At 60.5% G+C, this 55,012-nt stretch carries 55 protein-coding genes and 1 other RNA gene (1 of these 56 only partly in view); 29 read left to right on the top strand and 27 right to left on the bottom strand.

Annotated features, from left to right (window positions below):
* From tolB to ybgC, 5 genes are all read right to left on the bottom strand, one after another.
* A protein-coding gene (gene tolB / locus AM571_RS16795) for a Tol-Pal system beta propeller repeat protein TolB (protein WP_074063305.1) crosses the window boundary here: on the bottom strand, positions 1-158 show its beginning. The gene continues 1,153 nt to the left of window position 1, outside the view; 158 of the gene's 1,311 nt are visible here — the first part of the coding sequence; it begins with the start codon at positions 156-158; its stop codon lies off the left edge, out of view.
* Between the two features lie 21 nt (positions 159-179).
* Positions 180-1,307, bottom strand: coding sequence for a hypothetical protein (locus AM571_RS16800; RefSeq protein WP_074062387.1), 1,128 nt, complete (start codon positions 1,305-1,307; stop codon positions 180-182).
* Positions 1,308-1,315: 8 nt separating this feature from the next.
* Positions 1,316-1,771: a protein TolR gene (gene tolR, locus AM571_RS16805; RefSeq protein WP_022715756.1), complete on the bottom strand. Its 456-nt coding sequence runs from the start codon at positions 1,769-1,771 to the stop codon at positions 1,316-1,318.
* A gap of 18 nt (positions 1,772-1,789) precedes the next feature.
* On the bottom strand, positions 1,790-2,509 hold the full coding sequence (gene tolQ, locus AM571_RS16810) for a protein TolQ (RefSeq protein ID WP_022715757.1): 720 nt from the start codon (positions 2,507-2,509) through the stop codon (positions 1,790-1,792).
* Between the two features lie 385 nt (positions 2,510-2,894).
* Positions 2,895-3,350 carry a tol-pal system-associated acyl-CoA thioesterase gene (ybgC, locus tag AM571_RS16815; RefSeq protein WP_074062388.1) on the bottom strand — a complete coding sequence of 152 codons (456 nt, stop codon included), beginning with the start codon at positions 3,348-3,350 and terminating at the stop codon, positions 2,895-2,897.
* Positions 3,351-3,464: 114 nt separating this feature from the next.
* On the opposite strand from ybgC, the gene AM571_RS16820 reads away from it, so the two are divergent.
* The 6 genes from AM571_RS16820 (at position 3,465) to AM571_RS16845 (ending at position 8,875) form a co-directional block, all read left to right on the top strand.
* On the top strand, positions 3,465-4,685 hold the full coding sequence (locus tag AM571_RS16820) for an NAD-dependent epimerase/dehydratase family protein (protein ID WP_074062389.1): 1,221 nt from the start codon (positions 3,465-3,467) through the stop codon (positions 4,683-4,685).
* 8 nt (positions 4,686-4,693) lie between these two features.
* Positions 4,694-5,542, top strand: coding sequence for a glycosyltransferase (locus AM571_RS16825; RefSeq protein ID WP_074063306.1), 849 nt, complete (start codon positions 4,694-4,696; stop codon positions 5,540-5,542).
* On the top strand, positions 5,539-6,438 hold the full coding sequence (locus tag AM571_RS16830; RefSeq protein ID WP_074062390.1) for an NAD-dependent epimerase/dehydratase family protein: 900 nt from the start codon (positions 5,539-5,541) through the stop codon (positions 6,436-6,438). Before AM571_RS16825 ends, AM571_RS16830 begins: the two co-directional genes overlap by 4 nt.
* Positions 6,439-6,500: 62 nt before the next feature.
* Positions 6,501-7,097, top strand: coding sequence for a 5-formyltetrahydrofolate cyclo-ligase (locus tag AM571_RS16835; protein ID WP_074063307.1), 597 nt, complete (start codon positions 6,501-6,503; stop codon positions 7,095-7,097).
* A 3-nt stretch (positions 7,098-7,100) separates the two neighbouring features.
* Positions 7,101-7,925, top strand: coding sequence for a TIGR00282 family metallophosphoesterase (locus AM571_RS16840; RefSeq protein ID WP_074062391.1), 825 nt, complete (start codon positions 7,101-7,103; stop codon positions 7,923-7,925).
* A 110-nt stretch (positions 7,926-8,035) separates the two neighbouring features.
* Positions 8,036-8,875, top strand: a complete 840-nt coding sequence (locus tag AM571_RS16845; RefSeq protein ID WP_074062392.1) for an MBL fold metallo-hydrolase — start codon at positions 8,036-8,038, stop codon at positions 8,873-8,875.
* Positions 8,876-8,915: 40 nt separating this feature from the next.
* Here the strand turns inward: AM571_RS16845 and AM571_RS16850 are convergent, their stop codons facing one another.
* Positions 8,916-9,419 carry a pyridoxamine 5'-phosphate oxidase family protein gene (locus tag AM571_RS16850; RefSeq protein WP_074063308.1) on the bottom strand — a complete coding sequence of 168 codons (504 nt, stop codon included), beginning with the start codon at positions 9,417-9,419 and terminating at the stop codon, positions 8,916-8,918.
* Positions 9,420-9,594: 175 nt separating this feature from the next.
* Between AM571_RS16850 and AM571_RS16855 the strand changes: the two genes are divergently transcribed.
* A complete protein-coding gene (locus tag AM571_RS16855) occupies positions 9,595-10,341 on the top strand; it encodes a YebC/PmpR family DNA-binding transcriptional regulator (protein ID WP_074062393.1) in 747 nt (248 codons plus the stop codon).
* Positions 10,342-10,564: 223 nt separating this feature from the next.
* Here the strand turns inward: AM571_RS16855 and AM571_RS16860 are convergent, their stop codons facing one another.
* Positions 10,565-11,566 carry an LLM class flavin-dependent oxidoreductase gene (locus tag AM571_RS16860; protein ID WP_074062394.1) on the bottom strand — a complete coding sequence of 334 codons (1,002 nt, stop codon included), beginning with the start codon at positions 11,564-11,566 and terminating at the stop codon, positions 10,565-10,567.
* Between the two features lie 127 nt (positions 11,567-11,693).
* Positions 11,694-14,015 carry a methyl-accepting chemotaxis protein gene (locus AM571_RS16865; protein WP_074063309.1) on the bottom strand — a complete coding sequence of 774 codons (2,322 nt, stop codon included), beginning with the start codon at positions 14,013-14,015 and terminating at the stop codon, positions 11,694-11,696.
* A 234-nt stretch (positions 14,016-14,249) separates the two neighbouring features.
* On the opposite strand from AM571_RS16865, the gene ruvC reads away from it, so the two are divergent.
* The 7 genes from ruvC to AM571_RS16905 all read left to right on the top strand — a co-directional run bounded on the left by ruvC (position 14,250) and on the right by AM571_RS16905 (position 19,018).
* A complete protein-coding gene (gene ruvC / locus AM571_RS16870) occupies positions 14,250-14,762 on the top strand; it encodes a crossover junction endodeoxyribonuclease RuvC (RefSeq protein WP_074062395.1) in 513 nt (170 codons plus the stop codon).
* Positions 14,763-14,804: 42 nt separating this feature from the next.
* On the top strand, positions 14,805-15,068 hold the full coding sequence (locus AM571_RS16875; protein ID WP_074062396.1) for an AbrB/MazE/SpoVT family DNA-binding domain-containing protein: 264 nt from the start codon (positions 14,805-14,807) through the stop codon (positions 15,066-15,068).
* Entirely contained in the window at positions 15,046-15,312 is a 267-nt protein-coding gene (locus AM571_RS16880) for a hypothetical protein (protein WP_074062397.1), read from the top strand. Before AM571_RS16875 ends, AM571_RS16880 begins: the two co-directional genes overlap by 23 nt.
* Positions 15,309-15,923, top strand: a complete 615-nt coding sequence (gene ruvA / locus AM571_RS16885; RefSeq protein ID WP_074062398.1) for a Holliday junction branch migration protein RuvA — start codon at positions 15,309-15,311, stop codon at positions 15,921-15,923. Before AM571_RS16880 ends, ruvA begins: the two co-directional genes overlap by 4 nt.
* Positions 15,924-15,997: 74 nt before the next feature.
* Positions 15,998-17,038 carry a Holliday junction branch migration DNA helicase RuvB gene (gene ruvB, locus AM571_RS16890; protein WP_074063310.1) on the top strand — a complete coding sequence of 347 codons (1,041 nt, stop codon included), beginning with the start codon at positions 15,998-16,000 and terminating at the stop codon, positions 17,036-17,038.
* A complete protein-coding gene (locus AM571_RS16895) occupies positions 17,039-17,941 on the top strand; it encodes a metallophosphoesterase (RefSeq protein ID WP_074062399.1) in 903 nt (300 codons plus the stop codon).
* Between the two features lie 513 nt (positions 17,942-18,454).
* Complete coding sequence (locus AM571_RS16905; protein WP_074062400.1) at positions 18,455-19,018, top strand: DinB family protein; 564 nt, start codon at positions 18,455-18,457, stop codon at positions 19,016-19,018.
* Here AM571_RS16905 and AM571_RS16910 read toward each other — a convergent pair.
* The 5 genes from AM571_RS16910 to AM571_RS16930 form a co-directional block, all read right to left on the bottom strand.
* A complete protein-coding gene (locus AM571_RS16910; protein ID WP_074062401.1) occupies positions 19,015-20,394 on the bottom strand; it encodes a virulence factor family protein in 1,380 nt (459 codons plus the stop codon). The two genes, AM571_RS16905 and AM571_RS16910, sit on opposite strands and share 4 nt — an antisense overlap.
* Positions 20,391-22,994, bottom strand: a complete 2,604-nt coding sequence (gene mprF, locus AM571_RS16915) for a bifunctional lysylphosphatidylglycerol flippase/synthetase MprF (RefSeq protein ID WP_074062402.1) — start codon at positions 22,992-22,994, stop codon at positions 20,391-20,393. Before mprF ends, AM571_RS16910 begins: the two co-directional genes overlap by 4 nt.
* Positions 22,995-23,244: 250 nt before the next feature.
* Positions 23,245-25,368, bottom strand: a complete 2,124-nt coding sequence (locus tag AM571_RS16920) for a mechanosensitive ion channel family protein (RefSeq protein ID WP_074062403.1) — start codon at positions 25,366-25,368, stop codon at positions 23,245-23,247.
* A gap of 137 nt (positions 25,369-25,505) precedes the next feature.
* Complete coding sequence (gnd, locus tag AM571_RS16925; RefSeq protein WP_074062404.1) at positions 25,506-26,525, bottom strand: phosphogluconate dehydrogenase (NAD(+)-dependent, decarboxylating); 1,020 nt, start codon at positions 26,523-26,525, stop codon at positions 25,506-25,508.
* Between the two features lie 119 nt (positions 26,526-26,644).
* A complete protein-coding gene (locus tag AM571_RS16930) occupies positions 26,645-27,139 on the bottom strand; it encodes an SRPBCC domain-containing protein (protein ID WP_074062405.1) in 495 nt (164 codons plus the stop codon).
* Positions 27,140-27,195: 56 nt separating this feature from the next.
* Here AM571_RS16930 and AM571_RS16935 point away from each other — a divergent pair, with 56 nt between their 5' ends.
* Positions 27,196-27,519 (top strand): ArsR/SmtB family transcription factor, encoded by a 324-nt coding sequence (locus AM571_RS16935; protein WP_074062406.1) that lies wholly within the window; start codon positions 27,196-27,198, stop codon positions 27,517-27,519.
* Positions 27,520-27,565: 46 nt separating this feature from the next.
* Here the strand turns inward: AM571_RS16935 and AM571_RS16940 are convergent, their stop codons facing one another.
* Together AM571_RS16940 and AM571_RS16945 are read right to left on the bottom strand one after the other, a co-directional pair.
* The gene (locus AM571_RS16940; protein WP_074062407.1) at positions 27,566-28,759 is read right to left on the bottom strand and encodes an MFS transporter; all 1,194 of its coding nucleotides are present in this window, start codon (positions 28,757-28,759) and stop codon (positions 27,566-27,568) included.
* A 135-nt stretch (positions 28,760-28,894) separates the two neighbouring features.
* Positions 28,895-29,818 carry a LysR substrate-binding domain-containing protein gene (locus AM571_RS16945; RefSeq protein ID WP_074062408.1) on the bottom strand — a complete coding sequence of 308 codons (924 nt, stop codon included), beginning with the start codon at positions 29,816-29,818 and terminating at the stop codon, positions 28,895-28,897.
* 84 nt (positions 29,819-29,902) lie between these two features.
* On the opposite strand from AM571_RS16945, the gene AM571_RS36360 reads away from it, so the two are divergent.
* Positions 29,903-30,064 (top strand): hypothetical protein, encoded by a 162-nt coding sequence (locus tag AM571_RS36360; protein WP_155774468.1) that lies wholly within the window; start codon positions 29,903-29,905, stop codon positions 30,062-30,064.
* A gap of 1 nt (position 30,065) precedes the next feature.
* Here the strand turns inward: AM571_RS36360 and ssrS are convergent.
* From ssrS to AM571_RS16960, 3 genes are all read right to left on the bottom strand, one after another.
* A non-coding RNA gene (gene ssrS, locus AM571_RS16950) (6S RNA) lies at positions 30,066-30,224 on the bottom strand.
* 59 nt (positions 30,225-30,283) lie between these two features.
* Entirely contained in the window at positions 30,284-30,661 is a 378-nt protein-coding gene (locus AM571_RS16955; protein WP_074062409.1) for a cell division protein ZapA, read from the bottom strand.
* A gap of 15 nt (positions 30,662-30,676) precedes the next feature.
* Positions 30,677-30,952, bottom strand: a complete 276-nt coding sequence (locus AM571_RS16960) for a DUF4164 domain-containing protein (protein ID WP_074062410.1) — start codon at positions 30,950-30,952, stop codon at positions 30,677-30,679.
* A 339-nt stretch (positions 30,953-31,291) separates the two neighbouring features.
* On the opposite strand from AM571_RS16960, the gene tkt reads away from it, so the two are divergent.
* From tkt to AM571_RS16990, 6 genes are all read left to right on the top strand, one after another.
* On the top strand, positions 31,292-33,265 hold the full coding sequence (gene tkt / locus AM571_RS16965; RefSeq protein WP_074062411.1) for a transketolase: 1,974 nt from the start codon (positions 31,292-31,294) through the stop codon (positions 33,263-33,265).
* A gap of 57 nt (positions 33,266-33,322) precedes the next feature.
* On the top strand, positions 33,323-34,333 hold the full coding sequence (gene gap / locus AM571_RS16970; RefSeq protein WP_074062412.1) for a type I glyceraldehyde-3-phosphate dehydrogenase: 1,011 nt from the start codon (positions 33,323-33,325) through the stop codon (positions 34,331-34,333).
* Positions 34,334-34,908: 575 nt separating this feature from the next.
* Complete coding sequence (locus AM571_RS16975; protein ID WP_074063311.1) at positions 34,909-36,771, top strand: potassium/proton antiporter; 1,863 nt, start codon at positions 34,909-34,911, stop codon at positions 36,769-36,771.
* Positions 36,772-36,842: 71 nt separating this feature from the next.
* Positions 36,843-38,042 (top strand): phosphoglycerate kinase, encoded by a 1,200-nt coding sequence (locus tag AM571_RS16980; RefSeq protein ID WP_074062413.1) that lies wholly within the window; start codon positions 36,843-36,845, stop codon positions 38,040-38,042.
* 224 nt (positions 38,043-38,266) lie between these two features.
* Entirely contained in the window at positions 38,267-39,292 is a 1,026-nt protein-coding gene (locus AM571_RS16985; protein WP_074062414.1) for a class I fructose-bisphosphate aldolase, read from the top strand.
* A gap of 277 nt (positions 39,293-39,569) precedes the next feature.
* On the top strand, positions 39,570-40,487 hold the full coding sequence (locus tag AM571_RS16990) for a PhzF family phenazine biosynthesis protein (RefSeq protein WP_074063312.1): 918 nt from the start codon (positions 39,570-39,572) through the stop codon (positions 40,485-40,487).
* Here the strand turns inward: AM571_RS16990 and AM571_RS36965 are convergent.
* Positions 40,484-40,648, bottom strand: coding sequence for a hypothetical protein (locus tag AM571_RS36965; protein ID WP_022715794.1), 165 nt, complete (start codon positions 40,646-40,648; stop codon positions 40,484-40,486). The two genes, AM571_RS16990 and AM571_RS36965, sit on opposite strands and share 4 nt — an antisense overlap.
* A gap of 171 nt (positions 40,649-40,819) precedes the next feature.
* Between AM571_RS36965 and AM571_RS16995 the strand changes: the two genes are divergently transcribed.
* The 3 genes from AM571_RS16995 to AM571_RS17005 all read left to right on the top strand — a co-directional run bounded on the left by AM571_RS16995 (position 40,820) and on the right by AM571_RS17005 (position 43,204).
* On the top strand, positions 40,820-42,100 hold the full coding sequence (locus AM571_RS16995; RefSeq protein WP_074063313.1) for an MFS transporter: 1,281 nt from the start codon (positions 40,820-40,822) through the stop codon (positions 42,098-42,100).
* 21 nt (positions 42,101-42,121) lie between these two features.
* Positions 42,122-42,313, top strand: a complete 192-nt coding sequence (locus AM571_RS17000; protein WP_074062415.1) for a DUF1192 domain-containing protein — start codon at positions 42,122-42,124, stop codon at positions 42,311-42,313.
* 375 nt (positions 42,314-42,688) lie between these two features.
* Positions 42,689-43,204 (top strand): DUF1465 family protein, encoded by a 516-nt coding sequence (locus AM571_RS17005; RefSeq protein WP_074062416.1) that lies wholly within the window; start codon positions 42,689-42,691, stop codon positions 43,202-43,204.
* 304 nt (positions 43,205-43,508) lie between these two features.
* Here the strand turns inward: AM571_RS17005 and rpmE are convergent, their stop codons facing one another.
* Positions 43,509-43,730 (bottom strand): 50S ribosomal protein L31, encoded by a 222-nt coding sequence (gene rpmE / locus AM571_RS17010; RefSeq protein ID WP_027508080.1) that lies wholly within the window; start codon positions 43,728-43,730, stop codon positions 43,509-43,511.
* A 123-nt stretch (positions 43,731-43,853) separates the two neighbouring features.
* On the opposite strand from rpmE, the gene AM571_RS17015 reads away from it, so the two are divergent.
* On the top strand, positions 43,854-45,725 hold the full coding sequence (locus AM571_RS17015) for an ABC transporter transmembrane domain-containing protein (RefSeq protein ID WP_081377116.1): 1,872 nt from the start codon (positions 43,854-43,856) through the stop codon (positions 45,723-45,725).
* A 3-nt stretch (positions 45,726-45,728) separates the two neighbouring features.
* On the opposite strand, the gene AM571_RS17020 is transcribed toward AM571_RS17015, so the two are convergent.
* The gene (locus AM571_RS17020) at positions 45,729-46,946 is read right to left on the bottom strand and encodes an adenylate/guanylate cyclase domain-containing protein (protein WP_074063315.1); all 1,218 of its coding nucleotides are present in this window, start codon (positions 46,944-46,946) and stop codon (positions 45,729-45,731) included.
* A gap of 235 nt (positions 46,947-47,181) precedes the next feature.
* Between AM571_RS17020 and AM571_RS17025 the strand changes: the two genes are divergently transcribed.
* The gene (locus AM571_RS17025; protein WP_074063316.1) at positions 47,182-48,165 is read left to right on the top strand and encodes a Bug family tripartite tricarboxylate transporter substrate binding protein; all 984 of its coding nucleotides are present in this window, start codon (positions 47,182-47,184) and stop codon (positions 48,163-48,165) included.
* Between the two features lie 66 nt (positions 48,166-48,231).
* Complete coding sequence (locus AM571_RS17030) at positions 48,232-48,420, top strand: YegP family protein (protein ID WP_074062417.1); 189 nt, start codon at positions 48,232-48,234, stop codon at positions 48,418-48,420.
* Between the two features lie 30 nt (positions 48,421-48,450).
* Here the strand turns inward: AM571_RS17030 and AM571_RS38390 are convergent, their stop codons facing one another.
* From AM571_RS38390 to AM571_RS17060, 6 genes are all read right to left on the bottom strand, one after another.
* Positions 48,451-48,660 carry a hypothetical protein gene (locus AM571_RS38390; RefSeq protein WP_420493357.1) on the bottom strand — a complete coding sequence of 70 codons (210 nt, stop codon included), beginning with the start codon at positions 48,658-48,660 and terminating at the stop codon, positions 48,451-48,453.
* 431 nt (positions 48,661-49,091) lie between these two features.
* Positions 49,092-50,123, bottom strand: coding sequence for a peptidoglycan -binding protein (locus AM571_RS17040; protein ID WP_074062419.1), 1,032 nt, complete (start codon positions 50,121-50,123; stop codon positions 49,092-49,094).
* 3 nt (positions 50,124-50,126) lie between these two features.
* Positions 50,127-51,221: a flagellar motor protein MotA gene (locus AM571_RS17045; protein WP_074062420.1), complete on the bottom strand. Its 1,095-nt coding sequence runs from the start codon at positions 51,219-51,221 to the stop codon at positions 50,127-50,129.
* 115 nt (positions 51,222-51,336) lie between these two features.
* Positions 51,337-52,137, bottom strand: coding sequence for an inositol monophosphatase family protein (locus AM571_RS17050; protein WP_074062421.1), 801 nt, complete (start codon positions 52,135-52,137; stop codon positions 51,337-51,339).
* A gap of 195 nt (positions 52,138-52,332) precedes the next feature.
* Positions 52,333-53,412: a tetratricopeptide repeat protein gene (locus tag AM571_RS17055; protein ID WP_074062422.1), complete on the bottom strand. Its 1,080-nt coding sequence runs from the start codon at positions 53,410-53,412 to the stop codon at positions 52,333-52,335.
* A 10-nt stretch (positions 53,413-53,422) separates the two neighbouring features.
* Positions 53,423-54,076 (bottom strand): thiamine phosphate synthase, encoded by a 654-nt coding sequence (locus AM571_RS17060; RefSeq protein ID WP_074062423.1) that lies wholly within the window; start codon positions 54,074-54,076, stop codon positions 53,423-53,425.
* Positions 54,077-54,183: 107 nt separating this feature from the next.
* Here AM571_RS17060 and AM571_RS17065 point away from each other — a divergent pair, with 107 nt between their 5' ends.
* Positions 54,184-54,948 carry a sulfite exporter TauE/SafE family protein gene (locus AM571_RS17065; protein WP_074062424.1) on the top strand — a complete coding sequence of 255 codons (765 nt, stop codon included), beginning with the start codon at positions 54,184-54,186 and terminating at the stop codon, positions 54,946-54,948.
* Positions 54,949-55,012: the final 64 nt, after the last annotated feature.

A 55,012-nucleotide genomic window follows, 5' to 3' on the forward strand; every position in this document is an offset into this window, starting at 1 on the left:
TCGCCCTGCAGGAAGTCGGTAATGGCGATCGGCAGCGGCTCGACGTTACCCTTGTTGATGTTGATCTCGACAAGCGCCTGCGCAGGCGTCGCGATAGCCGCCGTCACAGCCATGCCGAGAGCCACCATGAAGGCGCGGATGAGGGAACACTTGGTCATGAGGAGCAAGCCTTTCAGCATTTAAAGGGCCATCTGACTGGGGTCGAAGTTCACGATGACTTCGCTCCACGCGTCATATTTGTCTTTCGGAAGGTTGGTGAACGGCGCAGACCGTTTGACGGCACGGTAGGCACCGCCGGCAAGCGCACGGCGTGTGGATTCGTTGCCGCCGGTCGCTTCGACCTCCGGATCTCCGATGATCTCGCCGTTCTCGTCCAGCTTCATGTGGACGGTGATGCGGACCTGGTCCATGTCCGCAAGGCCGGGAATGATCTGCCAGTTGCCGGCAATCGCGTTGCGCAGGGCATCCATCTCGCTCATGCTGAGCTTGGCGCCGGTGTTGTTCGACTTCTTGGCGCCCAAAGAAGCGACTTCGGTCGAGCGCTTGGCGCCGCCATTGGAAGGCTCCTGCTTGTTCAGCAGTGCGGCGATGTCGTCGGCGTTGAAATCGCTCTGCTTCGAGGACGAGGCCTTCGCCTTTTCCTGGGCCTTGTCGGCCTTCTTCTTGTCCGGCTGCTTGTCAGCCGTCTTCTTTTCGTCCTGCGCTTTTTCCGGCGGCTTTTCAGCGGGTTTCTGCTCGGGCGGCTTCACCTGCGGCTTGGCGACCGGCGTGGGAACGTTGTCGGGCAGCGCTTCGGCTTCCGGCTTCGGCGGCTCAGCCTGTTCGGCAGGCATTTCTTCCGGCTTCGGCGGGGTCGGCACAATTTCCGGCTTGGTTTCTGGAATCGATGCGACTTCCTTCGGCTCATCGACCACCGTGTCCTCTTTCATGATCTCCTTCACCTCGTTGGGAACGGGATCATTCTGGGGAAGCGGCTTTTCGGTGGCTTTCGGCGCGGCAGTGCTTTCGTTGTTGCTGGGCTTGGCGTTGGGGACCGGCGGGGTCTTCAGATCGACCTTGTTGTCGCCGAGGTTCTCGGCGTCTGCAACATCAGCGGGTTTTGACGTCGGCTTCGGCGCCGGCTTGTCGTTGGGCTTTGCCGTCTTGTCACCCTGCTGCATCTGGGTGATGGATTCGACCGGCACGAGATCGACCGGCATCGCTTCGAAATCATCGACCTTGAACGATTCGGGCGAACCAATGGTCACCAGAGCCGCGGCGAGCACCAGGCCGTGCAGAACAGCAGATGTGACGACACTGGTCTTCATCTTGCTTTCTACTGGTCCTTCTTCTGCTGAGTGACGAGACCGATATTCTTGAAGCCCGCGCCCTGGATGCGCGCCATGACGTCGGCGATCACGCCGTAAGGCGCCGTCGCATCACCACGCACGAAGATGCGTTCATTGTAGCCGGTGGTCGCGATCGCTTCGAGCTTGGCGGCGATTTCCTCGGCCGGGATCGGCGTTTCCTGCAGGAACACCGCACCGTCATTCTTGACGGAAATGGTGATCGGCTGCGTTTCGGAATTGAGCGCCTTGGCCTGCGTTTCCGGCAGGTCGATCGGCACGCCGACGGTCATCATCGGTGCCGCCACCATGAAGATGATGAGCAGCACGAGCATGACGTCGACGAGCGGCGTCACGTTGATTTCGGAAATAACACCCTTGTTCCGGCCACCACGACGGCGGCGTCCTCCGCCTCCGCCGTTATTGCCTCCAACAGCCATACCCATAATCGTGTACTCCGTTGGTTACTGCGCGGCCTGACGCGGCTGCAGCTTCTCGTCGATCTGGCGCGAAAGTATGGCGGAAAACTCGTCCGCAAAGCCTTCCATGCGGCCAGACAGCTTGCCGGCATCCGCGGAGAACTTGTTGTAGGCAATAACCGCCGGGATAGCGGCAACGAGGCCGATCGCAGTGGCCAGAAGGGCCTCGGCGATACCCGGGGCAACGACTGCGAGATTGGTCGACTTCGAACCGGCGATTGCCTGGAACGAAGTCATGATGCCGACGACCGTACCGAAGAGACCGATGAACGGACCGGCCGAACCGATCGTTGCGAGCGAGCCGAGGCGGGCGGAAAGATATTCGGTTTCACGCGCGAGCGTCACATCCATTGCCCGGTCGATACGCATCTGCAGGCCGATCGGCGAGCGTGCGCCGCGTTCGAAGGACTTCTTCCACTCGCGCATGGCTGCCACGAAGATAGAAGCAAGCCCGGTATTGTTGCGTTCCGAAAGGGTCCTGTAGAGCTCTTCCAGCGACTGACCCGACCAGAAAACCTGTTCGAACTTGTCGAACTGGCGCCGGGCGCGCCCATAGGCCAGATACTTGTCGATGACGATCGCCCAGGTCCAGACGGAGGCTGCGATCAGCCCGAGCATGACCAGCTTGACGACGATGCCTGCCTGCATGAACAGCGACCAGAGGCTGACGTCGGCCGTTGCTGCTGCCAATCCTACTTGTTCCATTTATCAAAATCCCCGAATCCAAACGCCCGGTGCTTGACCGGGCGGCACAGAAAGTGATCTCGCAAGAATTGCCTGGCGACCGCCGCCCAAAGCCCTGGTCAAGCTTGAAGCTCTTCTTCCGCCTTCCTTGCCGTCAAATTTGGTCAAAGGAAGGCGTGCACCGCACAATCTCCGACTTTCAGAGTAAGACACTATTATGGTTAAGAGATCGTTAGTGCCAGAGTATGACGGCAAAGCTTTACCAGCAGAATTTTCTTTCCGGCTTGGCACGAAGAGAGCGAAGTCCGACCATGGAATGCCCCGCAATCCTTGCAGCGCAAATTCCTTCCCATAAAAGTCATGTTTTTGCAAGCCTTGCGTTGTGTCTGCATGTCGGGGATGTGCCTCAGGCCCCCTCAGTCTCGATTTGCATCTGCTTGGCCAGTGCCTCGGGCAAGCGCCGTGGTCTTCCCCTGGCGTTGATGACGGCGATGATGACCTTGGCGGCGATGAGCGGTGTTTCGCCGCGGCGGATCTCCTGATGCAGCACCATCTTCGCGCCGCCTGCCTTTTCGGTGCGCGTTACGATCGTGAGAACATCGTCCATGCGGGCCGGATTCCTGAAGTCTATCTCCATGCGGTGAACGACGAAAACGAGCCCTTCCTCGTCGGCACTGATCAGCTCGCGCTGCTCAACGCCCAGGCAGCGGAGATAGTCGGTGCGGCCGCGCTCGAGAAAATGCAGATAGCGCGCGTGATAGACGAGACCGGAAAAATCGGTGTCTTCGTAATAGACGCGCTGGATCAGTTCGTGACCCGTCTGCGTCAGCGCACCAGAAATCGAAAAGCCGTTATCCGCCATAATTTTCTCCAAACTCGCATGCCTGTTGGCGAGGCGCAGCAATGCCCTAGCTTTGAACAATCGTCACAGTTCTTAAGTATCCCGATAGTGGATGAACATGCAGGAGGCAATGCGATGAAGATTGCGGTGATGGGCGGAGATGGGTTTATTGGCTGGCCGACATCGCTGCATCTTTCAGACGCGGGCCACGACGTCCACATTCTCGACAATCTCTCGCGGCGCTGGATCGACACCGAACTCGGCGTGCAATCTCTGACGCCGATGGATTCCATTCAGGAGCGAACCCGCATCTGGCATGCCGAAACCGGGCGGCGCATCCATTTCAATCTGATCGACCTTGCCAAGGACTACGAGCTTCTCAAGAAGTGGCTTGCCGAAAACCGGCCGGACGCCATCATCCATTTTGCAGAGCAGCGTGCGGCACCTTATTCGATGAAGAGCGACCGGCACAAGAACTACACCGTCAACAACAATGTCAGCGCCACGCATAACCTTTTGAACGCGCTCGTCGAACTACAGCTCGACGCCCATCTGGTCCACCTCGGCACGATGGGCGTCTACGGCTATTCGACCGTCGGCGCCGCGATCCCCGAGGGCTACCTGACCGTCGGCGTCGAAACGGCCGATGGCGACATGGCGAAACAGGAAATCCTCTATCCGTCCAATCCCGGCTCGATCTACCATATGACCAAGTGCCTGGATCAACTCCTTCTGCAGTTCTACGCGAAGAACGATGCGCTGCGCATCACCGACCTGCACCAGGGCATCGTCTGGGGCACACATACGCAGCAGACGTGCCGCCATCCCCAACTGATCAACCGTTTCGACTATGACGGCGATTACGGCACCGTGCTGAACCGCTTTCTCATCCAGGCGGCGATCGGCTACCCGCTGACCGTGCACGGCACGGGCGGCCAGACGCGCGCCTTCATTCACATTCAGGATTCGGTCCGCTGCATCGAGCTTGCGCTGAAGAATCCACCTGCGCGCGGCTCCCGTGTCGAGATTTTCAACCAGATGACCGAGACGCATCGGGTGCGAGATCTCGCCGAGATGATCGCCAGGATGAGCGGCGCGAAGATCGCCTGGCTTCCCAATCCGCGCAAGGAAGCGCCGGAAAACGACCTGATCGTGAAGAACGAGAAATTCCGCGACCTGGGGCTCAATCCGATCACGCTCGAGGCGGGCTTGCTCGGCGAGATCGTCGACGTCGCCAGGAAATTCGCTTACCGCGTCGACCGCTCCCGCGTTCCCGCCGTCTCCGCGTGGACGAAGGACATCGCCGCCACGATCGACCGCGACCCGGAAGGCAAGCGGCTGAAATCAGTGTCGTGAGCATGGACATGACAGAGACTGGAGCGGCCTCATCGGCAGAGCCTCCTCAACGCTACGCCTACATCACCCTCGTCACGAATGCCGACTATGCCAAGGGTGCGACCGCGCTTGTGCGCTCCCTCCGGCTCACGAAAACGGCGGCCAGTATCGTCGTGCTGCACACCGGCGGCGTGGATAACAGCGCCCTCGCCCCGCTTGCCGATCTTGGCTGCCGGCTGATCGCAGTCGCGCACCTGCCGCTTTCGGGCGCCTTCAACGACCGCCATGCCCGCGGCATGCTTCATTCCGCCGCCCCGTTTACCAAGGGCCGCAAGCCCAGTTTTCATTCGCCTCTCGACAATTTCTGCAAGCTGCGCCTGTGGCAGCTGAGCGAATACGATCGCACCGTCTTCATCGACGCCGATGCTATCGTCTTGAAGAATATCGACAAGCTCTTCGGCTACCCCGAATTTTCCGCAGCACCGAATGTCTATGAAACGCTTGCCGACTTCCGCCGCTTGAATTCCGGCGTCTTCGTCGCAAAGCCTTGCGAAGAAACCTTTGGCCGGATGCTCGCTATGCTCGACCAGCCGGATGCCTTCTGGCGACGGACCGACCAGACCTTCCTCGAAGCCTTCTTCCCGGATTGGCACGGCCTGCCCGTCTATTTCAACATGCTTCAATATGTATGGTTCACCATGCCCGCGCTATGGGACTGGAAGAGCATTTCGGTCCTGCATTACCAATATGAAAAGCCATGGGAGAAGGATCATCCGAAGGCGGCCAGGCTCAAGCCGCTGATCGATCTCTGGCACTTCGTCCATGCCGGCAATGGCCTGCCGGACATTGCGTCCATGATGAACCCGGAGGCGAAATGAAGGTACTGGTATCCGGCGGGACAGGCCTGGCGGGACGCTATATCGTCGAGGAGCTGCTTTGCGCCGGATATTCGGTCATCATCGGCGGACGCCGCGCGCCATTGCCGCGCCTCTTTTCCCGTCCCGTCGAATTCGCGCCGCTTTCGCTCGATCCCGACGAGGATCATATCGAGGCCTTCGACGATGCCTATTTCTTTGTGCATGCGGCGCTCAGCCATCTACCCGGCAAGTATCGGGGCGGCGAAGGCGATGATCCGGGCGGTTTCCGTCGCCTGAACCTTGACGGCACGGTGAAGCTCTTCGACACCGCCAAGCGCGCCGGGACCCGCCGCTGCATCTTCATCTCCAGCCGCGCCGTCTACCAGGATGCGGCGCCCGGCACGGTGCTCACTGAAGCCATGGTGCCGGAGCCGGATACGCTTTACGGAGAGGTGAAGCTCGCCGGCGAGCGAGCGCTGGCCCACCTGGCCGGAGCCGGCTTTGCAGCGGCCAGCTTGCGAGCCACGGGCGTCTACGGCGGCCTGCTCCCGAACAAATGGACGGATCTTGTCAGGGATTACCTGAGCGGCAGGCCGGCGCCCGTTCGAGCCGCAACGGAAGTTCACGGCAGCGACCTCGGCCGCGCCGTGCGGCTGATGCTGGAGACGGAAAGCGCCCGCATCTCCGGCGAGGTTTTCAATGTTTCCGATCTTCTGGCCGATACCCGCGATATCTTGTCGCTCGTGCAACAGGAAACCGGCTGTCCCAATCCTCTACCTGCCTCGGCAGACAAGGCTGCCATCAATCGGATGAGCACCGAAAAGTTGCGCTCGCTCGGCTGGCTGCCGGGCGGCAAGGCGCTGTTCGAACAGACAGTCCGGCAACTGGCAGGTCCATTGCAGCATTTGCTACGGTAAACTCCAGGCCGCGCCGCTTTGATGGGATTGCAAAGGCCCGCCAGCCGTTTATGGTTCGCATTATGCAGCAGACGATATACAAGGAACTGAAAGCCCAGATGCGCGCCGAACGGCTTGCGCTGCGCGACGCAATCCCGCCGGAGACGCGCATCGAGAAAAGCCTGGCGATGGCGGAGCACGCTGGCGAGGCCGTGGCTTTCGATCCCGGCACGATCATTTCGGGCTTCATGCCCATCCGCTCGGAGGCAGACATCCGGCCGTTGATGGCGCGCTTTGAGGCACGCGGCGCTCGCCTCTGCGTTCCCGCCATCCTCGACAGGCAGACGATCGTCTTCCGCGAGCTCCTGCGCAGCGCGCCGCTCGTTGACACAGGCTTCGGCACTGCCGGACCGGGAAAGGAGGCGACCGTTCTCGATCCGGAAATCATGCTCGTGCCGCTTTCGGTCTTTGACGATCGCGGCCATCGCATCGGCTATGGCGCCGGCCACTACGACCGCGCGATCGGCCGTTTGCGGCAAAAAGGCATGCATCCGAAGCTGATCGGCATTGCATTCGACTGCCAGGAAGTGGCACATGTGCCCGACGAGCCGCATGACATAAGCCTGGATGCCATCCTGACAGAAAGCGGCCTTCGCTTTTTTGCTTCTTGGATCGGATAAGGAATGCGGCTGCTTTTTCTGGGTGACATGGTCGGCAAGACGGGGCGCACGACCGTATGGGACCGCCTGCCAGGGCTGGTTTCAGACCTGAAACTCGATTTCGTGATCGTCAACGGCGAAAACGCTGCCGGCGGTTTCGGCATCACCGAGGATATCTTCCTGGAGACGATCAATGCCGGCGCCGACGTCGTCACAACCGGAAACCACGTCTGGGACCAGAAGGACGCGGTGGCCTTTGCCGGTCGCCACGACCAGTTCCTGCGCCCGGCGAATTATCCGCAGGGAACGCCCGGTCGCGGCTCAGGGCTCTTTTATGCCCGAAGCGGAGCACGCGTGCTCGTGGCAAACATCATGGGCCGCGTCTTCATGCATCCCGAGCTCGACGATCCCTTCAAATCCGCCGAAGCGATCCTCGATGCCTGCCCTCTGAAGGAACAGGCCGATGCAATCATCTTCGATTTCCATGCCGAGGCCACCAGCGAGAAGCAGTGCTTTGGCCATTTCGTCGATGGACGCGCCAGCTTCGTGGTCGGCACGCATACCCATGTGCCGACCGCCGACCACCAGATCCTGAACGGCGGCACGGCCTATATGTCGGATGCCGGCATGTGCGGCGACTACGACTCCTCGCTCGGCATGGACAAGGAAGAGCCGCTAAACCGCTTCATTTCCAAGATGCCGAAGGGACGTATGGAAGCTGCCACTGGCCCAGCCACGATCTGCGGTGTCGGCGTGGAGATTTCCGACTCCACGGGACTTGCTGAAAAGATTGCGCCGCTGCGGATCGGTCCGCGGCTTTCCGAAACCATCCCGGAGTTCTGGCGCTGAAAACACCCGCCGGCAACACGCAATTGTGAGCGGCCCAGCCTGATTTCGGCTGGACCGATGCATCCCCTTATCGCATCCTCGCCGCACCGTGAAAGCGCCGGAGGGGTGGCATGAAGCCGCAATTGCTTATCCTCGCTATCGCATGCCTTGTGCCTCCGGCCCTGCCCCGCGCAGCCGCCGCACAAGAGGAACGGAAACCGGTCAGCCAATGCCAGGCGATCGCACAGGCAATCCCCAGGGCCAGTTTCGCAAGCTTTTCCGGTGAGACGCCGATCGTACCCGCGGTTTCGGAAGGCGATGATGTCAAGCTGACCTTCCTCGGACATTCCACTTTCGAAATCGAAACGCCGGGCGGCATCGTCATCGCAACGGATTTCAACGGCTGGTACCGGCCGGTCGTAACACCCGACGTGGTGACGATGAACCGGGCGCACTCCACGCACTACACGCTGAGCCCGGATCCGGCGATCAAGCACGTGCTGCACGGCTGGAGCGATGTGCCCGGAGAAAAGGCCGACATCGACCTGGTGGTCGGAGACGCCTATGTGCGCAACGTCACGACCGATATCCGCGGCGGCTACGGTGGTGCGCAGCAGGATGGAAATTCGATCTTCATCTTCGAGAGCGCCGGGCTGTGCATCGGCCATCTCGGCCATCTGCACTATGAGCTGACCGATGCCCACTACACCGAGATCGGCCGCCTGGACATCGTCATGGTTCCGGTCGATGGCGGCCTGACCATGGGCGCCGACAGCATGAGCCGCATCATCAAGCGGCTGCGCTCGTCGCTGATACTGCCGATGCACCGCCGCGGTCCTCCGGTCGAGCGCTTCGTGTCGATGTTCGGCAAGGATTTCGATATCAGCTACGCGCCGGACGACACGATCACAGTTTCCATGCGCTCGCTGCCCAAGAAGCCGCTCATTTATGTGATGAAGGGCGCCCAATAGAGAAGACCCAAAAGCCTGAGAGCTTTGGGCTCTTCCAGCATCATGCAAATTGCAGATGGCGTTTGATGCCCACCTCCGGCAACTTGTCGTCACTGAGATTGGCCTTGGCGATCTCCCAGCCGAACTTGAGCTTGCTGCCGGTAGAAACCCAGATCTCGGCGTCGTCCACATGCATGACGAGCATCGTCAGGTTCGGATCTTTCTTGCCCTCCTCGTACCAGGCGGCAACGACCGAATTCCAATATTGCTCGATCCTCGAAGGATCCGGCCGGACCTCGATCTTGCCTGCCAGGGACGCGTGATAGTCGTGATCCTTGCCAATGACGCAGAAGCGCGCACGCGTTCCCGGTTTGACGGCGCGGACGATGTCGGCATCGGATTTGGTATAGAACCAGATGGTATTGGTCTTCGGATCGGCATGCGGAGCCATCGGCTGCATGTGCATGTCGGCGCCGTCGATGCCGAGCATTCCCGCAGAAACGTCGTTCACCTGATCCCAAAGCTGCCGTGCCGGATGATCGCGCGCCTCACTAAAGCTTGCCATGGCCTTCCCCTTCCGTTCGGACATTTCAAGCCTTCAAACGTCACGTCTGCCGCTTTGTTCCGCAGCTTTTGCCCATCCTCGGGACACACAGACAAGCTGCTTTTCCCTTGAATGCCGCCGGCTTCGCTCTTATAAGGCCGTCCATTCCGAACAATGAGACGTGAACAGGGGTGCCATGGCTGGCCATTCACAGTTTAAAAACATCATGCATCGCAAAGGCCGTCAGGATGCCGTGCGATCGAAAATGTTCTCCAAGCTTGCGCGCGAAATCACCGTTGCCGCCAAGGCCGGCCTGCCCGACCCGACGATGAACGCCCGCCTGCGCCTGGCAATCCAGAACGCCAAGGCACAGTCCATGCCGAGGGACAATATCGACCGCGCCATCAAGAAGGCTTCAGGCGCCGATAGCGAGAACTACGACGAGGTCCGCTACGAGGGTTACGGTCCGGGCGGCACGGCGATCATCGTCGAAGCACTGACCGACAACCGCAACCGCACCGCATCCAACGTCCGCTCGATCTTCACGAAGGCCGGCGGTGCGCTCGGCGAAACCGGCTCGGTTTCCTTCTCCTTCGACCACGTCGGCGAGATCACCTACAAGCCATCCGCCGGCGATGCCGACACGGTCATGGAAGCCGCGATCGAAGCCGGCGCCGATGACGTCGAGACCGACGAGGAAGGCCACACCATCACCTGCGCCTTCGAATCCCTTGGCGAAGTCGCCAAGGCGCTGGAGGCCGCGCTTGGCGAAGCTGAAACCGTCAAGGCCGTCTGGCGCTCCCAAAACAACGTGCCGGTGGACGAGGAAAGGGCCCAGTCGCTGATGAAGCTCATCGACAGCCTGGAAGACGATGACGACGTCCAGAACGTCTATTCGAATTTCGAAGTTTCCGAAGAAGTGCTTGCCAAGCTTTCGGCCTGAGCATTCGAACGACGAACAAAAGACCCGGCTGCGGAAACGCTGCCGGGTCTTTTGTCTTCAGGAGCGATGTTGGCGCAGAGCCATACCAGGCAGCCACCCGCCGCCTGATGGGCTCCCTCACTCCAGTGCTTGCCAGGCCCAGCGCGGTCAGGTCCTTGGGCGCCGAAGACCCATTCACAGGAACGAGGAAAGAAGCCGGGGAGGGTTTGGCAGGTCTGGGACCTTAAGCCGCAACACGCATGAAATTCCCCAGTCCCGCAAACAGCTCGACCGACTTCAGCCGCGCCTCGATGTCGTGGATCGGCATCGAGATGATGAGTTCGTCCGCCCCGGTCTCCTTCAGGAACTCGGTGACCTTCGCCTCTGACGTCTTCGGCGAACCCACGACCGCATAGCGCAGCGTATGCTCGACATTCAGTTTCTCCATCTGCGACCAGAAACCCTCCATGTCCTCGACCGGCCGCGGGAACGGGCCGCGGACGTTGCGGCGCAGGTTGACGAACTGCTGCTGGGCGGAGGTAAAGTGATATTGCGCCTCCTCGTCGGTCGGCGCGACGGAACCCATGACGCCGGCCATGACGTAAGGCTTTTCGAGCGAGGCCGAGGGTTGGAATTTGCTGCGGTAGATATCGATCGCGTCGAGCAGCGAATCCGGAGCGAAATGCGAGGCGAAGGCGTATGGCAGGCCGAGCATTGCTGCAAGCTGCGCGCTATAAAGACTGGAGCCGAGAAGCCAGATCGGCACATGGGAATTGTGGCCGGGAACGGCAAGGATCGCCTGGTTCTCGACCGGCGCACCTAATAGCTGCTGCAGCTCGACGATATCGCTCGCAAAGTTGTGGGCGCCTGCCTCCAGATTGCGGCGGAGCGCCTGTGCCGTGCGCATATCCGTACCCGGCGCGCGGCCAAGTCCGAGGTCGACACGGCCTGGAAAAAGCGCGGCCAATGTTCCGAACTGCTCGGCGATCACCAGCGGTGAGTGATTGGGCAGCATGATACCGCCCGAGCCGATGCGGATCCGTTTCGTTGCGGCACCGACATGGCCGATGACCACCGCAGTCGCGGCACTTGCAACCCCCGGCATGCCGTGATGCTCCGCCAGCCAAAAACGCTTGTAGCCGCACTCCTCCGCCTTCTGCGCCATGCGCGCCGAGCCTTCGAAGGATTGTTTTATCGTCGTGCCTTCGGCAACGGGCGAAAGATCGAGAATGGAAAAGGGAACCATGGGTAAAACCTGCCGGTGATTGGAAGGACAGGTCTATGTAGGTTCACGAATGGCTCATTCCAAATGCTGCAGACGAAGAAACGGGCCGGTGTCCCGACCCTTCATCTCTTGGCTTCGTTTGTTCCGTTTATCGGCGTTGCCGAAGAACATGAACCTCGGCGCCGCTGTAATGATAATGTTCGTGAGGCAGCGTGAAATTGCCGAGTTGACGATCCATCTCCACAGCCTCGGCCGCAAGTCGATGGATCGCGGCTGTCGTTTCCTCCACCATGGCGGCATTCTGCTGGGTCATCGAATCGAGCTCGGAAACCGCCGTGTTGATCTGGCGGAGCGTATCGGCCTCTTCGCGGGTCGATTCCATGATCTCGTTGATTTGGTCGTTGATCGCTTCCACATGGCCGCCGATGCCCGTCAGGGCCACCCCTGCCCGCTCGACTAGCGACACGCCGGTCTCGACTTCGTGGGTCGACTTCTGAAGCAGGCTCGCGATCTCCTTGGCTGCGCTCGAGGAGCGCTGCGCCAGCTCGCGCACTTCCATTGCCACAACCGCAAACCCCTTGCCGGATTCCCCGGCCCGGGCGGCTTCCACGCCGGCATTAAGCGCCAAAAGGTTGGTCTGGAAGGCGATGTCGTCGATGACGGAGATGATCGTATTGATCTGCCGCGAGGAGGATTGGATTGCTTCCATCGCTGCGATTGTCTCGCGCATGACCTGGCTGGAGCCAGTGGTCTCCTTCTTCGCGTCGCGGGCGATGCGCTCCGCCTGTTCGGCGCGTTGGATCTGGAGGCGAACGGACCGGGTGATCGCGTCGATCGCATTGGCCGTTTCGGTGATCGAGGCAGCCTGGCGCTCGGTGCGTCCGGCAAGGTCGTCGGCTCCCGTGCGCATCTCTTCCGAGCCCGACCGGACAGCCATAGAGTTGCCGCCGATCGCCGTCATCGTTTCGCTGAGCGTGGCGAGGGCCTCGTTGAAGTTGACGCGCAGGCTTTCAAGTTCGTCGGGGAAGCGCGTTTCGATCTGATAGGCGAGATCGCCCTTCGCCAGATGGTGCAGCCCCTCGTCCAGCGCCTGGACGACGTCCTGCAAACTTCTCGCTTCGGCTTCGCGAAGAGCAAGATTTTCCTGACGGTCGCGCTCGGCGCGGGCACGGGTTTCGGCGCTTGCCGCTTCCAGCTCGCGGCTTTCGATCAGTGATTGCCTGAAGCGGGCGAGCGCCTTGGCCATCGTGCCGATTTCGTCCCTTCGGGTCTGGCTGCCGATCTCGACATCCAGCTTGCCCTCGGCCACATCACGGGTAATTCCAGCCAGGCGGGAGAGCGGCGAAAAGAGCAGCTTGGTGATCAGGCCGGTGGCGATCGCCATGACGACAAGCGCTGCAAGGCCGATCATGGTCAAAAGCGTCGCGATCTCGATCGAACCCGCATTGAGCTCGCTGACGAGTACGCTTTCGACGACAAGGAACCGCTCGCCCTGGTAGGTGATAGAGCGGACATAGGCCCGAGCGGTGCCGTCGGGGCGCGCAAAGTCGTCGACCGTCATGCCGTTGCTGCTTGAAAGCGCATCCTTCATGAACGTGAACGGCGCCGCCTCGAGCGTCGCAAGCCGGCCTTCGGCATTGAGCCCCACGGCCGAACCGTCACTGGAAATGATGGCTGCCTGAGCCGTACTGCCCGAAACGATCCCCTTTGCCAGGATGCTGGTGATGATATCGTCGCGCACCTTGAAGAGGATGATGCCCTTCGGCTGACCGAGCTTGATGATCGGCACTGCGTAGAAGATCGCCGACTTGCCGTTGGAGGCATCGACGCGCAGGCCCGAAAATGCGGTCGGCGCGGAATCGTCCGTTGCCTTGGCCGTATTTTCGACGGCCTTTGCAAACGCAATGCCCGCACCTGTCGTCTTCCATGCATCGGCCTTCAGGTTTTCGGCAAAATCATCGTCCTTCTTGTAGGAATAGAGAACCGAGCCATCGAGATCGGCAATCAGCAGGTCGCTGAAGGCGGTTTTTTCCAGGTCGCGTTGAACTTCGCCCTGCGTCTTTTCGTGGTTGGAGTAGTAAAAGCCGCTCGGTCCTTCCGGCTTCATCAGCTTTTCACGCTGATCGGCCGGGTTCGGATTGTTGGTGATGAACACCTTCTTGAGTTCGCCGCGCGCGTCGCCCGACGATTTTTCGATCGTCTTCCAGCCGCTCTTCAGGCTGGTGATCGACATCTGCAGCGCCTCGATGCGCGCAACGGAACTCGCCTGATTTTCGAGCTGTCCGAGTTGATCCTGCAGCATGTCGCCGCGGAAGATGAGAACGCTTTCCTTGGCCTTCAGCGCCTGCGCATCCGAAATGCGGCTGCTGGTGAAATAGCCGAGAACACTGATCGTGCTCACGGCCAGTGCCGTGAGCAGGATGAATGTCGCGATAACCTTGAAGGACAGGGACTGAAATCTCTGAACCATGACAATGAACCCTTCCGGAGCGGCTTGCCGGCAGCGCAAACCTGCCACCTTGACCGAAAACAGAACACGGGGAGCCTTAACCTTTTGCAAAAGGCAGCTCCTCTCACATTTGAAGGGGCAGCTTTCAGGCATTCGGTTTAATTCGTGGTAAACGGCGCCTTATAAAGGGGCGTAATGTTTTTGTTTTGTTCACATATCGGTGGCAGTTATTTTGCAACCGCAATAAGGTGAGACATGCAAAATACGATTCGCATCATCGGCATCGACCCGGGCCTTCGCCGCACCGGCTGGGGAATTATCGACACGCTCGGCAATTCGCTGCGCTTCGTCGCCTCCGGAACGGTGACCTCCGACGGCGAGATGGACCTCGCCTCCCGCCTTTGTCAGCTGCATGACGGGCTCGCTCAAATCGTCCATGACTTCAAGCCGGATGAGGCGGCGGTCGAGCAGACCTTCGTCAACAAGGATGCGGTCGCCACGCTGAAGCTCGGTCAGGCCCGCGGCATCGCGATGCTCGTGCCGGCACGCGCCGGGCTCCAGGTATCGGAGTATGCGCCCAATGCCGTCAAGAAAGCCGTCATCGGCGTCGGTCACGGCGAGAAGCAGCAAATCCACATGATGCTGAAAATCCTGATGCCGAAAGTCGAATTCAAGGGCAACGACGCCGCTGACGCGCTCGCCATCGCCATCTGCCACGCCCATAACCGCGGCAGCAGCCGAATGCGCCAGGCAGCATTGGCCGGCTGATATGTATTCTTGGTTTTTTCCCTTTTGCTATCTAGGTAATCCATGCGTGTCACCGAAAAGGGCCATGTGGCCATGCCGAAGGAGATTCGCGACCGGCTGGGGATAGGCCGCGGATCGGAAGTGGATTTCATCGCCTCTAAAGCGGGCGCCATACTCCTCAAGATCGAGACGGGTGGAGCTGATCCAGTTCGCACGTTCGATGATTGGGCGAGCCGCGCTCAAACAACGGTTGATCTCGGCGGAATGACGACGGATGATGATATCGAATGGTTGAGGGGCCAACGTGACGATCTCGACGCTCGTTGACACCGATATCTTTATCGACAATTGGGGGCCGGATACCGTCGAAAGGCAATGGTCCCTGAAGCAGTGCGTGATTGACGGTGACGTGGTAACGAAGGCAGTGATCTGGTCGAAACTCGCCGCCTCGGCTCATGCCGATTGGCGCCGGCATCGGCTGCTGAAGCGCGACGCTGCCCGCTACCGTTCCTATTATCCATTCCTCGACCTCATCACTCCCGAAACTCATCGCTCACGGACCTCTTCATGATCGGCAAGCTCAAAGGCACCATCGACGAAATCGGCGACGACCACGTGCTCGTCGACGTGCACGGCGTCTGCTACACCGCCCATTGCTCTGGCCGTACGCTGTCGAGACTCGGTTCGCCGGGAGAGGCTTGCGTGCTCTTCATCGAGACCTATGTGCGCGAAGACCAGCTGAAGCTCTTCGGCTTCATGAGCGCGCTGGAACGCGAATGGTTCAACCTGCTGCAAAGCGTCCAGGGTGTCGGCGCGAAGGTCGCACTCGCGGTGCTCTCCATCCTGACGCCAAGCGAATTGGCAAATGCGATCGCCCTGCAGGATAAAACGGCCATCTCCCGCGCCCAGGGGGTCGGCCCTAAAGTTGCGGTTCGTATCGTCACCGAATTGAAGAACAAGGCGCCCGCCTTTGCCGGCGAGGCGATCCATATCGGCCTCAAGCAGGAACTCGGTGAAGGTGTTGCTTCGGCCCCGGTCGCCGATGCCGTCTCGGCGCTGACGAACCTCGGCTATTCACGTGATCAGGCCGCCAATGCCGTCGCTGCGGCCATGAAGACGGCAGGCGAAGGTGCTGACAGTGCCAAGCTGATCAGGTTGGGCCTCAAAGAGCTCGCGCGTTAAATCCGCCGTGATTTGATGCAAAAGCGGAATACGTCGTATATGGGTTGAATCCCATCGAACCGGAAGAAGCCAAGATGAGTGAACCCGCGCGCCTGATATCGCCGGAAAAGCGGGGCGAAGACCTGGATGTGACGCTACGCCCGCAGTCGCTGGACGAGTTCACCGGCCAGGCGGAGGCGCGTGCGAACCTGAAGGTTTTCATCGAGGCCGCCAAGAACCGCGGCGAGGCGCTGGACCATGTCCTGTTCGTGGGGCCGCCAGGTCTCGGCAAGACGACGCTCGCGCAGATCATGGCCAAGGAGCTCGGCGTCAACTTCCGCTCCACCTCGGGTCCTGTCATCGCCAAGGCAGGCGACCTTGCAGCGCTGCTGACGAATCTCGAAGAGCGCGACGTCCTCTTCATCGATGAAATCCACCGCCTGAATCCGGCTGTCGAGGAAATCCTCTATCCGGCGATGGAAGACTTCCAGCTGGACCTCATCATCGGCGAAGGCCCGGCCGCCCGCTCTGTGAAGATCGACCTCTCGAAATTTACCCTTGTCGCCGCGACCACCCGCCTGGGCCTCTTGACCACGCCGCTCCGCGACCGCTTCGGCATTCCGGTGCGGCTCAGCTTCTACACGGTGGAAGAGCTGGAACTGATCGTGCGCCGCGGCGCCCGTCTCATGAACCTGCCGATGATCGACGACGGCGCCCGCGAAATTGCGCGGCGCGCCCGCGGCACGCCGCGCATCGCCGGCCGCCTGCTTCGCCGCGTGCGCGATTTCGCCGAAGTCGCCAAGGCCGAAGCCGTTACCCGCGAAATTGCCGACGAAGCGCTCACGCGCCTGCTTGTCGACAGTGTCGGCCTCGACCAGCTCGACAAGCGCTATCTCAACATGATCGCCGTCAATTTCGGCGGCGGCCCCGTCGGCATCGAGACGATCGCCGCCGGCCTTTCCGAACCGCGTGACGCGATCGAGGACATCATCGAGCCCTACATGATCCAGCAGGGCTTCATCCAGCGCACGCCGCGTGGCCGCGTGCTGACGGCAACCGCCTGGAAGCATCTCGGCCTGCAGCCACCGAAGGACCTGGAAGCCGCCCAGTTCCGGCTGTTTCAGGAAGACGATTAGGTGATCACGCGACGCGGATTTCTGAAGATTCTCGGCAGCAGTGTCGTGGGCGCCATGGCGTTTGGTGGTTACGCATTCGCCTATGAACCTATCGTGCGGCTGAACATTGCCCGTTATGCACTGACGCCGCCAGGATGGACGCCGGGCTTGAAGCTCAGGGTCGTCGCCCTTGCCGATTTGCATGCCTGCGAGCCCTGGATGTCGGCCAGCCGTATTGCCGCGATCTGCGCCAAGGCGAACGAACTCAATGGAGACGTGACGGTCATGCTCGGCGATTATACCTCCGGTATGAACATAGTGACGCGTCACATGCATTCGAGCGAGTGGTCGCAGGTACTCGCCGCCTTGCGCGCTCCGCTCGGCGTTCACGCCATCATGGGCAATCACGACTGGTGGGAAGACAAGGACGCTCAGAAGAACGACGGGGTGAAACCGTTTGCACATCGCGCCCTGGCCGATGTCGGAATTTCGGTCTACAGCAACCGTGCCGTCCGGCTCGAAAAAGACGGACATGGCTTCTGGCTGGCGGGTCTGGAAGACCAATTGGCGCTTCTAGCGGGCAAGAGGTGGGGCCGCGCGCGCATGGTCGGCCTGGACGACCTGGACAGCACGCTGGCTCAGGTTTGGGACGATGCGCCCGTCATCCTGCTTGCCCACGAGCCAGATCTCTTTCCGCGGGTGCCGCAGCGCGTATCGCTGACGCTTTCGGGCCATACACACGGCGGGCAGATCCGTCTTTTTGGCCGCTCGCCGGTCGTTCCCTCCCGTTTCGGCAATCGTTACGCTTATGGCCACGTTGTCGAGGAGGGACGAAACATCATTATATCGGGCGGTCTTGGCTGTTCGATTGCGCCGATCCGCTTCGGCGTCCCGCCGGAGATTGTCGTAATCGATCTTGGATAGGCAGAAAGTCCCCGAGCCGGCTCGATGGCGATGCCTGGCGTTTCAACCATCGCATGGCGGATCTCGGGCTTGGCGGCCGCGCCGGGAACGGCCAGACCTCCGAAGAAACGCCGAAGCGGGCGATGATCGGGGAATTCGGGCTCGTGGTCGAAAATCCAGCGCCTCCTTTGGGTGTGGGAAACTTCCCATTTGAGAAAACGCGCCTGGCAAGGGCGGGCTTCCATTGCCTGAGGTAAATTTCGCCCGCGTTTCCGTTCAAGTCCAGAAAGATCGTCCACCGGATCGAAGATGGCGGCAATTATCCCAGGTTCAAATGGCTGCCCGCGGCACAGGAAACCCTGTCCGGGCTGGAAATTTTGCCTATTTCATCGGAAAAGACGTCGCCGGCGTCGCCGCACCATCTTGTCTGGCTCGATCAGGCTCTGGATGGCAACGATCAAGCAACCGGCAAACATTGACGCCACGTAAATCGGCGCCTTTGCTGGGCCAAATTCGTGCTGAGGAGGATGCGCCATGCCGAGTTTCGATCCGCGCCGAGTGTTTCGCAAGCTCTCCTATAACAACGCGCTTGCGAACCATCGCCTGCTGGCTGCCTGCGCGTCCCTGCCTCCGGGAGAATTCGAGGCGAAGCGCGTCGGCTTCTTCCCCTCGATCAAGTCGACGCTCAACCACATCATCACTGTTGATTGGTTTTATGTCGACGCGCTCGAGGGCGGCAAGCTTGGTCAAAAAGCCTTCGAGGTCGAAGAGCCGTTCGATGAGGTCGCCTCGCTTGCTGGCGAGCAGCGCAAGGTCGATCAGCGCCTTGTGGCATTTTGCGAAGCCTTGACCTTGGAAGGGCTTGCAGCGGTGATCGATCTCCAGCGCGCCGGCCGCCTCCAGAAAGAGCGGGTGGACGACGTGCTGAGCCACCTTTTCCAGCATCAGACACATCATCGCGGCCAGGTGCATGCGATGCTCGCTGGAACCTGCGTAAAGCCGCCGCAGCTTGACGAGTTTATCGTCGATGACGACGCGAAGTTCCGCAGCGCCGATATTGCGGCCTTCGGCTGGAGCGAAGAGACGCTGATGCGTTAGTCGGCAAGGTGCGCCTTCAGCCGGTCGACGATCGTCCTCGTCAGCAGATCGTAGTTCTCGTCGAAATGGTGATCACCCGCCAGCTCGACGACGTCGGCGCCGCTATCCTTCAAAGCGGGACAGGCGACCTCGTCATCGTCGTCCTTGCCGTAGATGCATTGCACAAGCTTGGGGTCGATGGCTTTCAGATCATCGACCGGATCGCCGGCAGCACCCTCCGTCTTCTGACCGAGCCACCCCATGACGGAGATCACGTAGTCCACCTCGTGGGAAAGCGAGAGCAGCGACACCTGTGCGATCGTCGCTTTGTCGGCGGCTTTAAGCCTGTTGTAGGTGGCGGGCACGATATCGGCACCGAAAGAGTAACCGACCAGAAGAACGTGCTTCACCTTCCATTGCTTGCGATAGAATTCGATAATCTTTTCCAGATCGTCGGCCGTTTCCTGGGGCTGGCGCTCTGACCAGAAATAGTGAAGCGAATCGACGCCGACGACGGGGATGCCCTCTTTCTGCAGCGCCGCACCGACTTCCTTGTCGATATCGCGCCAGCCGCCATCGCCGGAATAGATGATCGCCATGGTGTTCATGGACGGATTGGCATCGAGCACGGCAAGCGGCAGTCCGAGCGGATTGTCGGCGCTTCCGGAAGCCGCGATCAGGTCGTCCAGCGTCTCGGAAAGAGCCGTTTCGGCATCATCCCCAGCATCGCGAATCTCGATTTCGGGATGATCCATCTTCAGCGCCGCGACATGCGCACGCCCATCTTTGGTTGCAGCAGACGTGAAGACAGCGGTGATAGGGTCTGCAAGGTTGCCTTCGCCGAGGCCGTAGACCATCCGGCCACCCACCGTCTTTTTCGATGCCGGCGTGCAGAGCTGCTTTGTGAGCGGAATGCCGGCGGCCGGATCCACGGCCAGCGTTTGGCCGATCGTCGCATCCGGCGTCTGCGCAGCAATCGCCAGCGCCAGTGCGCCGCCTTCGTTGATACCGGCGATGATCGGCAAGTGATAGGCGCTGTTGCCGGCAGCCCGTTGCACCTGCTGGCTGAGCGACTCGATATCGGACACCAGATAGATGCAGCCGTCATTCTCGTTGACGTCATATTTGCGCAGAGCATCCATATAGGACAAAAAATCGACACCGATGACGACGGCTCCCTCCTGCACCAGATTGTCGGCCTGCGCCTTTTCCTTGTCGCCCCAGCCAGCACCATCCGAAATCAGCATCACGGCGCCTTTGACGTCGCCGTCCGGCAAAAAGATGTGCGGTGAAGGAATAAGCCCGGTTTCAAAGCGTTGCGTGGTTTCCTCGGCAGCGACGGCCGGGGCCGTCAGCGCGAAAGCGCACACGGCCGAAAGCAGATATCTCCTGATCATTTCCTGACGACTCCCTTCAATCCGCCGCCGATGAGAAGTGTCGCGTCCATCAACGCGATCATCGGATTGCCCCCTCCTGAAACCGCAAGATAGCGCGGCTGCCAGTGCGGATGAAACTTTGATTTGAATGCCCGAAGGCCTTTGAAATTGTAAAAGCGCTCGCCGTGTTCGAAGACGGTGCTGCCGATCCGGTCCCAGACGGGTGCCGTCTCGCGCTTGGACATGCCCGAAAGCGGTGCCATGCCGAGATTGAAGTGCGTGTAGCCTTCGCCGCGCAGATATTCCATGATCCGTACGAAGAGGAAGTCCATGGACCCTTTGGGCGCCTGCGGCGAAAAGCGCATGAGGTCGATCGTACCTTCCGACTTCGTTCCGGTGACGAGGATATTGGCAAAGGCGACGATCCTGCCGTCCTTCTTCAAGATCCCAACCGGCTGGGCGATGACGTAGCCCGGCTCGAAGGCGCCGAGCGAGAAACCTTTCTCCTTGGCGTTGTGATGTTCGAGCCAGGCGTTGGAAACTGCAGAGAGCTCGTCGATGACACCGGCCACCTCCTCGGGCGGGATGACTTCGAATTCAAGCCCGTCGCGCTGCGCGCGCGCCGCCGTCTGCCGCAGGTTTGCCCATTTGCCGCCCTTCATTTCGAAATTCGCCAGATCGGCAACGGCCAATTCGCCGAGCTTGAACGCACGCAGGCCCGCATCGGCGCAGTGTGAGAGAAGGGCTGGAGAAATCTGATAGAACACGGCCCGGCAACCGGCAGCGCGCGCCGCCTCGACGAAGCGCCATACGAGTTCCGGTCTCGCCCCTTTTGCCCCGATGGGATCAAACAGTGCGATCCAGGAGCGCCCCTGCCGGCCATACATGATGAAGGCATCGCCATCCTCGGAAAACATGATGCTCTTGTCGCCCATGCGCACCAGATTGGCATCGGCATCATCCTGCGCCCTGACGATCTCGACTGCGCGCCGGAGCGCCTCCTGCGTGGCAGGCTCCGGTTTGAAGGCGGCGGGGCGAAGCAGGCTGAAGATCGCGATTGCCGAGGAAATGATCGTGAGGCCGAGAACCGCACGCAGCCCGCGCGGCGCCTCGCCGGCGAATTCGAACTGCCACCAGAGCTCGTTGCTGTATTCCACATCGCGGTAGACGAAGAGCAGAATGACGACGGCGCCCACGCAGACAACCGCAATCGCGGTCATCCATGATGCCGTCAGCGTCTGGTTGAGCAATGAGGCATGGCGGGAAAAGAGCCGGCGGCTGACAAAGAGGCTGGAAATTAGGAAGGCGAGGAACAGCGCTTCGACAAGGGCTACGGCCTTGAGCAGTGAAAGCGCCAGCGCGGCAACAGCGGCGATAATCGCCACCAGCCAGGCGCCATCGAGCCGCTGGCCAAGACCGCGCGCGGCAACGAGCAGCGCGAGACCCATCAGGCTGGAGAGGAAATGTGCTCCTTCAACGATCGGCAGCGGCAGATAGCTGGCGAGGAATTCCAGATTCTGGTCCGGCGTCGGCGTGACGCTCGAAAAGATCAGCATGACGCCGAGCAGCAGCGTCAGCGCCGAAAGCAGCTGCGGCGTCAGCCGCCCGCCGATGCGGCGGATGCTGGAAGCCGCCGGATGATCGACAAAGCGCCGAAATTCGGTTGCCGACACCGCGAGCACGGCGATCAGAAGCGGCAGCACATGATAGATCAGCCGGTAGAGGACCAGCGAGCCGAGAACCGCATCGATATTCACCGCGCTGCCAAGCGAAGCGATGACCACCGTCTCGAAAACACCGAGGCCGGCCGGAACATGGCTTAGCACCCCGAGCCCGACAGCAATCGCATAGACGGCAAGAAACACCGGCCAGCCGATCGCCGTTTGCGGCAGCAGAACATAAAGAACCGTGGCTGAAGCCGCGATATCGAAAGCGGTCACCAGGAACTGGCGCGACCATGTGCGCGAATCCGGAAGCCGGATCGAGATCGGGCCGATCTGCATCGCCCGACCGTTGCGTCCAAGCACCAGAAGCGCTCCCAAAGCCGCGATGATCACGCCCGCGACCAGCCGCAGCAGCAATGCGCTCGTTCCCACAAGAGGTGCAATTTCATCGGCGATGATCATCACTGCGATCGATGCGACCCCTGCCAGGCCAAGCCCGAAGGCCAGCGTGACGAACGCAATGACGCGGCCGATTTCTTCCGGCGTCAGGCCGAGACGCGAATAGGCGCGATAGCGGATCGCCCCGCCGCTCAACGCCCCGAAGCCCGCCGTGTTGCCGACCGCATAAGCGCTGAAAGCCGTCAGGGCCACATGGGGAAATGGCAGCCTCTTGCCGATGTAGTCGATGGCATTGAGGTCGTAAACGATGAGCGCCAGGAAGCTCAATCCGGTAAAGAGAAGCGCAAGCACAATGGCGCTGGGCCGCGTATTGGCCAGCGCTGCGACGACGTCTTCGTAGCGCACCTCATCGGTAAGCTTTACGACGGCATATCCGACGATGCAAAAAACAAGAAGCGTGGCGAGCGCCACCAGGTGGGGGCGATAGCGCCTGATGAACCCGCGCGCACCGCGCGTCGCTGCGACTTCGATCTCTTCCAAGCTGCCGTCACTCGCCATCTCTACCTGCCGCTTTGCCGTCTGGCGGATCGTCCAGGAGTCGAAGCATACGCGGCATTCAAGCTCTGCAAGCTGATACCGGGCGATACCCCACCGCCGTCATTTGCGTCTCAGTCGGCTTGAATTGGGGCAGAATTAGCGCCTTAAACCACGATGAACATTGCATTTTCGTAAGGTTTGACAATCGAAGGGCAAGATGGGCCCAAGGCTTGCGTGCCTGCCGGACCGTCCGATCCGAGCCTTGGCGTTTTCAGCTCGCCACCTCGCCCGCGGTATCCGGCTTTTTTGTCACATGACGCGCCGCTGCCGCACGCGCCTCGACTTCGCGTCCCTCGCCGGAGACCTGTACTGTTGGCACAGCAAATTCGATGCCGTTCTCCTTGAAGGCATTGCGGATCATCGCCAGTGCGTTGCGGCGGATGACGAACTGCTCGCCCGGTTTGGTCATCATCGCCAGGCGGATCTCGATTGCGAATTCGCCGAATTGCTCGACGCCCTTCATCTTCAGAGTCTCGATGATATGCGGCCCGAATTCGGGATTCTCGAGCAGTTGCTGTCCGATCTGCTTGATTACCTTCTTCGCTTTCACGAGGTCGGTATCGTAGGTCACGTTGAGACTGATCTTGTCGATCGTCCAGTCGCGGTTGAGGTTCTTGACCGCGCCGAGCTCGCCGAAGGGCACGGTCGTCAGTGGTCCGCGGTGATGGCGGAGTTTCACCGAGCGCAGGCTGAAGGATTCGACCACGCCCTTGTGGCTGCCGCTCTCGATATACTCGCCGACGCGGAAGGCATCGTCCCACAGATAGAACATGCCGCTGATGACGTCCTTGACGATCGCTTGCGCTCCGAAGCCCACGGCAACGCCGACGACGCCGGCACCGGCGATCAAGGGGGCGATCTGGATGTTGAGACCGGCGAGCACCATCAAGATGGCAATGACGGCGATAACGACAGCAAGGACGTTGCGAAAGATCGGCAGCAGCGTTTGCAACCGCGCACGCTTGGCCTTTTCCTCATCCGTGGCGCCATCGGCAAGCGACGTATTCGCAAGCTTGCTGTTGATAAAGGTCTTCACGAGATGCCAGATCAGATCGGCTGCAAGCAGAATGACGACACCGCCGATGATGCCGCGGGCGATGCGATCCACCATCGTCTCCCCGGCGGCCATCGTATCGGCTCCGACGCCGATCATCCGCCCCAGCCAGACAGCCGCCAACGCGATGATGACCGCCCTGACGCCGCGGTCAAGCAACACTGCAGCCATGCTGCGCTTTGCAAGGAAACCCGCTTCAGCCTGATGCAGCGCACGGACGCAAATCGTGGCGATGGCGAGCATTTTAGGCAGTATCAGCGCGTAGATGCCGAGCCAAAGCAGCCCGGTGAAGCCGGCGACCCAAAGTACCCAAAGCAGCATGAAATAAAGCGTGAGCGCCCAGGATGTCGTCGTGCTGCGGCGTGCACCGTCTGCCGGTCGCGACCAAACAGCCTCGGTCGCAATCAGAAACAATCCGATACCAAGGACGTAGGCCACGAAATAGCGCGATGCGCTGGAAAAGCCGAGCGGCGCCAGGACCTGGACGACGGCCCAGCCGAAGGCGAAGTAGATGACGAAGATCGCCGAGCGCCGGAACCAGAAAAGCGCTTCGGCGCGAGAGACCGCCGGTTCACCGTCGGCCCTTGGAAGCGCCACCAGGGCAACCAGCAGCCGTCCAAGCGAGACAACAAAGCGTGCGGCCACCAGCGCAATCGTCACGGCGATCGCCATCGACTGACTGACAGGCGGCCATTTGAACACGAGAAGCGCCACGAGAGTTGCGATCATGAAGACGATGGCAGGTACGAGCCTGAAGAACAGATTGACCCCTGCCTGATACAGCCCCGCCGGCTCCTCGGGATCTACGCGCTTCATTCGCGCGCGCGGCGCAACGGCACGGAAAAGCAGTTCCGCCAGGGGACCTGCAAGGAAAAGAGCCAGTGTTTGAACGAGAATGCGGCCGACGCCTATGGGCTCCACCTCCCGGTCGACAATATCGGAGGCGCTTTCGACCTCGTCCGGCAGGGCCATTGGGGCTTGCGACACCATCTCGACATGGCGCCGTACGTGCCCGAGCAAACCCGAAAGCGCCGACATCTGCTCTTCAGGCGCGGCTACGGCTGGAGCAGATGGAATATTGGTCTTCGCCGACATCCACTTCTGGACTTCGGGGGCCTGCATCAGTTCCATTATCTGGCGCACTTTGTCCGGCGGCGGCGCGGCCGGATCGGCGGCCGGTGCTGGCGTTTGCCCAAGTGTCGCGCCGCAAAGCGCCGTCAAAATCAACAACGAGAGAAGAAACGCCCAAAGACCGCGCCCCACGAACCTTGAACCCGACATGTTGCCGCCCTTCCGGTGTGTTCCCCGCATCAACCATATCGCGTGCACAGCCATAGGCAATGGCCCATGAAAAAGCCCGCAACCAGGTGGATGCGGGGCCGGGTGGATGCGGGGTTTGAAATGCGTCAGGCCGTCCCTTAGGTTTTCGGCTTTTCCAAATGGCCGCCGAAGCCGGCGCGCATGGCGGAAAGCACCTTGTTGGCGAACTCGTCATTGTCGCGCGAGGAAAAACGGCCATAGAGCGCAGCGCTCAGCACCGGCGTCGGCACGCTTTCGTCGATAGCGGCCATGATCGTCCAGCGGCCTTCGCCGGAGTCCGAAACGCGGCCTGCAAATTTCATCAGCGCCGGATCGGCATGCAGCGCGTCAGAGGTCAGATCGAGCAGCCACGATGTGATGACGCTGCCGCGCCGCCATACTTCGGCGACATCCTGCAGGTTGAAATCGTACCGGTAGTGTTCCGGGTGGGAGAGAGGAGCGGTTTCGGCATCCGCCTCATGCGCCGCCGCGCCGATATTCGCACGCTTCAGGATGTTCAGCCCCTCTGCATAAGCGGCCATCAGACCGTATTCGATGCCGTTGTGAACCATCTTGACGAAATGTCCCGCACCGTGAGCACCGCAATGCAGATAGCCCTGCTCTGCCGTGCTGTTCGGGTCGGGCTTGCGGTTTGCCGACGGCGGTGTGCTGCCGGCGCCGGGAGCCAGCGAGGCGAAGATCGGCGAAAGGCTCTGCACGATGCCCTTTTCGCCGCCGATCATGAGGCAATAGCCACGCTCCAGACCGAAGACACCGCCGCTGGTGCCCACATCGACATAGTGGATGCCCTTGGTAATGAGCTCGGCGCCGCGGCGGATATCGTCGTGGTAGTAGGAATTGCCGCCGTCGATGATAATATCGTCATCGTGCAGCAGCGGCACGAGCTGGGCAATCACCTTGTCGGTGATGGCCGCCGGCAGCATCAGCCAGACGGCGCGCGGGCGGGAGAGCTTCGATACGAATTCCTCCAGAGAGGCGCTGCCGGCCGCACCTTTTTCGACGAGATCGGCGACGCTCTCCGGCTTCGTGTCATAGACGACGCATTCATGGCCACCGCGCATCAAGCGCTGGACCATATAATTGCCCATACGGCCCAAACCCACCATGCCAAGCTGCATCTGAAAGCTCCTGGAATCCAATCAATTCAATAATTCCGGAAACTAGCACCCACAGTGCAGCAGGCAAGCGAAGTTCTATCACATTAAGGCGACGGCGGCTCCGATGATGGCTGTTGTTGTCATTTGAGCGCCTCGTAGTCTGGAGCCTCGGCAGGCTCGCCGCGCATCTCGCTGAGGAACATGCCCTCCCGGAGATTGATGCCGTATTCGACGAAGGCCTTCATGCAGCAGAGCATGTTGGCCCAGCCCTCGCAGTTGAGATAGGTGCCGCGCCGGCCGGCCTCGTCTTCGTGCCAGCCATTCTCGGAGATCGTCACCATCGTTCCGCCGTCGTCCAGGGGATCGAATTTCATCTCGACCGTCGTTTTGTAGCGTACCTTGTTCGCGTCCGTGCCTCCATCCCAGCCCAGCAAGATGAGGCGTTCCGGAACGAGATCGACCACCTCGACGGGCGAATCCTTCCACCAGGTTACCGTCGTACCCTTGACGAGCGGCGCGCTCGCTCCGCCGACGGTCGTGAAATAGCTCGAAAGCTTCTTCGGATTGACCACCGCATCGAAAACTTCCGCGACCGGACGTCCGATCCGCCCGCCGACACGAATACTGAGGGCCATCGCACTTCCTCCTCTTTTCGATTGAGACTGGGGCCATTATGTTATAAAAATATAACATGTCAAGCGAATCGGATAACGACCCTGTCTTCAAGGCACTGGCCCACTTTCGGCGCCGTGAAATTCTCGACGTTCTGAAAGACGGTCCGCGCACGACCGGCATGCTCTGCGAAATCTTCGCGGACATGGATCGCTGCACCGTCATGCAGCATCTGAAGGTTCTGGAAGATGCCGACCTCGTTGTTCCAAAGAAGGAGGGCCGCGAGCGCTGGAACCACCTAAACAGTCTGCCGATCAAGCATATCTACGACCGGTGGATCAGTGCTTATGCGGGGCATGCGCTTTCGATCCTGGACCGGCTGAAGCGCGATCTGGAGGAATAAGCCCACGACAAAACGAGCGCCGAAGCACCCGTTTTGCCAAGGGAGTTCAAGCGGCCTTGCGCAAGGACGCGGCAAGCGGCGGAGAGCGGCGGTCGAGCGCACCGCTCGTGATTGTGAGGACAAGCGCCGCGGCAACGAGGATCGCGCCGACCCAAGGCGTGGCGGCGAGCCCGAGCGAAGATTCGACGACCAACCCGCCGATCCAGGCGCCCGCGGCGATCCCGAGGTTGAAGGCAGCAATGTTGAGCGCCGAAGCAACATCGACGGCGGCCGGACGGACCTGCCTTGCCAATTGCACGACATAGAGCTGCAGGCCAGGCACGTTTGCGAAGGAGAGAAACCCGAGTGCGGCAAGCGTCGGGATCGTCAGCCATGGCGAAACAGCCGTGAAGCTGAAGAGAACAAGCACGATGGCCTGGGCGACGAAGAGCCCGGTCAGCGCCCTCACAGGATCACGATTGGCAATCCGCCCGCCGATGATGTTGCCGATGGCGATCGCAATACCGTAAAGCACGAGGATCAGGCTGATGGCAGATGCTGAAAAGCCGGTGATCTCCTGCAGGATCGACGCAAGAAAGGTGAAGGCGACGAACGTGCCGCCATAACCGAGAGCGGTCGTGGCAAAGACGATCAGCAACCGGCCGCTGCCAAGCACGCGCACCTGATCCTTGATGCTCGTGGGCGGCGCTTTTGCGAGGTCGGAGGGAAGCAGGAGCGCAATACCTGCAAAGGCCACGACGCCGAGCGCGGCCACCGCGGCAAAGGTCGCCCGCCAGCCGAATGTCTGGCCGATGAAAGTGCCAAACGGCACGCCGGTCACGATCGCGACGGTCAGTCCCATGAACATCATGGCAATGGCCGAGGCGCGGCGGTTTTCCGGCACGAGATCGGCGGCGATCGTCGAACCGACGGAGAAAAACACGCCATGCGCAAAAGCCGAAAGTGCGCGTGCAACCAAGAGCGGAGTGTAACCGGGGCTGAATGCCGCCATGGCATTGCCGATGACGAAGAGCGTCATCAGCCCGAGCAGCAGCGGTTTGCGCGCGATCCGGCCGGTGAGTGCCGTGAGGATCGGCGCGCCGAAGGTCACGCCGAGCGCATAGACGCTGACAATGAGACCTGCGAGCGGCAAAGAGATGTGGAGATCGCTGGCAACGGTCGGCAACAGGCCGACGATGACGAATTCCGTGGTTCCGATCGCATAGGCTGCGATCGTCAAGGCAAAAAGAGCAAGTGGCATGAGATGACCCGTGATGATACGCCACAGTCTGGGCGCAAGGTTATTGTTCGGGTCCAAATATGGATGCGTCGCACCGCGTCGATAATCCGCTGGAGCGGCCCAGCAGTTGTGAATTGAATTCAAGGTAGGCGCTGCTCAACCACGTTCCGTCTCGCTGACAAGCCATTTCCTGAAGAGCGCCAACGACGACTTTTTCAGCGCTCCGGGGGGATAAAGCATCGCGTAATTCAAGGCTGCAGGCTGGCGTTCGACGAAACAGCGCACAAGTTTTCCGGCGCTGATATCTTCGGCAACCAGCGAACTGCGCACCAGCGCAAAACCCTGTCCCCTGCTGCAAGCCTGCAGCATCTCCTCGAAGGAGCCGAAGACGGGCGCTTCTTCGACTGCTGTTGCGATGTCGAAGCCGGCAAGCGGCTCGACGTTCGGATCGTCTCGCACAGCCACCTGTTCGTACCATCGCTGCCAGTCGAGCACAGTGTGCCGCATGCCGCGATAAAGCAACAACGGCGCGGCGCGAATGGCACCACGGCTTGGAAGCGTGCATGAGAGGGTCGGCGCGCAGACGACGAATTCCTCGTCGAGCAGAAGCGGCTCCGTCACAAGGTCCACGCCGCCATGGCCAAGCCAGATCGCCAGATCGACACTTGAAAAATCCGGTCGCTGATAGCCGACGGCGGTGCGGACTTCGATTTTTGGATAACGGCGGCAGAAAGCCTCGACACGCGGGGCAAGCCATTGGCTCGAAAATTCCGGGGTCGTTGCGATCGTCAGCGACGGACTGGCGCTTGCTTGGCGGGCCTGATGCAAGGCGCTTTCGAGCGAAGCAAGCGCGCTCGCGATCTCGGGATGAAGCCTGAGACCAAGCGCTGAAAGCCTAGCGCCGTGCCGGCCGCGTTCGAAGAGCCGGCCGCCCATCCAGCCTTCCAGTTGCGCGATCTGATGGCTGACGGCTGTCTGTGTCAGCCCCAGCCGTTCTGCGGCGCGCCCGAAGCCTCCTGTCTCCGCAATAGCGCAGAAGGCCTGCAGGGTCGAAAGTGGCGGCAACGGACGATCCATCATGAAAATCTCTCATGATAAGAAGTACCGAGTTTCATTATTCAGCGCTGCAAAGCAAGAATAAATTGACCGCATGGGAGATAAGCCATGAGGTTTCCGATAAAGATTCTGAATGCATTGCTGGCGTTTTGCAGCCTCGCCACGCCCGCGCAGCGACAAAGCCCGACGCAGCCGGCAACCGCACTGAACGCGCATATGCAAAGGGACATCGGAATAGACGAGGGGCGCAAGCCTGCCTTCGAACATTGAAGTGCGATCCGCGGCAACCGATGGAGATTTACGATCCTGGGCGCCTACAAACGTAGGTGGGCACCGTGTGTCCAGGCCCACGAGCCTGGTCAGGGACAGCTCCCTTTGGATCGAGTATGGCCCCAGGGATTGTGGTTCCTGTCGAGAGGCGCAGATCGCAGCACGATATATAAGGCCGTTCGCAAGGCTACGCCAGAGGGACATGCATGCTGGGCAAATTTAATTGAGCTCGGCAGGCGCCCGGCCGTTGAGCTTGTCGGTGATGCCGCGAATGCGGCTCGTCACTTCTGCGAGCACTTCGGCGAGGCTTTCCTCCGTCCGCGCGGTCGCAGCGAGAACGGTGTCTCGATTGCCGCGCAACGTTTCAAGTTCCGTTTCTAGCTCGCTCACGCGGCGGTTCAGCTCGGAAATTTCGTCCATCACCATGATCCCGGCCATGACGGTGATCCTCAGATCGCCGATTTCGCCGAACTGACCCTTGAGATGGCCGACATAGCGGTCGAAGCGATTGGCGAGGTCAGTCAGGTGGTCTTCCTGTCCTTCCTCGCAGGCCATTCGATAGGCCTTGCCGTCAATCGTTACCGTCACCTGTGCCATGTCACCGTCTTTCCATTAGCGGTCAAGGACCGCGCGGATCGTCTCCATTGCCGTTACCAGCCGCCGGGAAACCTCGCGGTTGACCTCTTCCAGCCGGTTGGCGCGGAATTCTGCCTGGTCGAGTTCCTGCGCGAGCTTGGAGCGATCGGCATGTACGCGGCGAACCTCGCCCTCGATATCGCCCTGCTCGCGCTGGCGTTCGATCCGCATTTCCACGGCGTTTTCCAAGCCGGAAATCGCCTGCTTCAGCTCGTTGAGGGCCGCTTCCATGGATTTGCCTGTGGGCGTCATGTCGCTGTCCGGTTCTCCCGCGCAAGACCTCTCGAATCGGCAGGCCTTGCCGGTCCAGTGATTTCAACAGGATATGCAGCTAGCCGACGGCGCGTCAATAAAAGCCGTACCGGCGCACGGGCGCTATTCTGTGGATGACTGAAATACGCCCACCTGAAGCAGCGGATTCGTCTTTTGCACAAGCCGACGATCAAATGTCGAAAATCGTCGCACCCGGCCCGGATATGGCCTGCAATTTATTGACTTGGCCGTTCCAACTGCTATGTCTCACCCGCTTTCATCGATGGCCTTCACAAGGCTCGAGGCCATCTCCCGACACCGGAACCCCGTGGAAAAGCCATGACCTCTCCCGCACAACATGACAGGATGGCGAATGCGATCCGTTTTCTCTCCATGGATGCCGTCGAAAAGGCAAATTCGGGCCATCCGGGCTTGCCGATGGGCATGGCAGATGTCGCCACCGTTCTCTTTACGAAATACCTGAACTTCGATCCCAAGCGGCCGCACTGGCCAAACCGCGACCGCTTCGTGCTGTCGGCCGGTCATGGCTCCATGCTGCTTTATTCGCTGCTTTATTTGACCGGCTATCCGGACATGTCCATCGAGGACATCAAGAATTTCCGCCAGCTCGGCTACAAGACAGCCGGCCATCCCGAATACGGTCATGCGACCGGTATCGAAACCACCACCGGCCCGCTTGGACAGGGCATCGCAAATTCGGTCGGCATGGCGATCGCCGAGCGCAAGCTGCGCGAGGAGTTCGGCTCCGACCTGCTCGACCATTACACCTATGTGATCGCCGGCGACGGCTGCCTCATGGAAGGCGTCAGCCAGGAAGCCATTGCGCTGGCCGGCCACCTGAAGCTCAACAAGCTCATCGTTTTCTGGGACAACAATTCGATCACCATCGACGGCGCCGTATCGCTGTCGGATTCGACCGACCAGGTCGCGCGCTTTAAGGCAGTGCACTGGAACACGATCGAAGTCGATGGCCATGATCAGGCTGCCATTGCCGCCGCTATCGAAGCAGCGCAGAAGGCCGACCGTCCGACACTGATCGCCTGCAAGACGATCATCGGCTTCGGCGCGCCCAACAAGCAGGGCACCCACAAGGTGCACGGCAACCCGCTCGGCGCAGATGAAATCGCCGCTACCCGCGAGGCGCTGAACTGGGACGTCGAAGCCTTCACCGTCCCGGCCGACATTCTGGAAGCCTGGCGCAAGGCCGGCACACGTTCTGCCGAAACCATCACGGCCTGGGAGGGCCGCCTTGCTGCCTCCGAAAAGAAGGCCGAGTTCACCCGCCGCTTTGCCGGCGAATTGCCGCCCGGCTTCGATGCAGCCATCAGCGAATACAAGAAGAAGCTTGCCGAAACAAAGCCGACGGTCGCCACCCGCAAGGCTTCGGAAGATGCGCTCGAAGTTATCAACGGCTTCCTGCCAGAAACGCTCGGCGGCTCCGCCGACCTGACGCCTTCGAACAACACCAAGACCAGCCAGATGAAGTCGATTACCCCGACCGACTTCTCCGGCCGCTACATGCATTACGGCATCCGCGAACACGGCATGGCGGCCGCCATGAACGGCATCTCGCTGCACGGCGGCCTGATCCCCTACGGCGGCGGCTTCCTGATCTTCTCGGATTACTGCCGCCCGCCGATCCGCCTCGCCTCGCTGATGGGTATCCGCGTCATCCACGTGCTGACCCATGACTCGATCGGCCTCGGGGAAGATGGCCCGACGCACCAGCCGGTCGAACAGCTCGCCGCACTGCGCGCTGTTCCGAACCTGATGATCTTCCGCCCTGCCGATGCCACGGAAACCGCCGAATGCTGGCAGATCGCCATTACGACGCCAAACCGTCCGTCCGGCCTGGCGCTCACGCGCCAGAACCTCTCGGCCGTGCGCATGGAATACAGCGAAAAGAACCTCTCGGCTCAGGGCGCCTACACACTCGCCGGCTCCGATGACGCCAAAGTCACGATCTTTGCATCGGGCTCCGAAGTCGAGATCGCCATTGCCGCCCGCACCACGCTGGAAGGCAAGGGCATTTCCACCCGCGTCGTCTCCGTTCCCTGCACCGAACTCTTCTTCGAGCAGCCGGAAGCCTACCGCAATGCGGTCCTTGGCAAGTCGCCGGTCAAGATCGCCGTGGAAGCCGCCGTCCGCGAAGGCTGGGACGCCTTTATCGGCCCGGAGGGCACCTTTATCGGCATGAAGAGCTTCGGCGCCTCCGGCCCATACAAGGAACTCTACAAGCATTTCGGCATCACGGCGGAAGCCGTCGTCGCCGCAGCAGAAGCCAAGCTCTAAAGGGGGAGCGTTCCGACGCTCCTCATCCGCAAGCCTATATCCAGGGAGTGAATGCAAATGACTGTAAAGGTTGCCATCAATGGCTTTGGCCGCATCGGCCGCAATGTCCTTCGCGCGATCGTTGAATCTGGCCGCACCGACATCGAGGTGGTCGCGATCAACGACCTCGGCCCCGTCGAAACCAATGCCCACCTGCTGCGCTATGACTCGATTCACGGCCGCTTCACCGCAGTCGTCAAGGTCGAAGGCGACACGATCGTCGTCGGCAATGGCAAGCCGATCAAGGTAACGGCGATCAAGGACCCGGCGACGCTGCCGCACCGGGAACTCGGCGTCGACATCGCGATGGAATGCACAGGCATCTTCACCGCGCGCGACAAGGCTGCGGCTCACCTTACCGCCGGCGCCAAGCGCGTCATCGTCTCGGCGCCTGCCGACGGTGCTGACCTGACCGTCGTCTACGGCGTGAACCACGACCAGCTCACCAAGGAGCACATGGTCATCTCCAACGCATCCTGCACGACGAACTGCCTGGTTCCGGTCGTCAAGGTGCTGAACGACGCCGTCGGCATCGACCACGGCTTCATGACGACCATCCACTCCTACACCAACGACCAGCCGTCGCTCGACCAGATGCACAAGGATCTGTACCGCGCCCGCGCTGCCTCACTCTCGATGATCCCGACCTCGACCGGTGCGGCAAAAGCCGTCGGCCTCGTGCTGCCGGAACTGAAGGGCAAACTCGACGGCACGTCGATCCGCGTCCCGACCCCGAACGTCTCCGTCGTCGACTTCAAGTTCGTCGCCAAGAAGGCAACCACGGTTCAGGAGATCAACGAAGCCATCAAGGCTGCCGCCAACGGCAAGCTGAAGGGCGTTCTTGGCTACACCGAGGAGCCGCTGGTTTCCCGCGACTTCAACCACGACAGCCAATCGTCGATCTTCGCAATCGATCAGACCAAGGTCATGGAAGGCACGTTCGTGCGAATTCTCACCTGGTACGACAACGAGTGGGGCTTCTCCAACCGGATGGCCGACACGGCCGTTGCGTTTGCCAAGCTCATCTGAGTTTTCGCGAAGCGGATTCAGGAAGGCGGCCTGCGAAAGCGGGCCGCTTTGGTTTGGGCACTCAAGCGCCGGTACCGGGCTCTTCGCCGCGACCTGTCGGCCGCCCGAGAGAGCGGCGTCGCGCTCATCACTCAACCATCCGCCGATTTCACCGGCGGACTTAGGACAAGATGGGCTTTTGGACGTACCGGACGATTGTCAATAGGACGATTGTCAAGGTGCCGCTGCGGGATGGAACCCTCGTGTACAGGTTCCGGAAGTGCTTCGCGGAAAAAACTGGACAGCGTCTAAGGACGCTTGAAGCAACAAAAAATTGCACTCGTCTTCTCCTTGCCCTGCTGTTGCCTGATTTACCCATACATTCTTCGCTGAGAATCTCTCCCGTAGCATCCCCAACGGCCAGCCGTCCGGCGCGCCGTTCAGCAGCATGAAGCCGCAGGCAAGCGAGGTTAAGCCGCAAGGCCTACCCTTCCGACCTGTTTTGCCGTTTACTGATGCAGGCGGAATGAAGCGTGGAGGGCGAAAATAGCTGCATGCCAGGGCGGGCTTGCGGCGGGCAATGAAAGGGGTTGAACGTGGAAGCATTCTACATCGTCGTACTGGTTTCGACGGCGCTTGTGCTTCTTGCGGCCTTCTCGAGCCTGCTTGCCTTCCGCTTCGGCGCTCCCCTGCTGCTGCTTTTCCTGGCAATCGGCCTGATTGCCGGTGTAGACGGGCTCGGCATCGAATTCAGCAACAATTTTCTCGCCTATATCCTCGGCTCGATCGCACTTGCCATCATTCTCTTCGATTCCGGCTTCGGCACGCCGCTTCAGGCCTTCAAGCTCGCGGCTATACCTTCGCTGACGCTTGCCTCGGTTGGCGTCTTGATGACCGCCGGCCTCTTTGCCGTCGTCGCCATGTGGCTGCTGGATTTCACCTGGCTCGAAGGCCTGCTGCTCGGCTCGATCGTCGCCTCCACGGATGCGGCGGCCGTCTTCTTCCTGCTGCGCATCGGTGGCATCAACATCCGTGACAAGGTGCGTTCGACGCTTGAAGTGGAATCAGGCACGAATGATCCGATGGCGATCTTCCTCACGATTGCCCTCGTCGAATTGCTAGCCAGCGGCGAAGGCTATACCGGCATCAATATCGGCATGCTCGCGGTGTTCATCCAGGAAATGGGCCTTGGCGTCATCCTCGGGTTGCTGGGCGGCATGATGATTGCGCAGGTGGTCGGCCGGCTGGACACTGATCGCGGCCTCACGCCGATCTTCGTGCTCGGCCTTGCGATGCTGGTGTTTTCCTTTGCCGGTGCCGTCGGCGGCAGCGGTTTTCTGGCTGTCTATGTCGCCGGCATCTATGCCGGAAACCGCAAGCTTCCAGCGCTGGGATCGATCAAACGCTTTCAGGACGGCATGACCTGGCTCGCTCAGATCATCATGTTCCTAGTGCTCGGCCTGCTCGCGACGCCCTCGCAGTTTCCGGCCATCATCTTGCCTGCGGTTGCACTGGCGCTGTTCCTGATCTTCGTTGCCCGTCCGCTGGCCATCTGGCTTTCGCTCCTGCCTTACGACTATACGCAGCAGGAGATCGGCTTCGTCGCCTGGGTCGGGCTTCGCGGTGCAGTTTCCATCCTGCTCGCCATCATGCCGATCCTCGGCGGGCTGCCGAACGGGCAGATCTATTTCAACACCGCCTTCATCATCGTGCTGGTCTCGCTGCTGATTCAGGGCTGGACGATCAAGCCGGTGGCCAAGAAGCTCGGCCTCATCATTCCGCCGCGCATGGGGGCCGTCGACAAGGTCGAGGTCGACCTGCCCGGTGCGGCAAACCACGAGCTGCTTTCCTATCGCGTCATCAAGGACAGTCCGATCCTTCGCGGCGAGCGCATCCCGCGCTGGGCAACGCCTTCGCTCGTCATTCGCGACGGCAAGTCGATGCGTTATCAGTATGCCGGGCGGCTGCGCGAGAATGATCTGGTCTATCTGTTCATCGTGCCAAGCCATTCGCGTCTGCTTGACCGGCTTTTCGCCAGCCGCGCGCCGGTGGATGCGGACGACGCGGAATTCTTCGGTGCCTTCGCACTCTCCCCTGCCCGCCCAGCGGCCGATCTCGATGCTGCCTACGGCCCCGGCCTGCTGAACGAATCCGAAAAGGGGCTGACGATTGCCGAACTGATGAAGCAGCGCCTTGGCGGCAAGGCCGACTATGCCGATCGCGTCCGTCTCGGCTCGATCATCCTGATCGTCCGGGCCCTCGACGACCAGGACCATATTACCTCGGTCGGCATGTCGCTCGAGGCCGTCGAGCCTGCCATCACGCTGCCGATCTTCATCAATCTGCATGACATCGTCCAGCGTATCCGCGACCGCCTCAAGGGTCGAAAAAACCCGGAAGCCGCAGCGGCCAAGGGCATGCCCGACCGTGAGGAAAACGCGCGTGAAAACCACGGTTGAACGCCTTGCGTCTTGAGGCATCCTTGCTATGGTCGGCCACCTTCTAAGGCAAATAACGAACGGATAGTCCCATGCCAGCTTTCAAGACTCTCGACGACCTCAGCGGCATCGCCGGAAAGCGTGTTCTCGTCCGCGTCGACCTCAACGTGCCCGTCAAAGACGGCAAGGTGACCGACACGACGCGCATTGAACGCGTTGCGCCGACGATCCTCGAACTGTCGAAGAAGGGGGCAAAGGTTGTTCTGCTTGCGCATTTCGGCCGCCCGAAAGAGGGTCCCTCACCGGACCTCTCGCTCTCGCTGATCGCGCCGGACGTTTCCAAGGTGCTCGGCAAGCCGGTTGCCACTGCATCGGACTCGATCGGCGAAGCGGCTGCTTCGGCCGTCGCCAGCATGAAGGATGGCGATATCCTGCTTCTTGAAAACACCCGCTTCCACAAGGGCGAGGAAAAGAACGAAGCCGACTTCACCAAGGCGCTCGCTGCCAATGGCGATATCTATGTAAACGACGCTTTCTCCGCCGCCCATCGCGCCCATGCGTCCACCGAGGGCCTTGCCCACCTGCTTCCTGCCTATGCCGGCCGCACGATGCAGCAGGAGCTCGAGGCGCTCGAAAAGGGCCTCGGCAGTCCGGCCCGCCCGGTCGTTGCCATCGTCGGCGGCGCCAAGGTTTCCACCAAGATCGATCTGCTCATGAACCTCGTGAAGAAGGTGGATGCTCTGGTGATCGGCGGCGGCATGGCCAATACCTTCCTCGCCGCCCGCGGCACCAATGTCGGCAAGTCGCTCTGCGAGCACGACCTTGGCGAAACCGCAAAGCAGATCATGATCGAAGCCGCCACGGCCGGCTGCGCGATCATTCTGCCGGAAGACGGCGTTGTCGCGCGCGAGTTCAAGGCGGGTGCCGCCAACCAGACCGTCGACATCAACGCCATTCCCGAAGATGCCATGGTCCTCGACGTCGGTCCGAAGTCGGTCGAAGTGGTCAAGGCCTGGATCGAGCGCGCTCAGACTTTGGTCTGGAACGGGCCGCTCGGCGCCTTCGAAATCGCGCCTTTCGACAAGGCGACGGTGGCAACGGCCAAATACGCGGCCGAACGCACTAAGGCCGGCAAGCTCACCTCTGTCGCAGGTGGCGGCGATACTGTTTCGGCACTGAACCATGCCGGTGCCGCTGATGACTTCAGCTATGTTTCGACCGCAGGCGGCGCCTTCCTCGAATGGATGGAAGGCAAGGTCCTGCCGGGCGTTGCCGTTCTTTCCGGCAAGTGACCGCCCGGCTGATTCGGCAATCTTTACATGTGGATAAACCGCTGAAGCCTTCCGGCTTTGGCGGTCTTTTGCTCATGGGTCGAAAAAACCCAAAGTTTCAAACGATTGAAATCATTTCAATCGTTTCAATGACTTAGCGCTCCATTCTCCTGCCTATAAACTTCTGTTATCGGCGACCTATATGCATGCTTGCCGATTGTTCTTGTCGTGGAGAGAGTAAAAAAATGAGCGAACGCCTGGAAGACATTGCAGCAAAGATGGTAGCGGGTGGCCGTGGGCTTCTTGCCGCCGACGAATCGACCGGTACGATTGGAAAGCGGTTCGATACGATCGGCTTGGAATCCACTGAGACGAGCCGGCGCGATTACCGCGAAATGCTCTTCCGCTCCGAAGAGGCGATGAAGAAGTTCATCTCGGGCGTGATCCTCTATGAAGAGACGCTCTATCAGAAGGCGGCCGACGGCACGCCCTTCGTCGACATCATCAAGGCTGCAGACAGCGTTCCCGGCATCAAGGTCGATACCGGCGCCAAGCCGATGGCGAAATATCCGGGCGAGACAATTACGGAGGGCCTCGACGGCCTCGCCGACCGCCTTGCCAGATATTACGAAGCCGGAGCCCGCTTCGCCAAGTGGCGCGGCGTGATCGCGATCTCTTCTTCGCTGCCGACCTGGGGTTCGATGAAAGCAAACGCTCATGCGCTTGCCCGCTATGCCGTGCTGTGCCAGCAAGCCGGTATCGTGCCGATCGTCGAGCCGGAATGCCTGATGGACGGCAAGCCGGGCGACCACAATATCGAGCGCTGCGCCGAAGTCACCGAATGGACGCTGCGTACCGTCTTCGAAGAACTTGCCGATGCGCGCGTCAGCCTGGAAGGCATGATCTTGAAGCCAAACATGGTCATTGACGGCAAGAACGCCCGCAAGGCATCCGTCGCAGAAGTCGCCGAACGCACCGTCCAGGTACTGAAGCGCACGGTTCCGTCCGCAGTTCCCGGAATTGCCTTCCTTTCCGGCGGTCAGTCGACGGAAGAAGCGACAGCTCACCTTTCGGCGATCAATTCGGGATTCGAATTGCCCTGGAAGGTCACCTTCTCCTATGGCCGGGCGCTGCAGGATACGGCACTGAAGGCATGGGGCGGAAAACAGGAAAACGTCGCCGCCGGCCAGCGCGCCTTCAGCCACCGGGCCGAAATGAACAGCCTTGCCGCCAAGGGCAGCTGGAACCAGGAACTCGAAAAGGCGGCCTAGCCGCACCTTAACGCCTTTGCCGACGGGTCCTCCTGCCTCTTGCTTTCAGGGGACCCGGAGCGCCCCGTCCATGCGGGGAAAGGCTGAAAATGAAATCATGAAAAGTGCCATTCACGGCGCAGAGGCGCCGTGACTTCATTCCTGAGCCAGACACGGGAATTAAGGAGGGGAGCAAGCTTGCCAAGCTCAAGTCTTGCATTGTCACGGCGACAAGATTGCCCTTTCGTCTTCGAAACACGTCACTCATTATCGCGGCTTCCAAAGCATCGGAGCCGCAATGACTGTCCTTTCTTATTCGACCGTCGACGTTTTCACCTCTTCCCGCTTTGAAGGAAATCCGCTTGCGGTCGTTACCGGTGCGGAGCATCTCAGCTCACAGACGATGCAGAAGATCGCAGCGGAGTTCAAATATTCCGAAACCACCTTCGTCCTGCCGCCCACCGATCCCGTCAATACGGCGAATGTGCGAATCTTCACGCCGACGATGGAAGTGCCTTTTGCGGGCCATCCGAATGTCGGCACGGCTTATGTTCTCGGCCAGCAGCAGGAGATCTTCGGCAGGCCGATCGGCGACACACTGCGTTTCGAAGAAAAAGCCGGCCTGGTTGAGGTGGCGCTTCGGCGCAGTGAAGGTCGAGTAACTGGTGCGACGATCCGTGCGCCTCGACCGTTGGATATCGGGGCCGGGGTCTGCGAACAAACCATTGCGCGCTGCATCGGCATCGACGTCCGCGCAATCGTCAAGTCGACCCACCAACCGGTTTTCGTCTCCGTCGGCCTTACCTTTGCGGTCGGAGAACTCGACGGCCTGGCTTCGCTTGGAGCTGGCCGACCGAATCTCACGCACTTCCAGGAGGCCGCCGGGGCGAACGCTGAAGGCAATCACGATTTCTCGCTCTTCGTCTATGTCCGTTCGCCGGACGAGCCCTGGACAATCCGCGCGCGCATGTTCGCGCCGTTAGACAACGTTGCCGAAGATCCGGCGACCGGCAGCGCTTCGGCGGCACTCTCCGCCTATCTCGTCTCACTCGCACCGGAGCAAACCATGATCCGGCGTGTGGTGATCGAGCAAGGGGTCGAGATGGGCCGGCGCAGCATCATCGAAGTCGATGTCGTCAAGCAGGATGGCGTCGTGACGGACGTCACGATTTCCGGCAATTGCGTGCCGGTCATGCGCGGTGAGATCACCGTCTAGGCGATCAGGTCGCGGCCAAGAAGCGCGACTGCCCAAACGGCAAAGGCAATCAGGGCGATCTTCCAGAAGTCCATCCGTTGCCGCAAACCGGGCAGCCCCAGCGGCTTGATGATCTGTATAACCATGGCCAGGACGAGCAACAGCGCAAGGAGCTTTGTCATGGCATTATTTTTCCAATATTTCAGAATGTCACAGGACGGACATTATTCCGCGCGAACACAGCACTTCTTCATGCCGTAACGGCATTCCGAGCCATAATCAACACCATTGGGACAGGACGGGCAGCGTCTTGCCTTATGACTTTTCAAATCGAACTTGCCGAGAATGGGGAAATGAGAAGAAATCTGCTGTCCGTCGCCGCGCTGCTTTTCGGAACGCTTTTCCTCTTCATGGGCAATGGCCTGCAGGGCATCCTGCTTCCCGTCCGCGGCAACCTCGAAGGCTATGCCACGACCACGCTCGGCCTGCTGGGCACGTCCTGGGCGGCGGGCTTTGTCGTCGGCTGCCTCGTCGCCCCCAAGTTGGTGCGGCGCGTCGGTCATGTGCGCGCCTTCTCCGGCTTCATCTCGATCATCGCCATCATCGCCCTTGTGAGCGGCATCATCATTGATCCGATCTGGTGGATTGCGCTGCGCGCCGTCACGGGCTTTTCGACCGCCGGCACCTCGATGATCATCGAAAGCTGGCTGAACGAGCGCGCCACCAACGAAAGCCGCGGTGCAATTTTCTCGCTCTATATCGGCATCACGCTTCTGGGTGTCGTCGGCGGCCAGATGATGATCCCGCTCGAAGATGTGCGAACGCCGTTGCTCTTCATGGTCTGCGGCATTTTCTACTGCATCGCCATGCTGCCCACGACGCTCTCGACCGCAGCCTCGCCGCAGCCGCTGAAGACGGTGAAGCTCGACCTGCCTGCGCTCTACCGCAATTCGCCCGTTTCCTGCCTCGGCATCCTGATGGTCGGCATCGCCAACGGTGCCTACGGCACGCTCGGCGCGGTTTTCGGGGCAGGCGCTGGACTTTCCGACGCCAGCATCGCGATCATGATGAGCGCCACCATTTTCGCCGGTGCGCTGATGCAGCTTCCAGCCGGCCGCCTTTCCGATCGTATCGATCGCCGCTATGTTCTGGCGGCCATGTCGGCAATTGCGGCGGTCGCCGGCCTCCTGATCGTGGTGCTGCATCCCTCCTCGCCCGCGCTGCTGATCGGCCTTGTCGTCCTCTACGGAGCAGTTGCCAACACGCTCTATCCGATCGCCGTAGCGCATGCGAACGACTACGCCTCCGCCGAGGATTTCGTAAAGGTTTCCGGCGGGCTGCTGCTGCTCTACGGTATCGGCACGGTGATCGGACCAACGATCGGCGGCCCGGTGATGGCGATGACGAGCCCGCACGCGCTCTTCCTCGTCACGGCACTGTCGCATGTCTTCATCACCGCTTATGCAATGATCCGCAGCCGCATTCGCGCCGCAGTCCCGGCAAGCGAACGCGACACTTACACGACGATGCCGACCGGCACCTCGCAGATGCTGACGCCCGAAAGCATGTCGCTTGTCGAGCCGATGTCGAACAAGCCTCCCGAAAGCGACGATCCTGCTGTAAAATACGGTTGAGAACCGGACGGAGGATTGCTCATGAGCTTCATTGACGACGACCTGCCTAAGAAGAAGGCGGCTTACGAAATCGGAACCGATCTCTCCATGCTTTCCCTGGATGAGCTGAAGGAACGTGTCGAACAGCTGAAGGCGGAGATTGCCCGCATAGAGGCCGAAGTTGCAAGGAAGGCTTCGGGCCGCGCCGCAGCCGAGGGCCTTTTTCGCTCCTAGCGTCTGATCAAGGGCTGCAGGCAAGCGAAAACGCTGCCGCAAGTCTTAATACGATACAATGTTAATAGAATATTAAGCTTTATGAGATATTACTGTTCTTATCCAGATTTCGTCTGGATCTCAGACAGTTTTCCATGCGGCGAATTGGTCTGATTTTTCTCCCTGTTTTACCTTGAGAGCCGCTTTTGCGGCTCTTCTTTTTGCGCCAGCGCCGATTTCCCACGAAACTGTGGAAGTTAACCTTTTCTTAAGAAACGCCTTGCGCAATTGAGCTAAAGATATCATCCTAAAGACATGAAGACAGGCCTCTGAAACTTTTGTTTCAGGCTGGCGTTACCTGAACATATGTAGACGCGTGCAACAGGAACCATTTGAATGTCGGAACTCGGTTTGAACACCATCAGTTTTGCGGGCCGCGTTGCCGCATCCTCGCAGTTCAAGACGCTGTACGGGGAAGGCATGTCGCTGGTCGAGGAAACTGCCGCCTATCTGGATGGCAACGGCCGCGCCGCATCCAAGGTCCTGCCGCGCATGGCCTCCGTTCTCTATGCTGCCGAATCGATGCGCCTTACGACCCGCCTGATGCAGATGGCGTCCTGGCTGCTGCTGCAGCGTGCCGTCAACAACGGCGAGATGTCGCGAGACCAGGTTCTCGCCGAAAAGAACAAGGTCCGCCTCGACGGGTTCAACGTGGACCGCAATGCTCCGGGCTGGACTGATCTGCCGGAAGCCTTCCGCGATCTCGTCGAACGCTCGCTGCGCCTCCAGAACCGGGTTGCCCTTCTCGATCGTGAAATCTATCGCCCGAATGAAGCGCCGATCGTTCCGGACAATCAGAACAGCGTCCAGGCACAGCTGAGCCTGCTGCAAACGGCTTTCGGCAACAACTGAGAGCTTGCACAGGCCAAAGACAAAACCGGCTGCGTCACTCGCGGCCGGTTTTTTTTGTGACATGCTCAATGGAATAGCGACATCCAGCAAAACGCGATGCCCGCAGATGCCGTAGCAAAGAACCGGAAGACAACGGAGAGCCGTTTCGATAATCCCGGGGCCCGCATCGCGGCGATTGGTTGCTGCTTTCCCAGAGAGGATCGTGAACTGCAGCTTGAATGCCTTAGCACGCGATCAGTCTTGCTCAAGCATTAAAAAAGCCCGGAAAACCGGGCTCTTTTCAAATTCGCTACCGCAGAAGCGATTAGAGGCCGAGGCCACCGAAGCGCTTGTTGAACTTGGACACGCGGCCGCCGCGGTCCATGAGCTGCTGGTTGCCGCCGGTCCAAGCCGGGTGGGACTTGGAATCGATTTCGAGGTTCATGACAGCGCCTTCCGAACCCCAGGTCGAGCGGGTTTCGTATTCGGTGCCGTCGGTCATCACTACCTTGATGACGTGGTAGTCGGGATGGATATCAGCCTTCATAACAATCTTCCTGCGATGCCAGGGTCCAATTTGACGCAAGTCATTGCGGCAAGAGAACCGATTGAATAAATGAAGCCGCAGTCGCTAAGGCTACGGCTTCCCATTCGGATGCGGTGCCTATACATGAAGGCTGCCCCGATAACAAGGGCCTACAAGCTGCTGATCAGCGGTATTGGGGCGATTGGAGATGATTTGGCAAACGCAGTGCAGACAGCCGAAAAGAAGTCGCGTTCCTTAAAGCCGCTCGCAAGGCTGGCACCCTATGTGAAGCGTTACCGCGGCATCGTCGCATGCGCGCTGGTTTCGCTTACCGTTGCCGCCGTGACATCGCTCACGCTCCCGCTTGCCGTTCGCCGCATGATCGATCATGGCTTCACCCGGGCTGACGGCACCTTCATCAACAGCTACTTTGCCATGTTGTTGGTCATCTCCGTAATACTCGCGGCCGCAAGCGCCTTTCGCTACTATTTCGTCATCACCCTCGGCGAACGCATCGTCTCGGATCTGCGCCGGGATGTCTTTGCGCATGTCACACGGCTTTCTCCCTCCTTCTTCGATGTCAACCAGTCGGGCGAGATCATGTCGCGCCTGACGGCCGATACCACGCAGATCAAATCGGCTGTCGGTGCCACGGCCTCGGTGGCGCTTCGCAACCTGATCCTCTGTCTCGGCGCGATGGTCATGATGATCGTGACGTCGCCAAAGCTTTCAAGTCTTGTGCTCGGCGCAATCCCGCTGATCGTCTTCCCGCTCGTCGGCTTCGGGCGTTCCGTGCGCAAGCGCTCCCGTGCCGCGCAGGATACGCTCGCCGAAGCTTCCGCTTTCGCCAACGAGACGATTGCTGCCACGCGCACCGTCCAGGCCTTCAACGGCGAGGATGCGGCCGCAAGCCGCTACGGCTCTGCCGTCGAATCCGCCTATGAGGCAGCACGTTCGGCCATCCGCTCGCGCGCGCTTTTGACAGGCATTGCAATCACCTTGATCTTCGGCAGTGTCGTTGCCGTGCTTTGGGTTGGGGCGCACAATGTTCTGACGGGAACGCTGTCGGCCGGCACGCTCGGGCAGTTCCTGCTCTATTCGGTCATCGCCGCCGGCTCTCTCGGCGCTTTGTCGGAAGTCTGGGGAGAACTGTCGCAGGCTGCAGGCGCCGCCGACCGGCTGAGCGAGCTGCTGGACGAAGTTCCGACGATCGCAGCACCGGAAAAACCGGAGAGGCTACCGGTTCCGGCCCGTGGACGCGTCGAATTCTCGAACGTGCACTTCGCCTATCCCTCACGCCCCGCAAAGTCGGCGCTGCATGGCCTGAGCTTCAATGTGACGGCGGGTGAAACCGTCGCCATCGTCGGCCCGTCAGGCGCCGGCAAGAGCACGGTCTTTTCCCTGCTGCTCCGTTTCTACGATCCCCAGCAGGGCAGCGTCTGCATCGATGGTGTCGACGCGCGCGAAGTAACGCCCGGCGAACTGCGCGAACGCATGGCGATCGTGCCCCAGGACGTGACCATCTTTGCCGCTTCGATCCACGACAACATCGCCTTCAGCCGCCCCGGTGCGACGCGCGAGGCGGTGCGCGCCGCAGCGATTGCCGCCCAGGCCGATGAATTCATCGCAAGGTTGGACAAGGGCTACGACACCGAGGTCGGCGAGCGCGGGATCACGCTTTCCGGCGGCCAGCGCCAGCGTATCGCCATCGCCCGCGCGATCCTGAAGAACGCCCCGACCCTTCTGCTCGACGAAGCGACGTCAGCCCTTGATGCGGAAAGTGAAACACTGGTGCAGAAGGCGCTCGACGGCCTGATGCACGGCCGCACGACGCTCGTCATCGCCCATCGCCTTGCGACCGTCCTGAAAGCCGATCGCATCCTCGTCATGGATCAGGGCCGCATCGTCGAGGAAGGCACGCATCAAAGCCTGATCCGCCACGGCGGCATCTATGCCAAGCTGGCGAAGCTGCAGTTCGATGCAGGCGCGGAAGAGTTTCTGGCTACCGCTAAATAGGTGTTACCCCCGAGGAAACGCGTAGACATCCACGGGCTCGTCCAGGCCGCGCAGCGGATAGGATCCGAGGCTTTCCAGATCGTTTTCGCACCCTGCCATTTCGACGAAGGCCTTGGACAGCAGCACAGGACGCTTAATGTCCTTGGTCAGGGTCTCCAGCCGCGATGCAATGTTGACGGCCGGACCGATGACGGTGAAGTCGAGCCGCTTGCGCGAACCGATATTGCCGTACATGACATCCCCCACATGCACGCCGACGCCATAGCGCAGCTCCACATGTCCCCTCTGCGCGTTGAAGCGATTGAGCTCGGTCATTGCCGCTTGCGCTTCCTTGATCGACCGCAGGAGATTGCGGCAGGCATCCGGATTGGTCAGTGGAAATATGGCCAGCAGGCCGTCGCCCATGAATTTCAGGATTTCGCCGCCGTGCTTTTCGATTGGCTCCGACATGGCATCAAAATAGGCGTTGAGCAGTTCGATGACATCGTCGCGCGGCCACAAGTCGGAGATCGTCGTGAAGTCGCGCAAGTCGCAGATGAGGATCGCGGCGCCGACCGTTGCGCCGCTGCCGCGGGTCGTGGCGCCTGCAAGAATCTGCTCGCTGGCATGCGGCCCGACATAGGTCTGCAGCAAGGTGCGGGCCAGAATGTTCTTGATCCGGATCTCGGTGACAAGCGTGAGCGCCGGCAAAAGATCCTTTAGGAAGCTCAGATGGTCTTCCTCAAAGCCGCCCGGCCTGTCGCTTGAGAAGGTAATAACGTGACGTTTTCCGAGTGTGTGCTCCATGGGCCAGGCCACATAGTCCGTCAGCCCCTCGCCCTGCAACTCGCCATAGAGCGGATAGGAAGCGACTTCTTTCTCGAGATTCTGCCGCACTTCTTGGCCGCCGCTGAAGATCTCGTTCATCGGGCTGTTCAAAAATTGCGACGTTGTCTCGACGCCATAGCCGAAGGTGGTGATGTTTGCTTCCTGCAAGCCTGGACGCCAGAGGATGCGCGCGCCGAGCCATTGAGGATGCAGCGTCCGGAAATGCATCGTCGCGCGGGCGACGGGGACGCCCGAAGCTCGCAGCCGCTCGCACATCTCCACGAGTATATTGTCGATGAACCGCTGGTTGCGCGTTTCATTGATCAGCCAGTCGAGGATCTTGTGCCGGCGCACCGGCCAAAGACCGTCCTCCTCGTCCTCAACTGCCGGAAATGGGTTGGATACCGGCTGCATGTCAAACTCCACGATCTCGTCCCGCCAAGCATACACGTTCAAATGCGTCTTTCGCATAGATGGTTATCGGAGGACGGATTGTAATATCAATAGTCGCATAGTTTGCCTCAGCGACTAAAGTTGCATTTCCATGCAGCCGCTTTCGGTTGCTTTTATCCGCCTCCGCCCTACCCTTCCTTTGCCCGATTTGATGCAGTCGGGCGGCATCATCGCTGAATTCCGGGAGGAGAATCGAATGGCACTTTTCAATATGACCCGCCGCATGGCACTCGGCCTCGGCGTGCTTGCGGCCTTGAGCGCCGGAGCCGCGCAGGCCGAAGGGTTTCCGGAGCGCGCAGTTACGCTAGTCGTTCCCTTTGCCGCCGGCGGATCGACCGATGTCGTGGCGCGCATCATCGCCGAGAAGATGTCGGAAGACCTTGGTCAGCAGGTGATCGTTCAGAATGTTGCCGGTGCAGGCGGCAATCTGGGGGCGGGCAACGTTGCGCGCGCAGAACCGGACGGCTACACGATCCTGATGGGAACGGTCGCGACGCACGCGCTGAACCCGCTGATCCTTAAATCCACGCCTTACGATCCGCAAAAGGATTTCGCGCCGGTTTCACTGCTTGTCATCGTGCCGAACGTGCTCGTCGTCAATCCGGAGCTGCCTGCAAAGAACGTACAGGAACTGATCGCGCTTTTGAAGGCCGAGCCGGACAAATGGAGCTATGCTTCCTCCGGCAACGGCACGCCGCTTCATCTCTCCGGCGAATTGTTCAACTCGATGGCCGGGGTCAAGATGCAGCACATCCCGTACAAGGGTGCAGGCCCGGCGCTGACCGATCTGCTGGGCAATCAGGTGTCGATCATGTTCGATAACCTGCCGTCGTCGTCCAGCCACATTAAATCCGGCAAGCTGCGAGCGCTGGCGGTCACGACGGAAAAGCGCGCTCCATCCTTCCCCGATATTCCGACCATCGCTGAGTCCGGCGTTCCAGGTTACGAGACCTATACCTGGAACGCTCTCTTCGCGCCGGCCAATACACCCGCGGATGTTGTGGCAAAGCTCAACACCTCCGCCAACAAGGCTATGAAGGACCCGGCCGTCGCCGAGCGCATGAAAGACTTCAGCGCCACGATCGTCGGCTCCACGCCGGAGGAACTCGGCGCACATGTAAAGGCGGAACTGGCCAAATGGGGACCCATCGTCAAGGGTGCGAATATCCAGATGGAATAGGTTCAACTTTTGCACTAGATTGTCTCCCGTTAGCGAGGCAACTTCCTGATAATTGGGAGATAATCGATGTATAAATTTGAAGTGTATAAGGACAAGGCTGGCGAATTCCGTTTCCGCTTCAAGGCTTCGAACGGCGAATCGATGTTCAGCTCGGAGGGCTACAAGGCCAAGGCATCCGCGCTGAGCGCCATTGAATCCATCAAGAAGAATTCGCCAGGCGCAACGGTCGACGACCAGACCGCGGCCACGGCTTAATCAGAATGGCGGCGCTCCAAAGGCGCCGCCTCACACGGCCCTTTCCGCCAGCTTCCCCGAAAAGATGCAACCGCCGAGAAGGTCCTTCAAGCGCTTTGTAGCCGTGCATGCCGCCTCCGCCGGACCCGGCGACTGACCGGCGGCATAAAGAGCCGGCACTGCATCACCGTTCATACGGATCACCGGCAGATCGGTCTGCAGGCCGCCCAGCGACTTTTGCGAAAGGATATGCAGCCGCACGGCGATCAGGGGCCTGGGTTGGGATCCATTAGCCGGTGCGGCTTTGCCGTCCCCAGCAGCTTGTCGCCAATGTGAGTTCGTGTGCCGCCAATGGCAGTGTGCATCCTTGGAACAGGCGTCGTCGATTTCCCGATCGCGCGCCGCGATCTTCCCGCGCCGATGCGCAGTGTCGGGCCGGTTTTCCCCGATCAGCGCAATTGATGCGTTCGATGCGTTCTTCCAGCGGTCATGCGAGCGATGAAATCTTCCCCTTGTCCAATAGGCTTGCACCGGCCCGGGCGGGTTCTGCTGCGAATTCCGTCCCGAACGCCTCGGCTGCATCCATCGGCATAAGTTCGCATGCCTAAACCGCAGGACTTGCCATCACGATTTCATTGATGACAGCGGATGGTGGCGGAGCCTTCGGTTTCTGCAGGCGTCTGCTTGTCCTACTATTTTTCGGTCAGCTTGAGCTCGATGCGGCGGTTGGTGGCGCGCGCTTCCGGCGTGTCGCCGGGCGCGATCGGCTGGAATTCGCCAAACCCTGCTGCAACGAGGCGGTCGGAAGGCACGCCCTGCGAAATCAGGTATTTGACAACGGAGATGGCACGCGCCGAGGAAAGCTCCCAGTTGTCGCGAAAGCGGCCGGCCCCCGAAAGCGCCACACTGTCGGTATGGCCGTCGACCCGTAGCACCCAGTTGATTTCCGGCGGTATTTCCCTCGAAAGATCAAGCAGCGCAGCGGCAAGTTTCGTCATCTCCGTCGTGCCTTCAATGTTTAGATCGGAACTGCCGGACGGGAAAAGAACCTCTGACTGGAAGACGAAACGGTCGCCGACGATGCGGATATTTTCGCGGTCCGACAGGATCTCGCGCAGGCGGCCGAAGAAGTCGGAGCGGTAGCGATTGAGTTCTTGAACCCGCTGCGCCAGCGCGACGTTCAGCCGCCGGCCCAGATCGGCGATCTTCGCCTGCGAGCTCTGGTCCTTCTGCTCCGATGCCTGAAGTGCCGCCTCGACGGCCGCGATCTGGCTGCGCAGGGCCGCAATCTGCTGGTTGAGAATTTCGACCTGGCTGAGCGCCCGGTCGCTGAGCTGCTTCTGTTCGTCGAGTTCTTTCGTCAGCCCGCCTATGCGCTGTTGTGCCGCATCCTTTCCGCCGGAACCGGCATCGAGCAATGCCTGCAGCCTCGAGCGGTCACCTTCAGCAGTCGCCAGAGAAGCCTGCAGGTTGGCAACGGAATCCTCGAGATCCTGCTTGCTGCCCTTCTCAAGCGCGAGCAGCTGCGTCAGTTCGTTGATCTGGCTGTTGAGGCGGGTCAGCACTTCGTCGCGGCCGGAAATCTCGCGGCTCAGAATGAACTGGCCGACGACGAAGACCGTCAGCAGGAACATGATGGCGATCAAAAGCGTCGACAGTGCGTCGACGAAACCTGGCCAGTAGTTCATTTCGCCGTGGCGGCGGCGGTTTCTGGCGAGCGCCATGGCTTACTTGCCCTCGCTCTTTTCGGTCTGGCTGGCGCGGTGGCTTCTGTCGAGGCCACTTTGCTTTTCCTGCGCGCCGATGCGTTCGGCCAGCCGATCGAGCGTGCGGCGCATGGCCTTTGCCTCGTCCTGCTGCGCTTCGATCCAGTCGCGCAGCATCTGCTGCTCGTTGCGCATGTTCTTGACGAGCCCCTGAATGCCTTCGGCAAGACTTGCCATGGCGGCAACCGAGCGCTGGCTGCCTGCTCCGCCTTCTTCGGCAACCTTCTTCAGATAGTCCGACATCGCGCGAAGGTCCTCCGAAGACGTACCCGGGTCGAGCGCCGGAACGGCAATATCCGACCCGACATCGGTCACCGAGGAAAGCCAGTTTTCGAGTTCGGTGTAGAAGCGGTTCTGCGCCCGGCCGGCCTGAAGATCGAGGAAGCCGAGAATGAGCGAACCGGAAAGGCCAAGCAGCGACGACGAGAAGGCCTGACCCATACCCGACAGCGGCAAGGACAGACCTTCCTTGAGCGTGGTCAGCACGTCGCCGGTGCCGTTCGAGCCCGCATCCAGCGACTGGATGACACCGCTGATCGAGCCGATCGTGCCGATGAGACCCCAGAAGGTACCGAGAAGACCGAGGAAGACGAGAAGGCCGATGAGATAGCGCGACGTATCACGCGATTCATCGAGGCGGGTCGCAATCGAATCCAGAATGGAGCGCAGCGCCGTCGTCGAAAGCGTCGCCGTTGACTTACGGTTACCGATCAGCGCCCGCATCGGTGCAAGCAGTCTCGGATTGCGGTTTACCTTGTCTGCACTGCCGGCTGCGCGGAAGGAATTGAACCAGCGCACTTCCGGACGAAGCGCCAGCACATGGCTGAAGACCAGGATGATGCCGACCGCAAGCACGCCGACGATGAGGCCGTTGAGCCCCGGATTGTGCATGAACGCTGTCTGCGTCTGCCGGAAAAGGATGGAAGCGATGAAGCCGACGATGACCAGGAACAGGAGCATCGTCCAGAGGAACGGCATCGGGCTGGAAAGTTTATAGACATAGTTGCTGCTCGGTTTTTCGGTCGAGCCGAATTCCGCCGCATTCACATTTTCCATGGTTGCGCAGCCCTCCGGATTGCTTGCAGCCGAAGACTAGATCAACATTGTGCCGAATTGAAGTGCGCGGGCAGAGAAAAGCGTGTCTTTACAACAGTCGGTTTGCGACCTTTTCTCACTTCGCAGGGATGGGGCGCTTGATGGTCTCCAACAGCGCCTTGTGAATATATTCGTTGCCGGCGACGATCGCGCCGCCATCGAGGATATCCGAGCCGCCGTTCCAATCGGTCGCATAGCCGCCGGCTTCGCGGATAAGCAGGATGCCGGCTGCCATGTCCCATGGCGACAATGCCATTTCCCAAAAGCCGTCGAAGCGGCCAGCGGCAACATAAGCGAGATCGAGCGAGGCAGCGCCCATGCGGCGGATGCCGGCCACTTCGCCCATCACATGACGAAGCTCGACGAGGAACTTGCCGTGATTGCCACGGCCGAGATGGGGCACGCCGCAGCCGATGACGCAATCCGAAAGAACGCGGCGCGCACCGACGCGCAGCCTGCGGTCGTTCAAGAAGGCGCCGCCGCCGCGCTCGGCGGTATAGAGCTCGTCCATCGCCGGATTGAAGACGACGCCCGCAACGATTTCGCCATTGCGCTCAAGCGCGATCGACACGGCGAATGTCGGAATGCCGTGCAGGAAGTTGGTCGTACCGTCGAGCGGATCGACGATCCAGCGGTGCGCGCCGTCCGTGCCCTTGATCTCTTCGCTCTCCTCGCCAAGGAACCCATAAGTCGGGCGCGCCTTCAAGAGCTCGTCCCTGACGATCTTTTCAGCCTTCCGGTCAGCATTGGATACGAAATCGCCCGGCCCCTTCACCGAAACCTGGAGGTTCTGTACTTCCCCGAAATCACGCCCCAGCGACTTTCCCGCCTTTACGGCAGCCTGAACCATGACATTGAGGAGAGCAGAACGGGCCATTGGGGCATTTTCCTTGGAACTGGTACGGGGTGCGCTGTCAGGGCGGGAAAGGTCCCTGATCGCCGGAAAGGGCAGCGCTCTTAGTTAGATGGCGGCCTCAAGACCACAAAATCAGGCAAATTTCAAGGGGAGAGCGTTGCGGAGGCTGAAAGAGGTCGCCGGCACCATAAGGCTTCGCACGCCCTGCACCAAACGTCAGGGCAAGCGGCGGAACCTGTTCGCCCGGTCGATCGCCTGCTTTTGCTGAGTGTCCTCGATGCCAAGGTAGAAATCCTCAAGCTCAGGATCGGGTAGGCCTGCCCGGCGCGAGAGCACGTACCATTTCGCCGCTTCGACGGGGTCAGGCTTGGTGCCGAGCGCACCGATATAAAGATGTGCGAGCTTGTTCTGCGCCGCGACGTTGCCGCGATTGGCGGCAAGCTTCATCCACTGAAAGCCCTTCACGAAGTCGCGCGGTCCGTTTGTGCCATTGACGAGCCAGACGCCGAGATCGAGCTGAGCGGTGTCGTAACCGGCGCGCGCTGCGCGGGCGAGCCATTCGCGCGCCAGCTTCTTTTTCTGCTTCGGCAAATCGGCAAGCACGGAATAGATTTGCGCCACGGCATATTGGGCGTCGGCAATACCCTGCTGGGCGGATTTCTCATAGTAGGGAAGCGCGAGCTTCAGTCCTTCGGGGCCGGGATGATCGGTCGTCAGCAACTGCCCCCAGTTGAATTGCGCCGAAGGATTGCCGCCGTCGGCTGCCCGGCGCATGTAATCGTCCGCCTTCGCCTTGTCGCGCGGCACGAGCTCTCCGGCCATCAGGATCAGCGAATATTTGAACATCGCCGCCGCATCGCCGCCTTCGGCCGCCTTGCCGTACCAGAACGCAGCACTCTTCAGATCGCGGCGAACGCCGAGCCCGGCATACTGCATTTCGGCAATGAGCGTCTGTGCTGCCGGATCTCCAAGCTGGGCTCGCGGTAGCGCCAGCTGCATTGCCGTCAGGTAGTAACCGCGCTGATAGGCGCCGTAAGCCGTATCGATAGGCCCTTTGTAATCCTTCTCCGGCGGCAGGTCGGGCAGCTTGGCGCCCATGCGGTCCAAGACGCCGAGACCGGTAGAGGGCTGTGCTCCTTCCGCCGGCCGGTTGGTCTTGAACGGTTCGGCCTTTGAACCAAGCGGACGTGTCACGACGTTGTCGACGGTCTGGGCCGAAGCGCCACACGGCAAAACGGCCGCGAAGACGGCGGCAGACAGGACAAATCGGCGCAAACGGGCGGAGAGGATCGGCATGGCCGCGATATCAATCCTCAAACCGTGGCGCTTTTTCGTCAAGAAGCGCGTTGACCTGCGCGACAACCGACGGGGCAAGACCCGGCTCGCCAAACACCGCCAGGCGCAATGCCACGAACTCGGCACCGGACTCGGCGACGACAAGGGCAGATGCCGGGTCGGTCCCGCCCATGACGATGCAGGGAATTTCGATCATCGAGGCCCACCATTCGGCGAGCGCCACGTTCTTCGGATGCGCTTCGGGCTTGATATCGCCGTCGAGTTTGCCGAAGAAAATATAGTCCGGCCGCGCCTCGCCGATCTCCAAAGCCGTGTGGCGGTCGCTCGCTTTACCGCCGCCGATGATCAGCTTGCCGGCATGTTTGTCGATCGCCTCGGCGATTTCGGCGGCTGAGCCCGTCAAATGCAAGCCGTCGGCCTTCGAGCGTCCGGCGATGCGGCTGTCGCCCGCAATCAGCGCCGCTGCCCCTGCATCTTGGATGATCGGAACCAGTTTCTCGGCATGTTTTTGAAACGCGCCGGTATCGAGTCCGTATTGCGGCACGATCACCGAGGCAACATCGCCGCCCTTGAGCGCGTCGGCGACAATCTTTGCCTGCTCGTCGGCATCAGCGATGTCCGGGACGATCAGGACAAGGCGGCAGCGGTTTTCCGGTCCGGTCATGAGCACTTTCCATTTTCAGCGGATTTCGCCAGCAGACGGCAAATCCACGCTCGTTTTGTGTGAGTAATTCCGTTAGACGGGGCTGGCAAGGGGAGGGCTTGAAAAGCATGCTGCCGGAACTGTCATTCTTTTATGCCGCGGTGCCTGCCGTGCTCCTCGTCGGTCTCGCCAAGGGCGGCATGGGCGACGCACTGGCCTTGATCGGCGTTCCTATTTTAGCCCTGGTTGTCTCGCCTGTCGAAGCGGCCGCCATCCTGCTGCCGATCCTGATCTTCATGGACATGATCTCGCTTGTCGTCTGGCGCAAGCACGGCGATTGGGCGACGCTGAAGATCATGTTGCCGGGCGCCCTCTTCGGCATCGCGGTCGGCTGGGCGACGTCGGCACTGGTGCCAGGCAATGTCTTGCGCGTGGTCATCGGCGCAGTCACCGTACTCTTCTGCGCCCGCTATTTCTGGAACAGTTTCGGCCCCGGTTCAGGAAAGGTCGTCCTGCCGCGCGGCCAGAGCCCCTTGCTGGCGAGCGCCTGGGGCACGCTTTCCGGCTATGGCAGTTTCGTCGCCCATGCCGGCGGCGCGCCGTTTCAGATCTACGCCCTGCCCTTGAAACTGCCGCCACGCGAATTCACCGGCACCAGCGTACGTTTTTTTGCAATCTTGAACGCGGTGAAACTCGTTCCCTATTTTGCGCTTGGCCAGCTTGATACCAAGAATCTCGTGACATCGGCGACATTGCTGCCTTTCGCGCCGCTTGCCACGATTGCTGGCGCCTGGTGCGTCAAGCGCATGAAGCCGGAGATCTTCTATCCGTTCATGTATGCAATGGCACTCATCGCAGCCCTTCTGATCATTCACGAAGGCCTTGGATTCTAAGTCATGACGCCGGCAAGTGCTGCTCGGTTGCGGCGCACAATTTCCTTGCCCGGACGCTGCCTTT

Origin of the sequence: Rhizobium etli 8C-3, from assembly GCF_001908375.1 — a bacterium.
GTDB classification, from domain to species: Bacteria; Pseudomonadota; Alphaproteobacteria; order Rhizobiales; family Rhizobiaceae; genus Rhizobium; species Rhizobium etli_B.

What these genes read in the sequence shown, in the direction of transcription:
- AM571_RS16800 (WP_074062387.1), bottom strand. Translation starts at nt 1,307, where the DNA reads ATGAAGACCAGTGTCGTCACATCTGCTGTTCTGCACGGCCTGGTGCTC.
- tolR (WP_022715756.1), bottom strand. Translation starts at nt 1,771, where the DNA reads ATGGGTATGGCTGTTGGAGGCAATAACGGCGGAGGCGGAGGACGCCGC.
- tolQ (WP_022715757.1), bottom strand. Translation starts at nt 2,509, where the DNA reads ATGGAACAAGTAGGATTGGCAGCAGCAACGGCCGACGTCAGCCTCTGG.
- ybgC (WP_074062388.1), bottom strand. Translation starts at nt 3,350, where the DNA reads ATGGCGGATAACGGCTTTTCGATTTCTGGTGCGCTGACGCAGACGGGT.
- AM571_RS16820 (WP_074062389.1), top strand. Translation starts at nt 3,465, where the DNA reads ATGAAGATTGCGGTGATGGGCGGAGATGGGTTTATTGGCTGGCCGACA.
- AM571_RS16825 (WP_074063306.1), top strand. Translation starts at nt 4,694, where the DNA reads ATGACAGAGACTGGAGCGGCCTCATCGGCAGAGCCTCCTCAACGCTAC.
- AM571_RS16830 (WP_074062390.1), top strand. Translation starts at nt 5,539, where the DNA reads ATGAAGGTACTGGTATCCGGCGGGACAGGCCTGGCGGGACGCTATATC.
- AM571_RS16835 (WP_074063307.1), top strand. Translation starts at nt 6,501, where the DNA reads ATGCAGCAGACGATATACAAGGAACTGAAAGCCCAGATGCGCGCCGAA.
- AM571_RS16840 (WP_074062391.1), top strand. Translation starts at nt 7,101, where the DNA reads ATGCGGCTGCTTTTTCTGGGTGACATGGTCGGCAAGACGGGGCGCACG.
- AM571_RS16845 (WP_074062392.1), top strand. Translation starts at nt 8,036, where the DNA reads ATGAAGCCGCAATTGCTTATCCTCGCTATCGCATGCCTTGTGCCTCCG.
- AM571_RS16850 (WP_074063308.1), bottom strand. Translation starts at nt 9,419, where the DNA reads ATGGCAAGCTTTAGTGAGGCGCGCGATCATCCGGCACGGCAGCTTTGG.
- AM571_RS16855 (WP_074062393.1), top strand. Translation starts at nt 9,595, where the DNA reads ATGGCTGGCCATTCACAGTTTAAAAACATCATGCATCGCAAAGGCCGT.
- AM571_RS16860 (WP_074062394.1), bottom strand. Translation starts at nt 11,566, where the DNA reads ATGGTTCCCTTTTCCATTCTCGATCTTTCGCCCGTTGCCGAAGGCACG.
- AM571_RS16865 (WP_074063309.1), bottom strand. Translation starts at nt 14,015, where the DNA reads ATGGTTCAGAGATTTCAGTCCCTGTCCTTCAAGGTTATCGCGACATTC.
- ruvC (WP_074062395.1), top strand. Translation starts at nt 14,250, where the DNA reads ATGCAAAATACGATTCGCATCATCGGCATCGACCCGGGCCTTCGCCGC.
- AM571_RS16875 (WP_074062396.1), top strand. Translation starts at nt 14,805, where the DNA reads ATGCGTGTCACCGAAAAGGGCCATGTGGCCATGCCGAAGGAGATTCGC.
- ruvA (WP_074062398.1), top strand. Translation starts at nt 15,309, where the DNA reads ATGATCGGCAAGCTCAAAGGCACCATCGACGAAATCGGCGACGACCAC.
- ruvB (WP_074063310.1), top strand. Translation starts at nt 15,998, where the DNA reads ATGAGTGAACCCGCGCGCCTGATATCGCCGGAAAAGCGGGGCGAAGAC.
- AM571_RS16905 (WP_074062400.1), top strand. Translation starts at nt 18,455, where the DNA reads ATGCCGAGTTTCGATCCGCGCCGAGTGTTTCGCAAGCTCTCCTATAAC.
- AM571_RS16910 (WP_074062401.1), bottom strand. Translation starts at nt 20,394, where the DNA reads ATGATCAGGAGATATCTGCTTTCGGCCGTGTGCGCTTTCGCGCTGACG.
- mprF (WP_074062402.1), bottom strand. Translation starts at nt 22,994, where the DNA reads ATGGCGAGTGACGGCAGCTTGGAAGAGATCGAAGTCGCAGCGACGCGC.
- AM571_RS16920 (WP_074062403.1), bottom strand. Translation starts at nt 25,368, where the DNA reads ATGTCGGGTTCAAGGTTCGTGGGGCGCGGTCTTTGGGCGTTTCTTCTC.
- gnd (WP_074062404.1), bottom strand. Translation starts at nt 26,525, where the DNA reads ATGCAGCTTGGCATGGTGGGTTTGGGCCGTATGGGCAATTATATGGTC.
- AM571_RS16930 (WP_074062405.1), bottom strand. Translation starts at nt 27,139, where the DNA reads ATGGCCCTCAGTATTCGTGTCGGCGGGCGGATCGGACGTCCGGTCGCG.
- AM571_RS16935 (WP_074062406.1), top strand. Translation starts at nt 27,196, where the DNA reads ATGTCAAGCGAATCGGATAACGACCCTGTCTTCAAGGCACTGGCCCAC.
- AM571_RS16940 (WP_074062407.1), bottom strand. Translation starts at nt 28,759, where the DNA reads ATGCCACTTGCTCTTTTTGCCTTGACGATCGCAGCCTATGCGATCGGA.
- AM571_RS16945 (WP_074062408.1), bottom strand. Translation starts at nt 29,818, where the DNA reads ATGATGGATCGTCCGTTGCCGCCACTTTCGACCCTGCAGGCCTTCTGC.
- AM571_RS36360 (WP_155774468.1), top strand. Translation starts at nt 29,903, where the DNA reads ATGAGGTTTCCGATAAAGATTCTGAATGCATTGCTGGCGTTTTGCAGC.
- AM571_RS16955 (WP_074062409.1), bottom strand. Translation starts at nt 30,661, where the DNA reads ATGGCACAGGTGACGGTAACGATTGACGGCAAGGCCTATCGAATGGCC.
- AM571_RS16960 (WP_074062410.1), bottom strand. Translation starts at nt 30,952, where the DNA reads ATGACGCCCACAGGCAAATCCATGGAAGCGGCCCTCAACGAGCTGAAG.
- tkt (WP_074062411.1), top strand. Translation starts at nt 31,292, where the DNA reads ATGACCTCTCCCGCACAACATGACAGGATGGCGAATGCGATCCGTTTT.
- gap (WP_074062412.1), top strand. Translation starts at nt 33,323, where the DNA reads ATGACTGTAAAGGTTGCCATCAATGGCTTTGGCCGCATCGGCCGCAAT.
- AM571_RS16980 (WP_074062413.1), top strand. Translation starts at nt 36,843, where the DNA reads ATGCCAGCTTTCAAGACTCTCGACGACCTCAGCGGCATCGCCGGAAAG.
- AM571_RS16985 (WP_074062414.1), top strand. Translation starts at nt 38,267, where the DNA reads ATGAGCGAACGCCTGGAAGACATTGCAGCAAAGATGGTAGCGGGTGGC.
- AM571_RS16990 (WP_074063312.1), top strand. Translation starts at nt 39,570, where the DNA reads ATGACTGTCCTTTCTTATTCGACCGTCGACGTTTTCACCTCTTCCCGC.
- AM571_RS36965 (WP_022715794.1), bottom strand. Translation starts at nt 40,648, where the DNA reads ATGACAAAGCTCCTTGCGCTGTTGCTCGTCCTGGCCATGGTTATACAG.
- AM571_RS16995 (WP_074063313.1), top strand. Translation starts at nt 40,820, where the DNA reads ATGAGAAGAAATCTGCTGTCCGTCGCCGCGCTGCTTTTCGGAACGCTT.
- AM571_RS17000 (WP_074062415.1), top strand. Translation starts at nt 42,122, where the DNA reads ATGAGCTTCATTGACGACGACCTGCCTAAGAAGAAGGCGGCTTACGAA.
- AM571_RS17005 (WP_074062416.1), top strand. Translation starts at nt 42,689, where the DNA reads ATGTCGGAACTCGGTTTGAACACCATCAGTTTTGCGGGCCGCGTTGCC.
- rpmE (WP_027508080.1), bottom strand. Translation starts at nt 43,730, where the DNA reads ATGAAGGCTGATATCCATCCCGACTACCACGTCATCAAGGTAGTGATG.
- AM571_RS17015 (WP_081377116.1), top strand. Translation starts at nt 43,854, where the DNA reads ATGAAGGCTGCCCCGATAACAAGGGCCTACAAGCTGCTGATCAGCGGT.
- AM571_RS17020 (WP_074063315.1), bottom strand. Translation starts at nt 46,946, where the DNA reads ATGCAGCCGGTATCCAACCCATTTCCGGCAGTTGAGGACGAGGAGGAC.
- AM571_RS17025 (WP_074063316.1), top strand. Translation starts at nt 47,182, where the DNA reads ATGGCACTTTTCAATATGACCCGCCGCATGGCACTCGGCCTCGGCGTG.
- AM571_RS17030 (WP_074062417.1), top strand. Translation starts at nt 48,232, where the DNA reads ATGTATAAATTTGAAGTGTATAAGGACAAGGCTGGCGAATTCCGTTTC.
- AM571_RS17040 (WP_074062419.1), bottom strand. Translation starts at nt 50,123, where the DNA reads ATGGCGCTCGCCAGAAACCGCCGCCGCCACGGCGAAATGAACTACTGG.
- AM571_RS17045 (WP_074062420.1), bottom strand. Translation starts at nt 51,221, where the DNA reads ATGGAAAATGTGAATGCGGCGGAATTCGGCTCGACCGAAAAACCGAGC.
- AM571_RS17050 (WP_074062421.1), bottom strand. Translation starts at nt 52,137, where the DNA reads ATGGCCCGTTCTGCTCTCCTCAATGTCATGGTTCAGGCTGCCGTAAAG.
- AM571_RS17055 (WP_074062422.1), bottom strand. Translation starts at nt 53,412, where the DNA reads ATGCCGATCCTCTCCGCCCGTTTGCGCCGATTTGTCCTGTCTGCCGCC.
- AM571_RS17060 (WP_074062423.1), bottom strand. Translation starts at nt 54,076, where the DNA reads ATGACCGGACCGGAAAACCGCTGCCGCCTTGTCCTGATCGTCCCGGAC.
- AM571_RS17065 (WP_074062424.1), top strand. Translation starts at nt 54,184, where the DNA reads ATGCTGCCGGAACTGTCATTCTTTTATGCCGCGGTGCCTGCCGTGCTC.